This is a genomic window from Streptomyces sp. AF1A, from assembly GCF_047340315.1.
Taxonomy (GTDB): Bacteria; Actinomycetota; Actinomycetes; order Streptomycetales; family Streptomycetaceae; genus Streptomyces.
The window spans coordinates 1-46,793 of sequence record NZ_JBLEBI010000037.1 but is presented as its reverse complement, the minus strand read 5'-3'; the positions used below and the strand labels follow the sequence as shown (position 1 = coordinate 46,793).

The 46,793-nt window shown below is 70.9% G+C and carries 42 protein-coding genes and 2 pseudogenes; 23 read left to right on the top strand and 21 right to left on the bottom strand.

Annotation, left to right across the window (positions count from 1 at the left end; translation table 11 throughout):
* Positions 1-42: 42 nt before the first annotated feature.
* On the bottom strand, positions 43-678 hold the full coding sequence (locus tag ACLU3S_RS14140; protein WP_413952158.1) for a uridine kinase: 636 nt from the start codon (positions 676-678) through the stop codon (positions 43-45).
* 127 nt (positions 679-805) lie between these two features.
* Between ACLU3S_RS14140 and ACLU3S_RS14135 the strand changes: the two genes are divergently transcribed.
* The gene (locus tag ACLU3S_RS14135; protein ID WP_413952157.1) at positions 806-1,207 is read left to right on the top strand and encodes a hypothetical protein; all 402 of its coding nucleotides are present in this window, start codon (positions 806-808) and stop codon (positions 1,205-1,207) included.
* 87 nt (positions 1,208-1,294) lie between these two features.
* On the opposite strand, the gene ACLU3S_RS14130 is transcribed toward ACLU3S_RS14135, so the two are convergent.
* Genes ACLU3S_RS14130 through deoC form a run of 3 tightly spaced genes read right to left on the bottom strand, consistent with a single transcriptional unit; the run spans position 1,295 to position 4,592 of the window.
* Positions 1,295-2,206, bottom strand: coding sequence for an aldehyde dehydrogenase family protein (locus ACLU3S_RS14130; RefSeq protein ID WP_413952156.1), 912 nt, complete (start codon positions 2,204-2,206; stop codon positions 1,295-1,297).
* Positions 2,196-3,629 (bottom strand): aldehyde dehydrogenase family protein, encoded by a 1,434-nt coding sequence (locus ACLU3S_RS14125; protein WP_413952155.1) that lies wholly within the window; start codon positions 3,627-3,629, stop codon positions 2,196-2,198. The genes ACLU3S_RS14130 and ACLU3S_RS14125 overlap by 11 nt, the downstream gene beginning before the upstream one ends.
* A gap of 6 nt (positions 3,630-3,635) precedes the next feature.
* The gene (deoC, locus tag ACLU3S_RS14120) at positions 3,636-4,592 is read right to left on the bottom strand and encodes a deoxyribose-phosphate aldolase (RefSeq protein WP_413952161.1); all 957 of its coding nucleotides are present in this window, start codon (positions 4,590-4,592) and stop codon (positions 3,636-3,638) included.
* Between the two features lie 338 nt (positions 4,593-4,930).
* Between deoC and ACLU3S_RS14115 the strand changes: the two genes are divergently transcribed.
* A complete protein-coding gene (locus tag ACLU3S_RS14115; RefSeq protein ID WP_413952154.1) occupies positions 4,931-5,653 on the top strand; it encodes a PH domain-containing protein in 723 nt (240 codons plus the stop codon).
* Between the two features lie 658 nt (positions 5,654-6,311).
* On the opposite strand, the gene ACLU3S_RS14110 is transcribed toward ACLU3S_RS14115, so the two are convergent.
* From ACLU3S_RS14110 to ACLU3S_RS14100, 3 genes are all read right to left on the bottom strand, one after another.
* On the bottom strand, positions 6,312-7,958 hold the full coding sequence (locus tag ACLU3S_RS14110; protein ID WP_413952153.1) for a phospho-sugar mutase: 1,647 nt from the start codon (positions 7,956-7,958) through the stop codon (positions 6,312-6,314).
* 51 nt (positions 7,959-8,009) lie between these two features.
* Positions 8,010-8,834, bottom strand: a complete 825-nt coding sequence (locus ACLU3S_RS14105; protein ID WP_413952152.1) for a purine-nucleoside phosphorylase — start codon at positions 8,832-8,834, stop codon at positions 8,010-8,012.
* A gap of 234 nt (positions 8,835-9,068) precedes the next feature.
* Positions 9,069-9,506 (bottom strand): gamma-glutamylcyclotransferase, encoded by a 438-nt coding sequence (locus tag ACLU3S_RS14100; protein ID WP_413952151.1) that lies wholly within the window; start codon positions 9,504-9,506, stop codon positions 9,069-9,071.
* A gap of 96 nt (positions 9,507-9,602) precedes the next feature.
* Here ACLU3S_RS14100 and ACLU3S_RS14095 point away from each other — a divergent pair, with 96 nt between their 5' ends.
* Positions 9,603-11,051, top strand: coding sequence for an NAD(P)H-quinone dehydrogenase (locus ACLU3S_RS14095; RefSeq protein ID WP_413952150.1), 1,449 nt, complete (start codon positions 9,603-9,605; stop codon positions 11,049-11,051).
* A 188-nt stretch (positions 11,052-11,239) separates the two neighbouring features.
* The gene (locus ACLU3S_RS14090) at positions 11,240-12,160 is read left to right on the top strand and encodes a DeoR/GlpR family DNA-binding transcription regulator (protein WP_413952160.1); all 921 of its coding nucleotides are present in this window, start codon (positions 11,240-11,242) and stop codon (positions 12,158-12,160) included.
* 117 nt (positions 12,161-12,277) lie between these two features.
* Here the strand turns inward: ACLU3S_RS14090 and ACLU3S_RS14085 are convergent, their stop codons facing one another.
* The gene (locus ACLU3S_RS14085; RefSeq protein WP_413952149.1) at positions 12,278-14,050 is read right to left on the bottom strand and encodes an acetyl/propionyl/methylcrotonyl-CoA carboxylase subunit alpha; all 1,773 of its coding nucleotides are present in this window, start codon (positions 14,048-14,050) and stop codon (positions 12,278-12,280) included.
* Positions 14,051-14,428: 378 nt separating this feature from the next.
* On the opposite strand from ACLU3S_RS14085, the gene ACLU3S_RS14080 reads away from it, so the two are divergent.
* A complete protein-coding gene (locus ACLU3S_RS14080; RefSeq protein ID WP_413952148.1) occupies positions 14,429-14,992 on the top strand; it encodes a hypothetical protein in 564 nt (187 codons plus the stop codon).
* Here ACLU3S_RS14080 and ACLU3S_RS14075 read toward each other — a convergent pair.
* The 4 genes from ACLU3S_RS14075 to ACLU3S_RS14060 form a co-directional block, all read right to left on the bottom strand.
* On the bottom strand, positions 14,964-15,581 hold the full coding sequence (locus ACLU3S_RS14075) for a Maf family protein (protein ID WP_413952147.1): 618 nt from the start codon (positions 15,579-15,581) through the stop codon (positions 14,964-14,966). The genes ACLU3S_RS14080 and ACLU3S_RS14075 overlap by 29 nt on opposite strands.
* Positions 15,582-15,615: 34 nt before the next feature.
* Complete coding sequence (mmpB, locus tag ACLU3S_RS14070) at positions 15,616-15,744, bottom strand: morphogenic membrane protein MmpB (RefSeq protein WP_413952146.1); 129 nt, start codon at positions 15,742-15,744, stop codon at positions 15,616-15,618.
* A gap of 122 nt (positions 15,745-15,866) precedes the next feature.
* Entirely contained in the window at positions 15,867-16,076 is a 210-nt protein-coding gene (locus ACLU3S_RS14065; RefSeq protein WP_413952145.1) for an acyl-CoA carboxylase epsilon subunit, read from the bottom strand.
* Between the two features lie 25 nt (positions 16,077-16,101).
* Positions 16,102-17,685: an acyl-CoA carboxylase subunit beta gene (locus ACLU3S_RS14060; RefSeq protein WP_413952144.1), complete on the bottom strand. Its 1,584-nt coding sequence runs from the start codon at positions 17,683-17,685 to the stop codon at positions 16,102-16,104.
* A 111-nt stretch (positions 17,686-17,796) separates the two neighbouring features.
* Here ACLU3S_RS14060 and ACLU3S_RS14055 point away from each other — a divergent pair, with 111 nt between their 5' ends.
* Together ACLU3S_RS14055 and ACLU3S_RS14050 are read left to right on the top strand one after the other, a co-directional pair.
* The gene (locus tag ACLU3S_RS14055; protein WP_413952143.1) at positions 17,797-18,657 is read left to right on the top strand and encodes a biotin--[acetyl-CoA-carboxylase] ligase; all 861 of its coding nucleotides are present in this window, start codon (positions 17,797-17,799) and stop codon (positions 18,655-18,657) included.
* 509 nt (positions 18,658-19,166) lie between these two features.
* A complete protein-coding gene (locus ACLU3S_RS14050; RefSeq protein WP_413952142.1) occupies positions 19,167-20,285 on the top strand; it encodes an adenylate/guanylate cyclase domain-containing protein in 1,119 nt (372 codons plus the stop codon).
* A 4-nt stretch (positions 20,286-20,289) separates the two neighbouring features.
* Here the strand turns inward: ACLU3S_RS14050 and ACLU3S_RS14045 are convergent, their stop codons facing one another.
* Positions 20,290-20,877 carry a hypothetical protein gene (locus ACLU3S_RS14045; protein WP_413952141.1) on the bottom strand — a complete coding sequence of 196 codons (588 nt, stop codon included), beginning with the start codon at positions 20,875-20,877 and terminating at the stop codon, positions 20,290-20,292.
* 200 nt (positions 20,878-21,077) lie between these two features.
* Here ACLU3S_RS14045 and ACLU3S_RS14040 point away from each other — a divergent pair, with 200 nt between their 5' ends.
* From ACLU3S_RS14040 to hutH, 3 genes are all read left to right on the top strand, one after another.
* Entirely contained in the window at positions 21,078-21,872 is a 795-nt protein-coding gene (locus ACLU3S_RS14040) for an enoyl-CoA hydratase/isomerase family protein (RefSeq protein WP_413952140.1), read from the top strand.
* 116 nt (positions 21,873-21,988) lie between these two features.
* Positions 21,989-23,131, top strand: coding sequence for a diguanylate cyclase domain-containing protein (locus ACLU3S_RS14035; protein WP_413952139.1), 1,143 nt, complete (start codon positions 21,989-21,991; stop codon positions 23,129-23,131).
* A 410-nt stretch (positions 23,132-23,541) separates the two neighbouring features.
* Positions 23,542-25,080 carry a histidine ammonia-lyase gene (hutH, locus tag ACLU3S_RS14030; RefSeq protein WP_413952159.1) on the top strand — a complete coding sequence of 513 codons (1,539 nt, stop codon included), beginning with the start codon at positions 23,542-23,544 and terminating at the stop codon, positions 25,078-25,080.
* Positions 25,081-25,122: 42 nt separating this feature from the next.
* On the opposite strand, the gene ACLU3S_RS14025 is transcribed toward hutH, so the two are convergent.
* Complete coding sequence (locus ACLU3S_RS14025; protein WP_413952138.1) at positions 25,123-25,911, bottom strand: hypothetical protein; 789 nt, start codon at positions 25,909-25,911, stop codon at positions 25,123-25,125.
* Positions 25,912-25,953: 42 nt separating this feature from the next.
* Entirely contained in the window at positions 25,954-26,280 is a 327-nt protein-coding gene (locus ACLU3S_RS14020; protein WP_413952137.1) for a hypothetical protein, read from the bottom strand.
* 109 nt (positions 26,281-26,389) lie between these two features.
* Here ACLU3S_RS14020 and ACLU3S_RS14015 point away from each other — a divergent pair, with 109 nt between their 5' ends.
* The 8 genes and pseudogenes from ACLU3S_RS14015 (at position 26,390) to ACLU3S_RS13980 (ending at position 36,162) form a co-directional block, all read left to right on the top strand.
* Complete coding sequence (locus tag ACLU3S_RS14015; protein WP_413952136.1) at positions 26,390-26,731, top strand: hypothetical protein; 342 nt, start codon at positions 26,390-26,392, stop codon at positions 26,729-26,731.
* Positions 26,732-26,949: 218 nt separating this feature from the next.
* On the top strand, positions 26,950-28,200 hold the full coding sequence (locus ACLU3S_RS14010; RefSeq protein WP_413952135.1) for a L,D-transpeptidase: 1,251 nt from the start codon (positions 26,950-26,952) through the stop codon (positions 28,198-28,200).
* A gap of 153 nt (positions 28,201-28,353) precedes the next feature.
* Positions 28,354-29,835 carry an ABC transporter permease gene (locus ACLU3S_RS14005; protein ID WP_413952134.1) on the top strand — a complete coding sequence of 494 codons (1,482 nt, stop codon included), beginning with the start codon at positions 28,354-28,356 and terminating at the stop codon, positions 29,833-29,835.
* Positions 29,836-29,883: 48 nt separating this feature from the next.
* Positions 29,884-30,567 (top strand): ABC transporter ATP-binding protein, encoded by a 684-nt coding sequence (locus ACLU3S_RS14000; protein ID WP_413952133.1) that lies wholly within the window; start codon positions 29,884-29,886, stop codon positions 30,565-30,567.
* Positions 30,568-30,873: 306 nt separating this feature from the next.
* A complete protein-coding gene (locus ACLU3S_RS13995) occupies positions 30,874-34,110 on the top strand; it encodes a S8 family peptidase (protein WP_413952132.1) in 3,237 nt (1,078 codons plus the stop codon).
* A 488-nt stretch (positions 34,111-34,598) separates the two neighbouring features.
* Positions 34,599-35,121: pseudogene (locus ACLU3S_RS13990) on the top strand (transposase).
* Between the two features lie 10 nt (positions 35,122-35,131).
* Positions 35,132-35,650: a winged helix-turn-helix domain-containing protein gene (locus tag ACLU3S_RS13985; RefSeq protein ID WP_413952131.1), complete on the top strand. Its 519-nt coding sequence runs from the start codon at positions 35,132-35,134 to the stop codon at positions 35,648-35,650.
* Complete coding sequence (locus ACLU3S_RS13980) at positions 35,647-36,162, top strand: transposase (protein WP_413952130.1); 516 nt, start codon at positions 35,647-35,649, stop codon at positions 36,160-36,162. Before ACLU3S_RS13985 ends, ACLU3S_RS13980 begins: the two co-directional genes overlap by 4 nt.
* Positions 36,163-36,238: 76 nt before the next feature.
* Here the strand turns inward: ACLU3S_RS13980 and ACLU3S_RS13975 are convergent, their stop codons facing one another.
* From ACLU3S_RS13975 to ACLU3S_RS13965, 3 genes are all read right to left on the bottom strand, one after another.
* The gene (locus ACLU3S_RS13975) at positions 36,239-37,342 is read right to left on the bottom strand and encodes a SagB family peptide dehydrogenase (protein ID WP_413952129.1); all 1,104 of its coding nucleotides are present in this window, start codon (positions 37,340-37,342) and stop codon (positions 36,239-36,241) included.
* A 34-nt stretch (positions 37,343-37,376) separates the two neighbouring features.
* Positions 37,377-38,264 carry a radical SAM protein gene (locus tag ACLU3S_RS13970; protein WP_413952128.1) on the bottom strand — a complete coding sequence of 296 codons (888 nt, stop codon included), beginning with the start codon at positions 38,262-38,264 and terminating at the stop codon, positions 37,377-37,379.
* Positions 38,265-38,369: 105 nt separating this feature from the next.
* Positions 38,370-38,762, bottom strand: a complete 393-nt coding sequence (locus tag ACLU3S_RS13965; protein ID WP_413952127.1) for a hypothetical protein — start codon at positions 38,760-38,762, stop codon at positions 38,370-38,372.
* Between the two features lie 498 nt (positions 38,763-39,260).
* Between ACLU3S_RS13965 and ACLU3S_RS13960 the strand changes: the two genes are divergently transcribed.
* The 4 genes and pseudogenes from ACLU3S_RS13960 to ACLU3S_RS13945 form a co-directional block, all read left to right on the top strand.
* A complete protein-coding gene (locus ACLU3S_RS13960) occupies positions 39,261-39,674 on the top strand; it encodes a hypothetical protein (protein WP_413952162.1) in 414 nt (137 codons plus the stop codon).
* On the top strand, positions 39,596-40,006 hold the full coding sequence (locus ACLU3S_RS13955) for a BTAD domain-containing putative transcriptional regulator (RefSeq protein WP_413952126.1): 411 nt from the start codon (positions 39,596-39,598) through the stop codon (positions 40,004-40,006). The genes ACLU3S_RS13960 and ACLU3S_RS13955 overlap by 79 nt, the downstream gene beginning before the upstream one ends.
* Positions 40,003-41,292, top strand: a complete 1,290-nt coding sequence (locus ACLU3S_RS13950; RefSeq protein ID WP_413952125.1) for an MFS transporter — start codon at positions 40,003-40,005, stop codon at positions 41,290-41,292. Before ACLU3S_RS13955 ends, ACLU3S_RS13950 begins: the two co-directional genes overlap by 4 nt.
* A 123-nt stretch (positions 41,293-41,415) precedes the next feature.
* Positions 41,416-41,980: pseudogene (locus ACLU3S_RS13945) on the top strand (IS6 family transposase); the annotation flags it as partial.
* A 131-nt stretch (positions 41,981-42,111) separates the two neighbouring features.
* Here the strand turns inward: ACLU3S_RS13945 and ACLU3S_RS13940 are convergent.
* Positions 42,112-43,011, bottom strand: a complete 900-nt coding sequence (locus ACLU3S_RS13940) for a helix-turn-helix domain-containing protein (protein WP_413952124.1) — start codon at positions 43,009-43,011, stop codon at positions 42,112-42,114.
* Between the two features lie 182 nt (positions 43,012-43,193).
* On the opposite strand from ACLU3S_RS13940, the gene ACLU3S_RS13935 reads away from it, so the two are divergent.
* Positions 43,194-44,234 (top strand): NAD(P)-dependent alcohol dehydrogenase, encoded by a 1,041-nt coding sequence (locus tag ACLU3S_RS13935; RefSeq protein WP_413952123.1) that lies wholly within the window; start codon positions 43,194-43,196, stop codon positions 44,232-44,234.
* 69 nt (positions 44,235-44,303) lie between these two features.
* On the opposite strand, the gene ACLU3S_RS13930 is transcribed toward ACLU3S_RS13935, so the two are convergent.
* Positions 44,304-45,581: an ATP-binding protein gene (locus ACLU3S_RS13930; protein ID WP_413952122.1), complete on the bottom strand. Its 1,278-nt coding sequence runs from the start codon at positions 45,579-45,581 to the stop codon at positions 44,304-44,306.
* Positions 45,582-45,908: 327 nt separating this feature from the next.
* A partial coding sequence (locus tag ACLU3S_RS13925) for a hypothetical protein (RefSeq protein WP_413952121.1) occupies positions 45,909-46,793 on the bottom strand: 885 nt, incomplete at its 5' end.

The following is a 46,793-nucleotide window of genomic DNA, read 5'->3' as shown; positions in this document are numbered from 1 at the left end:
GGGGGGGCCGACCGGTCCCGTTCCGCCTTGCGGCCGCGCCGGTCAGGCCACCGTCTGCCGGCACGCCTGACGTCCCGCCGCCGCGGCCGCCATGCGGCCGAGTGCCTCGTCACGGTCGCAGGGGTGGGCGCCGAGGGACACCTGGCGGGCGACGATCGAGCGCTCCGCGCGCATCAGCCGCCAGCCGCGGCGCAGCAGGAACGGCACCGACTTGCGGCCCTCCTTCAGGTCCCGCAGGAAGCGGCGCCGGAAGGTGGTGACCGGCCCGCGGGTCAGGCACAACGCGTCCGCCAGCACGCCCAGTTCCCGGCAGCGCTCGACGATCTCCGCGGCGAAGACGCCCTCCGCGACGAACAGCGGGGTGCGGCCGATGTGCAGCGTGTCCTCGCCGGTACGGGCGCTCAGCGAGATGTCGTACACCGGGACCGGTGTCGAACCGGTCGCGCACAGCCGGGCGATGGCGGCGACCGCGACGTCCGCGTCCCACGAGCCGGGGTGGTCCCAGTCGATGTCCGAACTCCCCTCCACCAGGGGCAGAGTCGGGTCGTCGCCCTCCTTGTAGAAGTCGTCCAGGCGCAGGACGGGGAGGCCGGAACGGGCGGCGACCAGTGACTTGCCGGAGCCCGAGGGACCGCACAGCAGCACGACACGGGCGGGGGACGGGGGATGGATGCTCACGGAACACCAGTTTGACGCATGGCGGCCCGCCTGCCGACCCCGCGGGTCGGCTTTTGAGCGTGAGCCCCACCTCAACTACCCTGCGTGTCGACCCTTTTACTCTGCGCACCAGAAGGTGGCATCACCGATGGCCCGACACACCTCTCCCCAGCATCCCGCCGCGCAGCGCGCCGTGATCGCCCTCGCGACCGCCACGGCGGCGCTGGGCGCGGGCGCGGCGACGGCCCACGCGGCCCCGGCCGCTCCGCTCGTCGATGTCCCGTGGCGGCCCACCGCGCTCGGCCACATCGACCCCCAGGCGGGCCTGGCGGCCGTCACCGGCACCGCCGGCTACGTCACCGGCCCGGTCTCCGGCCTCAAGCCCAACCCGCTGGCCGGCACGGGCGTCGACCCGCTGGACAACGGCGTCGGCACCCAGGTGGCGGACTTCAGGCCGATCGAGTCCCGGATGGTCACGGCCCCGGTGGCGGAGGCCCCGTCGGTCGGGAGCATTCCGGTGATGGGGCAGGTGGTCGGCTCCGTGCGGTAAGGCCTGGCGCCCGCACACGCAGAGAGCCGCGCCTCCCCCGGACGGAGGGGAGATGCGGCTCTCCGTATGAGTGGATCCGTCAGCCCGTCAGTACGACGACCCCGACGCGCCCAGTGCCCCCGTCGGGTGCCACACCGTCTTCGTCTCCAGGAACGCCGTCATGCGGTCGGTGCCCGGGGTCTCGAAGTAGTCCACAGGCTGTGGGCGCAGGACTCGCTTCAGGTTGTCCGCCGCCGCGATCTCCAGTTCCTTCGCCAGGTCCTCGTCGGCACCGGCCAGGTCGATGGCGTTGACGTCCTGGTGGGCGGCGAGCGGCGTGGCGATCTCCGCCGTGCGGCCGGAGAGGACGTTCACGACACCGCCGGGCACGTCGGAGGTGGCCAGCACCTCGGCGAGGGACAGGGCCGGAAGCGGGGACTTCTCGCTCGCCACCACGACCGCCGTGTTGCCGGTGGCGATCACCGGGGCCACGACCGAGACCAGGCCGAGGAAGGACGACTCCTGCGGGGCCAGGACGGCGACCACGCCGGTCGGCTCGGGGGAGGAGAGGTTGAAGAACGGGCCCGCGACCGGGTTGGCGCCGCCGATCACCTGGGCGATCTTGTCGGTCCAGCCGGCGTACCAGACCCAGCGGTCGATCGCCGCGTCCACGACCGCGGCCGCCCTGGACTTCGACAGGCCCTCGGCGTCGGCCACCTCGCGGACGAACTGGTCCCTGCGGCCCTCCAGCATCTCCGCGACCCGGTACAGGACCTGGCCGCGGTTGTAGGCGGTCGCGCCGGACCAGCCGCCGAACGCCTTGCGCGCCGCGACGACCGCGTCACGCGCGTCCTTGCGGGAGGAGAGCGGCGCGTTCGCCAGCCAGTTGCCCTTGGAGTCGCCCACCTCGTACACCCGGCCGCTCTCGGAACGCGGGAACTTCCCGCCGACGTACAGCTTGTAGGTCTTGAAGACGGAGAGTCGCCCAGTCTTTTCCATCTTTTCGGTCTTATCGGACATCGAGGTACGCCTCCAGGCCGTGGCGGCCGCCCTCGCGGCCGAAGCCCGACTCCTTGTAGCCGCCGAATGGCGACGTCGGGTCGAACTTGTTGAACGTGTTGGACCAGACGACACCGGCGCGCAGCTTGTTCGCGACGGCCAGGATGCGGGAGCCCTTCTCGGTCCAGATGCCCGCCGACAGGCCGTACTGGGTGTTGTTCGCCTTGGCGACCGCCTCGTCGGGCGTGCGGAAGGTGAGGACCGACAGCACCGGGCCGAAGATCTCGTCGCGGGCGATGGTGTGCGCCTGGGTGACGTTCGTGAAGAGCGTCGGGGCGAACCAGTAGCCGGAGGAGGGCAGTTCGCAGGCCGGGGACCAGCGCTCGGCGCCCTCCGCCTCGCCCTGCTCGGCGAGCGCGGTGATCCGGGCCAGCTGCTCGGCGGAGTTGATCGCGCCGATGTCGGTGTTCTTGTCCAGCGGGTCGCCCAGGCGGAGGGTGGAGAGCCGGCGCTTGAGGGAGTCCAGCAGCTCATCGTGGATCGACTCCTGGACCAGGAGGCGGGAGCCCGCGCAGCAGACCTGGCCCTGGTTGAAGAAGATGCCGGTCACGATGCCCTCGACGGCCTGGTCGATGGGCGCGTCGTCGAAGACGATGTTGGCGCCCTTGCCGCCCAGTTCGAGGGTGAGCTTCTTGCGCGTGCCCGCGACGGTCCGCGCGATCTCCTTGCCGACCGCCGTGGAGCCGGTGAAGGCGACCTTGTTCACGTCCGGGTGCGCGACCAGCGCGGCGCCCGTGTCGCCGTAGCCCGGAAGGATGTTGACGACGCCCTTCGGCAGGCCGGCCTGGCGGCAGATGTCCGCGAAGAACAGCGCCGAGAGGGGGGTGGTCTCCGCGGGCTTGAGGACGACCGTGTTGCCGGTCGCGAGCGCCGGGGCGATCTTCCACGCCAGCATCAGCAGCGGGAAGTTCCACGGGATGACCTGTCCGGCCACGCCCAGCGGCCGCGGATCGGTGCCGAAGCCGGCGTGGTCGAGCTTGTCCGCCCAGCCCGCGTAGTAGAAGAAGTGCGCGGCGACCAGCGGGAGGTCGGCGTCGCGGGTCTCCCTGATCGGCTTGCCGTTGTCCAGCGTCTCCAGGACGGCCAGCTCGCGGCTGCGCTCCTGGATGATCCGGGCGATGCGGAACAGGTACTTGGCGCGCTCGGAACCGGGCAGCGCCGACCACTTCTCGAACGCCTTGCGTGCCGCCCTGACCGCGCGGTCGACGTCCTCGGCCCCGGCCTGGGCGATCTCCGACAGCACCTCCTCGGTGCTGGGGCTGACCGTCTTGAAGACCTTGCCGTCGGCCGCCTCCACGAACTCGCCGTCGATGAACAGGCCGTAGGAGGGGGCGATGTCGACGATCGAGCGGGACTCGGGCGCCGGTGCGTACTCAAAAACCATGATCGATCAGTCCACCGTCACGTAGTCGGGGCCGGAGTAGCGGCCGGTGGCCAGCTTCTGACGCTGCATCAGCAGATCGTTCAGGAGCGAGGAGGCGCCGAAGCGGAACCAGTGGTTGTCCAGCCAGTCCTCGCCGGCCGTCTCGTTGACGAGGACGAGGAACTTGACGGCGTCCTTGGCGGTGCGGATGCCGCCGGCCGGCTTCACGCCGACCTGGATGCCGGTCTGGGCGCGGAAGTCGCGCACCGCCTCCAGCATCAGCAGGGTGTTGGCGGGGGTGGCGTTGACGGCGACCTTGCCGGTGGAGGTCTTGATGAAGTCGGCGCCCGCGAGCATGCCGAGCCAGGAGGCGCGCCGGATGTTGTCGTACGTCGACAGCTCGCCGGTCTCGAAGATGACCTTGAGGCGAGCGGCCCCGCAGGCCTCCTTCACGGCGAGGATCTCGTCGTACACCTTCAGGTACCTGCCCGCGAGGAACGCGCCGCGGTCGATGACCATGTCGATCTCGTCCGCGCCGGCGGCGACGGCCTCGCGCACGTCGGCCAGCTTGACGGACAGCGGCGCGCGGCCCGCGGGGAAGGCGGTGGCGACGGAGGCGACCTTCACGCCGGAGCCGGCGACGGCCTCCTTGGCGACGGCCACCATGTCGGGGTACACGCAGACGGCCGCCGTGGTCGGGGCCGTCCGGTCCGTCGGGTCGGGGAGGACCGCCTTGGCGCCGAGCGCCCGGACCTTGCCCGGGGTGTCCGCGCCTTCCAGCGTCGTCAGGTCGACCATCGAGATGGCGAGGTCGATGGCGTACGCCTTCGCGGTGGTCTTGATGGAACGGGTGCCGAGAGACGCGGCACGCGCCTCCAGGCCGACCGGGTCGACGCCGGGCAGCCCGTGCAGGAAGCGGCGCAGCGTGCTGTCGGACGCGGTGACGTCGGCGAGAGCCTGTGCTGGGGGTGCAGTGGTGGGCATGGTCACCAGACGAGCATATCTACGCGCGTAGCAGCTGTACAGCCCCGGGGCCTGCTCTTCCGGCGTGCTGCGGCCGTTTCCTCGGGCGTCGAGCGCACGAGAGAGGGCCGGTCGAGCGCACGAGGAAGGGCTGGTCGGAGCGCACGCGGAAGGGCTGGTCGAGCGCGCGGAAGGGCTGGTCGAGCGCGCGGAAGGGCTGGTCGAGCGCGCGGAAGGGCTGGCCCAGCGCATGAGGAAGCGTTGGTCGAGCGCGCGGAAGGGCTTCCGCCGGTCACGGATGAGCGGCGGTCACGGGGTGCGGTAGCGGTACCCCGGTCTGCGTCATGCACAATCGGGCCATGACGACCCCGGACCACCAGTCACCCGCGTCACCGCCTCCGGCGCCCACCGCCAAGGACCGGATCTACCGCTCGCCCATGGGCCTGGTGGGCGGTGTGCTGCTGCTCGCGGTCGTCGCCTGGCTGGGCATCGACGCGCTGGTCAACGGCCACGGCCGCACGCCGTGGCTGGCGCTCGCCGGCATGATCCTGCTTGTTCCGCTGGTGAGCGCCTTCACGCTGCGGCCCGCCGTCTTCGCGAACGAGGACCGGCTGCGCATCCGCAACCCCTTCCGGGTGATCAGTGTGCCCTGGGGCCGGATCGAGACCCTGCGCTCCAGCTTCTCCAACGAGGTGGTCACCAAGTCCGGCACCAAGTACCAGCTGTGGGCCATCCCGGTCTCGCTGCGGGCCCGGAAGAAGGCCGAGCGGCGCCAGGCGCGGGCGGCGATGGAGGCGGCCCGCGGCACGTCGCGCGGCGGCGGATTCGGGATGACCGGCCTCGGCGGGGGCCTGGGCGGGAGCTTCGGTTTCGGCGGGTTCGGCGGCCAGCGCGATGCCGACACCGCAGGGCCGACCCGGGCGGAGTCCGACCAGGCCATGGACGACCTGCGCGACCTTCTCGATCGGCGCGGCGACGCCGAGTCGGCGCAGGGCGAGGTCACGGTCCGCTGGGCCTACGAGGTGGCCGCGCCCGCACTGGCCGGCGCGATCCTGCTGGCGATTCTCCTCGGCACGGGCTGAGCGCGAGGCTGCCGGGGCTCCGGGGGCTACGGCGCCGGGCGACGACCCGAGCGAGGGCTGGCCGGCATCCGGCGGGGGCGTCACCGCACGTCCCGCATCCCGGGCCGTGTTGTGGCGAGGGTGCGGTGTCCGGCGGGGGAGTTGCCGCACGTTCGCGTCCCGGGCGGTGTCGTCGCGGGGGTCTGGTGTCCGGCGGGGGCGTCACCGCACGTCCGCGGTGTTGCCCTGGGCGTCCGGTGTCCGGCGGGGGCGTCACCGCACGTCCCGCATCCCGGGCCGTGTTGTGGCGAGGGTCCGGTGTCCGGCGGGGGAGTTGCCGCACGTTCGCGTCCCGCGCGGTGCTGCCTCGGCGGCCACCATCTTGTGCGCGCGTCACCGCACGCCCTGCACCCGTGAGGTGCCGCCCCCGGCGCCCGGCCGGCCGGCGGCACCCGGCGTCCTGGACCTGGTGCCCGTCGCGTCGACCTGGTGCCCGTCGCCTGCGGCCGACCGTCCTCCGGAACAGCCGCTGTGCTCCGAGCCCGGCACGGAGCGCAGCCCCACCCGTGCCCACCGGCGCCCACGGAGCCGTCCGCCTCGCGCGGGATCACAGGCGGCCGGCGTGGTCGGCGGAGCCGTCCGCGTGGTCTCGGCGTCCCCGCACGGACGTGCCGGGGCGTCAGATGCCCGCCGCCTCCGACAGGTCGTGCTTGAGGGCGTCCAGGAGTTCCGTCGCGCGGGTGCGGGCGGCCGGGAGACCGGCGTGCGCGGCGACCGGTACGACGACCTCCAGGTAGCACTTCAGCTTCGGCTCGGTGCCGCTGGGGCGCACGATGACGCGGGCGCCGTCGAGGGTGTAGCGCAGACCGTCCGTGGGCGGCAGCGTGTCCGTGCCGCGGGTGAGGTCCTCGGCGCGGGTGACGGCCAGGCCCGCCAGCTCCGCCGGGGGCCGCTCGCGCAGGCGGCGCATCGCGGAGGCGATCAGCGAGAGGTCCTGGACGCGGACCGAGAGCTGGTCGGTGGCGTGCAGGCCGTGCTCGACGGCGAGGTCGTCGAGCAGGTCGAGGAGGGTACGGCCCTCCTCCTTCAGCACCGACGCCAGCTCGGTGATCAGCAGCGCGGCGGTGATGCCGTCCTTGTCGCGCACGCCCTGCGGGTCCACGCAGTAGCCGAGGGCCTCCTCGTAGCCGTAGCGCAGGCCGTCGACGCGGGCGATCCACTTGAAGCCGGTCAGCGTCTCCTCGTACGGCAGGCCCGCCTTCCCGGCGATCCGGCCGAGGAGGGAGGAGGAGACGATCGACTCGGCGAACACGCCGGTCGCGCCGCGCCGGACCAGGTGCTCGGCGAGCAGCGCGCCGACCTCGTCACCGCGCAGCATCCGCCAGTCGGCGCCGTCCTTCACGGCCACCGCGCAGCGGTCGGCGTCGGGGTCGTTGGCGATGACCAGGTCCGGGTCGGTCGCGCGGGCCCGCGCGAACGCCAGGTCCATCGCGCCGGGCTCCTCGGGGTTGGGGAACGCGACCGTCGGGAAGTCCGGGTCCGGGTCGGCCTGCTCGGCGACCAGCACCGGCGCGGGGAAGCCGGCCCGGGCGAAGGCGGCGAGCAGGACGTCGCGGCCGACGCCGTGCAGGGCCGTGTAGACCGTCCGGGCGGTGCGCGGGGAACCGGGGGCCAGGACGGCGTCCGTACGCGCCAGATAGGCCTCCAGGACCGCGTCGTCCAGGGTCTCCCAGCCCGCCTCCGGGCGGGGTACGTCGTGCAGGGAGGCGATGGCGTCGATCTCGGCGGCGATCTCCGCGTCGGCGGGCGGCACGATCTGGGAGCCGTCGCCGAGGTACACCTTGTAGCCGTTGTCCCGGGGTGGGTTGTGGCTGGCCGTGACCTCCACGCCCGCGACCGCGCCCAGGTGCCTGATCGCGAACGCCAGGACGGGCGTGGGGAGCGGGCGCGGGAGTACGGCGGCACGCAGCCCGGCGCCGGTCATCACGGCCGCGGTGTCCCGCGCGAAGTCGGCGGACCTGTGGCGGGCGTCGTACCCGATGACGACGAGTCCGGCGCCGTCGCCCCCGCTGGGCGTGCCGTTCCTCTTCAGGTACGCGGCGAGGCCGGCGGCCGCGCGGATGACGACGCTGCGGTTCATGCGCATGGGCCCGGCGCCGAGCTCGCCCCGCAGGCCGGCGGTCCCGAACTGCAGGGTGCCGCCGAAGCGGGCGGACAGTTCCGCCGTGTCACCGGCGTCGATCAGCTTGGCCAGTTCGTCGCGGGTCTCCTGGTCGGGGTCCTCGGCGAGCCATGCGCGGGCCCTGGCCATCAGATCGTCGTGCACCTTGGAATCAACCTCTCCGTGTCTGCCTGGTCCACCGGGGCGCCGCCCCGCTCAGAGCTTGCCCAGCACCTGCGCCAGCAGCTGCCCCATGCGCGCCGCCGAGTCGCGGCCCGCCTGGAGGACCTCCTCGTGGTTGAGGGGTTCGCCGGTCATGCCGGCGGCGAGGTTGGTGACCAGGGAGATGCCGAGCACCTCGGCACCGGCCTCGCGGGCGGCGATGGCCTCCAGGACCGTGGACATGCCGACCAGGTCCGCGCCGATGACACGGGCCATGCGGATCTCGGCCGGGGTCTCGTAGTGCGGGCCGGGGAACTGCGCGTAGACGCCCTCTTCGAGGGTGGGGTCGATCTCCTTGCACAGGGCGCGCAGCCGCGGCGAGTAGAGGTCGGTCAGGTCGACGAAGTTGGCACCGACGATCGGCGAGGTGGCCGTGAGGTTGATGTGGTCGCTGATCAGGACCGGCTGGCCGGGGCGCATCCCCTCGCGCAGGCCGCCGCAGCCGTTGGTGAGCACGACCGTCTTGCAGCCGGCCGCGACGGCCGTCCGCACGCCGTGCGCGACGGCGGCGACACCGCGGCCCTCGTAGAAGTGCGTGCGGCCCAGGAAGGCCAGGGCGCGCTTGTCACCGAAGGAGTACGAGCGGATCTTGCCGCCGTGGCCCTCGACGACCGGCGGCGGGAAGCCGGGCAGCTCGGTGACCTGGAACTCGGCATCGGGAGCGCCCAGGGCGTCGACGGCCGGCGCCCAGCCGGAGCCCATCACGAGGGCGACGTCGTGGGTCTCGGCGCCGGTCAGCTCGCGCAGGCGCGCGGCGGCGGCGTCGGCGGCGGCGTAGGGATCGCCCTTGATGTCGTCCGGAAGAAGAGATGCGTTCACGTGAACGAGAGTAGCCGGTCTTCGCCTACGCGCGTAGATGGAAAGGTCATGGGATTGAGATCGTTGTCTTGTCGTTTCCCACGAGGCGCCGCCGCCTCCTGCGGTGACTCGTCGGTGACGAGGACGTCCTCGTCACCGAAGCCCTCGGCGATGGGGATCAGCGGACGGCCGCGGCCGGCCCCGTACTCGCCGGGATGCGGTGGGTGAGCGGCCCCAAGCCTGCGAGGACGGCCGTCAGCAGGGCCGTTTCCGCAGCTCCATCACGTAGTCGTGGGGCGCGCCCGCCGATTCCGCCGCGTCCGCGATCTCGCCCAGGTAGCGGGCCGACGGCAGGCCGCCCTCGTAGCCGTTGAGGACGTACGTCCACGCCGTCTCCTCGCCCTCCAGGGTGTGCACGCGCACCCGCACCCGGCGGTAGAGGTCGAGCCCCACGCCCTCCCACCGGTCGAGGGACTCCTCGTCCATGGGTGCGATGTCGTACAGGCCGACGAAGACCTGCGCCAGCGGGTCCTCGACGATCGTCGCCAGCGCGCCCTCCCAGCCCAGCTGCTCCCCGCCGAAGGTGAGCCGCCAGCCGTTCAGCCAGCCGGTGGCGCGCAGCGGCGAGTGCGGTGCGCGGTGGGACATCAGCCGGGCGTCCAGGTTGCCGGCGTAGGCGGCATAGAGCGACATGGGGAGAGGGTACGGCAGGGGCCGGGCGCGCCTCTTCCGCCCAGTGAGCGATCTCGCGGCGCCCCTGGGCAGTAGCACCTTGAAGGGTGCGGGACAATGGAGTACGTGACTCGGATCGTGATCATCGGTGGCGGACCCGGCGGATACGAAGCGGCGCTGGTGGCCGCGCAGCTCGGTGCGGAGGTGACCGTCGTCGACTGCGACGGTCTGGGCGGAGCGTCGGTCCTGACCGACTGCGTGCCGTCGAAGACCCTTATCGCTACGGCCGAGGTCATGACGACCTTCGACTCGTCGTACGAGGAGCTCGGCATCATCGTCGCCGACGACACCCCGCCGCTGGAGCAGGCGGCCCGGGTGGTCGGCGTGGACCTCGGCAAGGTCAACCGCCGCGTCAAGCGCCTGGCGCTCGCCCAGTCCCACGACATCACCGCCTCCGTCACCCGCGCCGGCGCCCGGGTCATGCGCGGCCGCGGCCGGCTGGACGGCATGCAGGCCCTGGACGGGTCCCGCAAGGTCGTCGTCACCGCCGCCGACGGCACCGAGGACACCCTCACCGCCGACGCCGTCCTCATCGCCACCGGTGCTCACCCGCGCGAGCTGCCGGACGCCCAGCCCGACGGCGAGCGCATCCTGAACTGGACCCAGGTCTACGACCTCACCGAGCTGCCGGAAGAGCTGATCGTGGTCGGCTCGGGCGTGACCGGCGCCGAGTTCGCCGGTGCCTACCAGGCGCTGGGGTCGAAGGTCACCCTGGTCTCCTCCCGGGACCGCGTGCTGCCGGGTGAGGACCCGGACGCCGCTGCCGTCCTGGAGGACGTCTTCCGCCGCCGCGGCATGAACGTCATGGCCCGCTCCCGCGCGCAGTCCGCCAAGCGCGTCGGCGACCGGGTCGAGGTGACGCTGGCCGACGGCCGGGTCATCAGCGGCACCCACTGCCTGATGGCCGTCGGCGCCATCCCGAACAGCGCGGGGCTGGGCCTGGAGGAGGCCGGCGTCAAGCTGCGCGACTCCGGGCACATCTGGACCGACAAGGTGTCGCGCACGACCGCTCCGGGCGTCTACGCGGCCGGTGACGTCACGGGGATCTTCGCCCTCGCGTCCGTCGCCGCCATGCAGGGGCGCATCGCCATGTACCACTTCCTGGGCGACGCGGTGACCCCGCTGAACCTGAAGACGGTCTCCTCGAACGTCTTCACCGACCCCGAGATCGCCACCGTCGGCTACACGCAGGCGGACGTGGACGGCGGCAAGATCGACGCGCGGGTGGTCAAGCTCCCGCTGCTGCGCAACCCGCGAGCCAAGATGCAGGGCATCCGGGACGGCTTCGTGAAGATCTTCTGCCGGCCGGGCACGGGCATCGTCGTCGGCGGTTGCGTCGTGGCGCCGCGCGCCTCGGAACTCATCCACCCCATCTCGATCGCCGTCGACAGCAATCTGACGGTCGAACAGATCGCGAACGCGTTCACGGTGTACCCCTCCCTTTCGGGGTCGATCGCGGAGGTCGCCCGGCAGTTGCACACCCGCAAGGCGACCGGGGAGGTCTGACGGCCCGGCAACTTCCCGCTGGTCACGGGGAGTTGTCGAGCATGCGTGCGGCATAGTCGGGGCGGGTAGGCCCTATACCACTTCCCGTCCGACCATGCGAACAACTTCTGTTATTCGGCGCAAACTGCTGAAACCAGACGGTCGCTGGGGTTACTGTCAGTTTCGTGTTCGCTGCTGAACGTCGCCAATTGATCCTCGAAATGGTGCGAGCGAACGGTGCCGTGTCGCTCCGTGAGCTCGCCCGCGTCGTCCAGACCTCCGAAGTGACCGTACGGCGGGACGTGCGGGCACTGGAGGCAGAAGGACTCCTCGACCGCCGGCACGGCGGTGCGGTACTGCCCGGTGGATTCACGCGAGAGTCGGGATTTCCGCAGAAGTCCCATCTCGCGACCGCCGAGAAGACGGCCATCGCCGATCTCGCCGCGAGCCTCGTCGAAGAGGGCGAGGCCATCGTCGTCGGGGCCGGTACGACCACGCAGGAGCTGGCCCGCCGGCTCGCGCGGGTGCCCGGCCTCACGGTCGTCACCAACTCCCTCCTGGTCGCCCAGGCGTTGGCCCATGCCAACCGGGTGGAGGTCGTGATGACCGGCGGGACCCTGCGCGGCTCCAACTACGCCCTCGTCGGCTCCGGCGCGGAGCAGTCCCTGCAGGGCCTGCGCGTGTCGAAGGCCTTCCTCTCCGGAAGCGGCCTGACGGCCGAGCGCGGCCTGTCCACGTCCAACATGCTCTCGGCGTCCGTCGACCGGGCGCTCGTCCAGGCCGCCGCGGAGGTCGTGGTCCTCGCCGACCACACCAAGCTCGGCACGGACACCATGTTCCAGACCGTGCCGACGGACCTCATCACCCGGCTCGTCACCGACGAACCCCCCGCCCACGACGACCGCGCCGCCACCGAGTTGCAGGCCCTCGCCGACCAGGGGGTGCAGATCGCCGTGGCCGGGGCGACCGGGAACCCGGGGGGTGAGCAGGTCCCGGCGGCCCGCCGCGCCCCGCTGCCGGGGCCACGAAGGGGCCAGCTGCCCACCGGCGCACTCCGCACGGCCTCGGTCCTGGGAGAGCAGCCGGCGGCTCCGGAACGGGGGCGCGTCGCGGATCTGCGGCGCCGTTAGCCGCGCCCGGCCGGGCACTACCGGGGACGCGCGCGGCGCCCGCCCCCGGGCGGGAAAAGGGCGACGCCCGACGGACCGGAGTGACCGGTCCACCGGGCGCCCGTGTGCAGGCCGGCGTCAGTCCTTGATCTCGCAGATCGCCGCGCCGGAGGTGACGGAGGCGCCGACCTCGGCGGCCAGGCCCTTGATGGTGCCCGCCTTGTGGGCGTTCAGGGGCTGTTCCATCTTCATGGCCTCCAGGACGACGACCAGGTCGCCCTCCTTGACCTCCTGGCCCTCCTCGACTGCGACCTTGACGATCGTGCCCTGCATGGGGGAGGCGAGGGTGTCGCCGGAGGCGACGGGGCCGGACTTCTTGGCCGCGCGGCGCTTCGGCTTGGCGCCGGCCGCGAGGCCCGTGCGGGCCAGGGACATGCCCAGGGACGAGGGCAGGGAGACCTCGAGGCGCTTGCCGCCGACCTCGACGACGACCGTCTCGCGGCCCGACTCCTCCTCCGCCTCGGTGTCGGCGGGGGCGGTGAACGGCTTGATCTCGTTGACGAACTCGGTCTCGATCCAGCGGGTGTGAACCGTGAACGGGTCGCCGGCACCGGTCAGTTCGGGGGCGAACGCCGGGTCCTTCACGACCGCGCGGTGGAACGGGATCGCCGTGGCCATGCCCTCGACCTGGAACTCCTCCAGGGCGCGGGCGGCCCGCTCCAGGGCCTCCCTGCGGGTGCGGCCGGTCACGATCAGCTTGGCCAGGAGGGAGTCCCAGGCCGGGCCGATGACCGAACCGGACTCCACGCCCGCGTCCAGGCGGATACCGGGGCCCGAGGGCGCGTCGAACCGCGTCACCGTGCCGGGGGCCGGGAGGAAGTTGCGGCCCGGGTCCTCGCCGTTGATGCGGAACTCGAAGGAATGGCCCCGCAGCTCCGGGTCGTCGTAGCCCAGCTCCTCGCCGTCGGCGATGCGGAACATCTCGCGGACCAGGTCGATGCCGGCGACCTCCTCGGTCACCGGGTGCTCGACCTGCAGGCGGGTGTTGACCTCCAGGAAGGAGATCGTGCCGTCCTGGCCGACCAGGAATTCGCAGGTGCCCGCGCCCTCGTAGCCGGCCTCCTTCAGGATGGCCTTCGAGGCGCGGTACAGCTCGGCGACCTGCTCCTCGGACAGGAACGGCGCCGGCGCCTCCTCCACCAGCTTCTGGTGGCGGCGCTGCAGGGAGCAGTCACGGGTGGAGACGACCACCACGTTGCCGTGCTTGTCCGCCAGGCACTGGGTCTCCACGTGGCGGGGGCGGTCCAGGTAGCGCTCGACGAAGCACTCCCCGCGGCCGAAGGCGGCGACCGCCTCGCGCACCGCCGACTCGTACAGCTCCGGGACCTCCTCAAGGGTCCGGGCGACCTTCAGGCCGCGCCCGCCGCCACCGAAGGCGGCCTTGATGGCGATCGGCAGGCCGTGCTCCCGCGCGAACGCGACGACCTCCTCGGCACCGCTCACCGGATCGGGCGTGCCGGCCACCAGCGGGGCGCCGGCGCGCTGCGCGATGTGCCGGGCGGCCACCTTGTCGCCCAGGTCGCGGATGGCCTGCGGCGGCGGGCCGATCCAGATCAGGCCGGCGTCCAGGACCGCCTGCGCGAAGTCGGCGTTCTCCGAGAGGAAGCCGTAGCCCGGATGGACGGCGTCCGCACCGGACTCACGGGCGGCGTTCAGCACCTTCTCGATGTCCAGGTAGCTGGTGGCCGGGGTGTCACCGCCCAGGGCGAACGCCTCATCCGCGGCGCGGACATGCAGAGCGTCCCGGTCCGGGTCGGCGTAGACGGCCACGCTCGCGATCCCGGCGTCCCGGCAGGCCCGGGCCACGCGGACAGCGATTTCGCCACGGTTGGCGATGAGCACCTTGCGCACGATTGAGGCTCCCTCCTTGAAACAAGCCGAGTTTAGGGACTGCCGACACGGCACTTCGACCCGTCCCCGATGGTGAGCTTGCCCACACGGAGCGTGATGCGAGGCCCGCTCGACCCGCGAAAGCCCTAGTCGCACCGGGGTACGCAGGACTCCTCCGGGAAAACCCTAGCCCGCTCATGTGGTCAAGGTCTCTGTGAGCACGTGCTGCGGCCCACTTCGTTTCTTTGTCGAGTCCCTACGAATGGCCCAATGATTCTTTGCTGCCGCCCGAACCCTTGTCCCCGGGTTTACCCGTTAGTAGCGTTCGCGATGTCTCGAACGTACCTGGGGTAACAGGGTCTGGCTGGAAGTGGGTGGGGACCGGTGGTACGCAGGCCGGTGGCGTGGGTCGTGGCGGTCGTCCTCCTCGCCGAGGCGTTCTTCATCGGAGCGCTGAACTGGTTCCTCGGCGTGGTCGTGGACCGGCAGAAGATGTCCCTGGCGGGCCTCGACCCGCACGTGATGTCGACGTCCTCGAAGGCCGGCGGAGTCGTCTTCGGCCTGTACTTCGCGCTGTGCGCCCTGGTGGCCCTGCTGGTCGCCGTACGCAACCGCGCCCCCGCCGGGTTCGGGCGCATCCTGCTGATCAGCGTGGCGGTCGTGCACGGCCTGCTGGGCGCCTTCGCGTGGGGCCTGGTCGGCTGGCCCGCCTTCGTGTTCATGGTGGTGGTGCTGGGACTCGTCGTCCTGCTCCTGATGACCTACGACCGTGAGGACGGCCCCGAGCGGGCGGCCGCCGGCGGGGGCGCCGGGCAGGACGGTGACCCGCAGGCGGAGAAGGAGCCCGCAGTCGCCCCGGCGGGTGAACCGGTGAGCTGTACGGAGCAGCCGCAGGACGGGGACGACGAGCCGCAGGACGCCGCCCCCGCTCAGGTCACTCGGACGGCGTCCACAACTCCGTGATGCCGACGCCGAGTTCCGCGAGGAGCTTGCGCACCAGGGGCAGGCTGATGCCGATCACGTTGCCGTGGTCGCCGTCGATGCCCTCGATGAACGGCGCCGAACGGCCGTCCAGGGTGAACGCCCCGGCGACGTAGAGGGGTTCCCCGGAGGCCACGTACGCGGCGATCTCCTCGTCGCTCGGCTCGCCGAACCGCACGACGGTGGACGCGGTCGCCGACACGTACCGCTTGGCCGTCGTGTCCCAGACGCAGTGCCCCGTCTGGAGCACGCCGGCCCGTCCGCGCATCGCCTTCCAGCGGGCGGTGGCCTCCTCGGGGTCGGCGGGCTTGCCGAGGGCGTGCCCGTCCAGCTCCAGCACCGAGTCGCAGCCGATCACCAGGGCGCCCTGCACCTCCGGCCTGGCCGCCACGACCGATGCCTTCGCCTCAGCCAGGGCGAGCGCCAGCTCCGCCGGCGTGGGGGCGGTGACGGCGTCCTCGTCCACCCCGCTGACCATCACCTCCGGTGCGAGGCCGGCCTGCCTGAGGAGGCCCAGGCGGGCGGGGGAGCGGGAGGCGAGGATCAGACGGCGGCGCGGCATGTCAGTCATGCGATCAGGTTAGTCACCGGGGTGCCCGTCCGGCTCACCTCAGGCCGATGGCCAGCATGGCCAGGACCATGCCCACGGCCATGAGGAAGCCGAGCCGCCGGAGCATGGCACGCGCCTCGCGCATGTCCTCCGGCGGCTCGTCCTTCGGGTCCGACCACAGCATGTCCCCAGCGTGCGGCCTCGACCGGGGAAGGTGCCTGAGTAGCCGTACTCAAGTTGACTGTCGGTGTCGTCGTGACGGCGGCGCCCGGCGACCGCGGTCGCGCGCCTCCCGGGCGGTCGCTCCTAGCCCGGCCAGTAGGTGCGGGTCCAGGACGCCGGGCCCGGCCTGGGCACGCGGGCGGCGGCGATCCGCGCCGGGTCGGACCACGCGTCCTTCGGGCTCTCCGCGCCGGACGGCGCCGTCGCTGCCGCCGCGGCGCGGGCGCGGACCACCGCCAGGGCGGCGGCCAGCTCCTCGGGGGTCGGGTTGCCTCGTACGACCTTGATCGTCATGTCGGCTCCTGTCGGTCGGCGGGGCCTAGAGGGGGATGTTGCCGTGCTTCTTCGGAGGCAGGGATTCCCGCTTGGTGCGCAGCTGACGCAGACCGCGGACGACGTGGGCGCGGGTGTCGGACGGCATGATCACCCCGTCGATGTAGCCGCGCTCGGCCGCGACGTAGGGGTTGAGGAGCGTGTCCTCGTACTCCTGGATGAGCTGCGCCCGGGTGGCCTCGGCGTCCTCCGCCTCGGCGATGGTGCGCCGGTGCAGGATGTTGACCGCGCCCTGGGCGCCCATGACGGCGATCTGGGCGGTGGGCCAGGCCAGGTTGAGGTCCGCGCCCAGGTGCTTGGAGCCCATGACGTCGTACGCGCCGCCGAAGGCCTTGCGGGTGATCACGGTGATCAGCGGGACGGTGGCCTCGGCGTAGGCGTAGATCAGCTTCGCGCCGCGCCGGATGATGCCCTCGTGCTCCTGACCGACGCCGGGCAGGAAGCCGGGCACGTCCACGAAGGTCAGCACCGGGACGTTGAAGGCGTCGCAGGTGCGCACGAAGCGGGCGGCCTTCTCGGAGGCGTCGATGTCCAGGCAGCCGGCGAACTGCATCGGCTGGTTGGCGACGACGCCCACCGGCCGGCCCTCCACCCGCCCGAAGCCGGTGAGGATGTTCGGCGCGAACAGGGCCTGCGTCTCGAAGAACTCGCCGTCGTCCAGGACGTGTTCGATCACCGTGTGCATGTCGTACGGCTGGTTGGCGCTGTCCGGCACGAGCGTGTCCAGCTCGCGGTCCTCGTCCGAGACGGCGAGGTCCGCCTCCTCCGGGAAGACCGGGGGCTCGGAGAGGTTGTTGGACGGCAGGTACGACAGCAGCTGCTTGACGTACTCGACGGCGTCCTTCTCGTCCCCGGCCATGTGGTGGGCCACGCCGGAGGCGGTGTTGTGGGTGCGGGCGCCACCCAGCTCCTCGAAGCCGACGTCCTCGCCGGTGACGGTCTTGATGACGTCCGGACCGGTGATGAACATGTGCGAGGTCTGGTCGACCATCACCGTGAAGTCGGTGATGGCGGGCGAGTACACCGCGCCGCCCGCGCACGGCCCGACGACCAGGCTGATCTGCGGGATGACACCGGAGGCGTGGGTGTTGCGGCGGAAGATCTCGCCGTACGCGCCGAGCGAGGCGACCCCCTCCTGGATGCGGGCGCCGCCCGAGTCGTTGATCCCGATCACCGGGCAGCCGGTCTTCAGGGCGAAGTCCATGACCTTGACGATCTTCTGGCCGTAGACCTCGCCGAGGGCGCCGCCGAAGACGGTGAAGTCCTGCGAGAACACGGCCACCGGGCGGCCGTCGACGGTGCCGTACCCGGTGACCACGCCGTCCCCGTACGGGCGGTTCTTCTCCAGCCCGAAGTTGGTGGACCGGTGCCGGGCGAACTCGTCGAGCTCGACGAACGACCCCTCGTCCAGCAGCAGTTCGATGCGCTCACGAGCCGTCAGCTTGCCCTTGGCGTGCTGCTTCTCGACGGCGCGCTCGGAGCCGGCGTGCGTCGCCTCGTGGATACGGCGCTGCAGATCCGCGAGCTTGCCCGCGGTCGTGTGAATGTCGATCTCTTCCGGCTCGGACATCGGGATCGCGGCTCCCTGCCTGCTCAAAAGGGGGGACGGTTACTCATCCGTAGCGTAGTGGTGCGCCTGCGCGTCGGCAGTGCGGCGTTTCCCACACCTAGGGTGACTTGCATGACACCGCACCATGCATCAGACGACAGCCGCTGGTCCGATCTTGACCGTCCGCCGCTGAACGCCGCCGCGCTGCGGCGCGCGCTGGTCCGCGAGGGCAGTCTGTGGTCGGAGATCGAGCTGGTCCAGAGCACCGGTTCCACCAACTCCGACCTGGTCGACCGCGCTGCCGCGGGCAAGGCCGGCGAGGGCGCGGTCCTGGTGGCCGAGGAACAGACCGCCGGGCGGGGGCGGCTGGACCGCCGCTGGACGGCGCCGCCGCGGTCGGGACTGTTCTTCTCCGTGCTGCTGAAGCCCACCGAGGTGCCGGTGGCGCGGTGGGGCTGGCTGCCGCTGCTCACCGGGGTGGCGGTGGCCACGGGGCTGTCCCGGGCGGCGGGCGTGGACACGGCCCTCAAGTGGCCCAACGACCTGCTGGTGACCGTGGGCGAGGAGGAGCGCAAGGCCGGCGGCATCCTCGCCGAACGGGCCGGGGACGACGGCGTGGTCGTCGGCGTGGGCATCAACGTCACCCTGCGCGCCGAGGAGCTGCCGGTGCCGCAGGCGGGGTCGCTGGCGCTGGCGGGGGCGGTAGGCACGGACCGGGATCCGCTGCTGCGGGCGGTGCTGCGGTCGCTGGAGGAGTGGTACGGGCGGTGGCGGCGGGCCGGGGGAGACCCCTCGGCCAGCGGGCTGCAGGAGACGTACGCGGCGGGCTGCGCGACGCTCGGCCGGGTGGTGCGGGCGGAGCTGCCGGGCGAGCGGTCGATCGTGGGCGAGGCGGTGGCCGTGGACGGGGACGGACGCCTGGTCATCGCGACGGAGGCGGGCGTGCGGGAGCCGGTCGGAGCGGGGGACATCGTGCATCTGCGCCCGGCGTGACGATGCGCTGCGCGGCGTCGGCCGGGGGGTGGGTTCACTTGCGGTCGGCTGGTGGGGTGCCGTGTGCTGTGGCCGGCCTGGGGTGGGTTTCGCTTGCCGGCGCCTGCGGGGTGCCATGTGTTGCCGCTGGGCAGGGGTGGGGTCGCTTGCCGGGGGTTGTGGGGTGCCCTGTGCTGTGGCCGGCCTCGGGTGGGTTTCGCTTGCCGGCGCCTGCGCGGTGCCGCTGCGCCCACCTGTGCCGCCCCAAGCGGCACGACTGCCCGCAGTTACGGCGGCATGCGGCTGCTTGCGGGTTGGGGTCGCGGCTGCGTGTGGCGGGCGGTGGTCGCAGACTGAGGGCGGGGGTCGGGGGCCGCAGGTCCCCGCGGAGCGTCCGCCGCAGTTACGGCGGCGGGCCGGCGCCGGGCGGCATCGGCTCCGCTGCACCCGACGGAGTGAGCTGGCGCACACCTGCCGTAGAGTTGAGGCCGGTCGATACCTGACCGTGGCAGATCGGAAGGGCAGCAGGCGTGACCGTCGACGACACGGGTTCCGGCACGGAAGACCGGGGGGACCCCCACGCCGCCGACTCCGGCGAGGACCCGCTCGCGCTGCGTCTCGAACAGCTCATTCTCGGCGCCGAGCGCCGGTACACCCCTTTCCAGGCCGCCCGGAGCGCCGGAGTCTCCATGGAGCTGGCGTCGCGCTTCTGGCGGGCGATGGGGTTCGCGGACATCGGCCAGGCCAAGGCCCTCACCGAGGCCGACGTGCTCGCCCTGCGCCGCCTCGCCGGTCTGGTGGAGGCGGGCCTGCTGAGCGAGGCGATGGCGGTGCAGGTCGCCCGGTCCACCGGCCAGACCACCGCCCGACTGGCCGAATGGCAGATCGATTCCTTCCTGGAGGGCCTGACCGAGCCCCCCGAGCCCGGCATGACGCGCACCGAGGTGACGTACCCCCTGGTCGAACTGCTGCTGCCGGAGCTGGAGGAGTTCCTGGTCTACGTCTGGCGCCGGCAGCTCGCCGCCGCCACGGGGCGGGTCGTCCAGGCGGCGGACGACGAGGAGATGGTGGACCGGCGGCTGGCCGTCGGCTTCGCCGACCTCGTCGGGTTCACGCGGCTGACCCGCCGGATGGAGGAGGAGGAGCTCGGCGAGCTCGTCGAGGCCTTCGAGACCACCGCCGCCGACCTGGTGGCCGCGCGCGGCGGCCGGCTCATCAAGACCCTCGGCGACGAGGTGCTGTACGCCGCCGACGACGCGGGCACGGCCGCCGACATCGCGCTGCGCCTGGTCGAGACGCTGGCGAACGACGAGACCATGCCGGAGCTGCGCGTCGGCATGGCGTTCGGCACGGTGACCACTCGGATGGGCGACGTGTTCGGCACGACGGTGAACCTGGCCTCGCGGCTGACCTCCATAGCCCCGCGGGACGCCGTGCTGGTGGACAGCGCCTTCGCCGAGGAGCTGATCCGCACCGGCGAGGCGCCCGCCTCGGAGGCGGAGGCGGCCGAGGCCGTGGCCGCCGCGGAGAAGGAGGGCGAGGAGCCGCCGACCTACCGCTTCGGGCTTCAGCCCATGTGGCAGCGCCCGGTACGCGGCCTGGGCGTGGTCGAGCCCTGGCTGCTGACCCGCCGGGACGGAGAGCCGTAGCGGCCTAGTTCCGGGGCGAGCCGAGGACGTCCACGCACAGGCCGACGACGGGCAGGCACAGCCCCCCTCCCGGCGCGGGTGGCGCCGTGCTGTGGCTCGGTGCCGGGGCCTGCGCGGGCGCGGTGGTCGTCGGGTTCGGGCGCGGGGCCGATGTCGTGGCCGGGGAATGCGGTGTGCTGCCCGGTGCGGTCGGGGCTCCGGTCGGGATGGTGGTCGGGACGGACGCGTCGCCGGACGAGGGGGCGGACGTGCCCGTGGCGGTGGGTGCCGGGGAGCCGCCGGGCGTCGGTGTGGAGCTCCGCCCGCCCATCACGGAGGTCGCCGAGGGCAGCGCGGTGGGCCCCCCGGCCGTGGCGGCGGTGTTCACCGAGCGGTCCGTGGCGCCGCCGCCCGGGTCGACCCGCGGTTCGGCCTCCGCCGTGCCGGGGGCGCCGACCCCGGAGTCCGGGGAGATGCGGACCAGGCTCAGCACGCCGGCCGCCAGCGCGAGGCCGCCCGCGGCGAGCAGCACCTTGCGGGGGCGGGGCTTGCGGTGACGCCCGCGCCGGATGCCGGACGGACCGTCGCTCGGCTCTGCAGGTATCGGTGCCATGGGTTCCCTCCCCGCCGCGCGCCCCGGAGCGCGCTGTGACGGTGCGCACGCTATGCGCTCCTGTGGGCGGTGTGGGCCGAGACGGCCGGGATGTCACTCGAACGGGCGTAGCCCCCCGGACTTTCCCGAGGGCGGGTACGACTGCGATGATCGGGACGTCAGCCAGTTAACCCGCGTTAACGCACACAGCGGAGGGTGCCATGAGTGAGGAGCGGTTCGGGGAGTTCGTGCTGGTGCGGCGGCACGGGCATGTCGCGGAGCTGGTGCTGGACCGGCCCAAGGCGATGAACGCGGTCTCCACGGAGATGGCCCGTTCCCTCGCGGGCGCGTGCACGGCGCTGGCCGCGGACCGCGAGGCGCGCGTGGTCGTCCTGACGTCGTCGCACGGGCGGGCCTTCTGCGTGGGTGCCGACCTGAAGGAGCGCAACTCCTTCAGCGACGCGGACCTGGTGCGGCAGCGGCCGGTGGCGCGCGCGGCGTACACCGGGGTGCTGGAGCTGCCGATGCCGACGATCGCGGCCGTGCACGGGTTCGCGCTGGGCGGCGGGTTCGAGCTGGCGCTGTCCTGCGACCTGATCGTGGCCGACGCCACGGCCGTGGTGGGCCTGCCGGAGGTGTCCGTGGGCGTGATCCCGGGCGGCGGCGGCACGCAGCTGCTGCCGCGGCGGGTGGGGGCGGCCCGGGCGGCCGAACTGATCTTCTCCGCACGCCGGCTGGAGGCGGCGGAGGCCGCCGGGCTGGGGCTGGTGGACCAGCTGGTGGAGGAGGGGCGGGACCGCGAGGAGGCGCTGGCGCTGGCCGCGCGGATCGCCGGGAACTCGCCCGTGGGGCTGCGGGCGGCCAAGCGGGCGCTGCGGCTCGGACACGGGCTGGACCTGCGGGCGGGCCTCGAGGTCGAGGACGCGGCGTGGCGGTCGGTGGCGTTCTCGGGCGACCGTGCGGAGGGCGTCGCGGCGTTCAACGAGAAGCGCAAGCCGGAGTGGCCCGGGGAGTAGGCGCCCGCGCGGCCGCACGCGCGGCGAGCACCCCCAGTCCCCCGCGGCGCCGCCCGCATCCACCTGATCGCCGCACCGATGTCCCGAAATGCGCTATTCCTCCCTAACCTGGAGTAATGGGTGAGGACAGGCGGCTGGCCGCAGTCGTGGCGCTGGCCCAGGGGATGGCGGCGGCGCACACCCCGCGTGAGTCGTGGCGGGCCGCGGCGCTCGGCGCCTGCCGGGCACTGGACGGCAGCTTCGCCGCGCTGTCGGTGTGGGAGCGGGAGCTGGGCCGGCTGCGCGTCCTCGTGAACGTGGGGGACAGGCGCCCGGACGAGGAGGAGTTCCCCGAGGCCGAGGCCTATCCGGTGCACCAGTTCCCGGAGATCACCGAGTTCCTGCACGAGCGCTGGGCGGGCGGGGGCGGGCCCAACGCGTGGGTGGAGACCGCCGAGGGAACGGCCGCGGGCACCCCGGGGTACCACCACCGGCGTGTCGCCGCCCTGCGCCGGCGCGGACGCGGCTGCTGTGTCGTCGCCCCGGTCGTGCAGCACGGCAGGGCGTGGGGCGAGCTGTACGTGGCGCGCGCGGTCGGGGAGCCGGTGTTCGGGCGGGCCGACGCGGACTTCGCCACCGTCCTGGCCGCCGTCGTCGCCGCCGGGCTCGCGCAGACCGAACGCCTGGAGGAGGCCCGCCGGCTCGCGTTCACCGACGCCCTCACCGGACTCGCCAACCGCCGGGCCGTGGACGTCCACCTGGAGGAGGCGATCGAGCGGCACCGCGCCGACGGGGTGGTGGTCAGCCTCGTCGTCTGCGATCTCAACGGGCTCAAGCGGGTCAACGACACCCTCGGGCACGCGGTCGGAGACCGTCTGCTGGAGCGGTTCGGCTCGGTGCTCTCGCTGTGCGGGGCGATGGTGCCCGGCGCGCTCGTCGCGCGGCTCGGCGGGGACGAGTTCTGCCTGCTCGCGGTGGGCCCGCCCGCCGACGAGGTGGTCAAGGCGGCCGACGAGCTGTGCCGCCGGGCGGCCGAGCTTGAGCCGGGGGAGGGGGTGGCGTGCGGGGTCGCCTCGACGGAGGACCCGATCGGGCCGGTGACGGACGCCCGGCGGCTGTTCCGGCTGGCGGACGCGGCCCAGTACCGGGCCAAGGCCATGCACGGGGACCGTCCGGTGGTGGCCGGCCGCGAGGGCCCGGACGACCCGGTCGTACGACTCGCCGACGAGCCGCCGCCCTCCCGCGCCGAGCGTCGCCGCTTCCGCGGCCGGCACCCGTGAGCGGAACGACGCCGACCATGAGCGGGGCGGCGTCGGTCATGTGCGAGGCGGTGCCCGTGCGGGCGGGGCGGCACCGTGAGCGGAACGGTGCCGACCACGAGTGGGGCGGTGCCGGTCGTGTGCGTGGCCGTGCCTGTGCACGAGGCGGCGTCGGTCATCAGCCAGGGCATGCCCCTGCGAGCGAGCCGGCGCCGACCCTGAGTGCAACCGTGCCGCCCGCGCGCCGAACCGTGCCCGGCCATGCGCCGAACCGTGCCGCCCGCGCGCCGAACCGTGCCCGGCCATGCGCCGAACCGCCCGCGTGCGCGCGTGGAACCGCTGAGGCGAAGGCCACAGCGCGAGGTAAGGGGCACTCCCCGCCTCCACTAGTGACATCGCCGCATTCAATGCGTACGCTCCTGAATATGGATATGCACACTGTGGTGGTGGGGACGTCCGGTGTCTCGGCGTCCGACGTTCTCGCCGTGGCGCGCGGCGGTGCCCGCATCGAGCTGTCGGCGGAGGCGGTGGCGGCCCTCGCCGCGGCCCGCGAGATCGTGGACGCGCTTGCGGCCAAGCCGGACCCGGTCTACGGCGTCTCCACCGGCTTCGGAGCCCTGGCGACCCGGCACATCAGCCAGGAACTGCGCGCCCAGCTGCAGCGCAACATCGTCCGCTCGCACGCCGCCGGCATGGGCCCGCGCGTCGAGCGGGAAGTCGTACGGGCCCTGATGTTCCTGCGGCTGAAGACCGTCTGCTCCGGGCACACCGGGGTGCGGCCCGAGGTCGCGCAGACCATGGCCGACGTGCTGAACGCCGGTATCACCCCGGTTGTGCACGAGTACGGTTCCCTCGGCTGCTCCGGCGACCTGGCCCCGCTGTCCCACTGCGCCCTCACGCTCATGGGCGAGGGGGACGCGGAGGGCCCCGACGGCGTCGTGCGGCCCGCCGGCGAGCTGCTCGCCGAGCACGGCATCCAGCCCGTCGAACTGCGGGAGAAGGAGGGCCTCGCCCTCCTCAACGGCACCGACGGCATGCTCGGCATGCTGATCATGGCCCTCGCCGACCTCGACACCCTCTACAAGTCCGCCGACATCACCGCCGCCCTCAGCCTGGAGGCACTGCTCGGCACCGACAAGGTCCTCGCGCCCGAGCTGCACGCCATCCGCCCGCACCCGGGCCAGGGCGCATCCGCCGCCAACATGCTGGCCGTGCTGAAGGGTTCGCAGCTCACCGGGCACCACCAGGACGACGCCCCGCGCGTCCAGGACGCCTACTCGGTGCGCTGCGCCCCGCAGGTCGCGGGCGCCGGACGCGACACCATGGCGCACGCCCGCCTGGTCGCCGAGCGGGAGCTGGCCGCCGCCGTCGACAACCCCGTGGTGCTGCCCGACGGCCGCGTGGAGTCCAACGGCAACTTCCACGGCGCCCCGGTCGCCTACGTCCTGGACTTCCTCGCCGTCGCCGCCGCCGACCTCGGCTCCATCGCCGAGCGCCGCACCGACCGGCTGCTGGACAAGAACCGCAGCCACGGACTGCCGCCGTTCCTCGCCGACGACGCCGGCGTGGACTCCGGCCTCATGATCGCCCAGTACACCCAGGCCGCGCTGGTCAGCGAGATGAAGCGGCTCGCCGTGCCGGCCTCCGCCGACTCCATCCCGTCCTCCGCCATGCAGGAGGACCACGTGTCCATGGGCTGGTCGGCCGCGCGCAAGCTGCGCACCGCCGTCGACAACCTCACCCGGATCATCGCCATCGAGCTGTACGCGGCGACCCGCGCCATAGAGCTGCGCGAGGGCCTCAGCCCGGCGCCCGCCTCCCAGGCGGTCATCGAGGCCGTACGCGCGGCCGGCGTGCAGGGCCCGGGCCCGGACCGCTTCCTCGCCCCCGACCTGGCCGCGGCCGACGCCTTCGTGCGCGGCGGTCACCTGGTGACGGCCGTGGAGACGGTCACGGGGCCGCTGCGGTAGGACGCGCCAGGGGCCCCGGACCGGCGCCGGGGCCCCGAAACGTCACTTCAGCTTGGCCTCCTGGGCCTTCACGACCGCCGGCGAGACCACGTACGCCGTCTTGGCCATCATCGCGCCGAGGTTCACCGTGAAGTAGACCGACAGGGTCGTCCCGTGCCGGTCCACCTCGGCGTGGACCGGCGCCGCCTCCCCGTCCGACTTCATGGCCGCCGTGAACGCAACCGACTCGTCCCCCGCGCCGATGGACCTCTCCGCGGCGACCTTGGTGAACTTCACCTTGTCTCCCCCCTGTTGAGCGGAGAAGCCGTCCGCGCAGGCCCGTACGGCGTCGGAGACCGAGGTGAGGGCCCGGGCGGCGCCGTCCCCGTCGTACGAGGACAGGGAGACGGTGGTGACGTCCCGGTCCAGGGAGACCTTCAACGCGTCCTCGAAGTCGCCCTCGGACATGTCCTCCAGGGACGTCGGGGTGGCCGTGGGCCGCTTCGTCCGGTTCTCCGTGGCCATGCGGTCGGTCCGCACCGCCGTGTCGACCGGCGGCAGCCCGCTCATGACACGTGCCAGCGGGCGGCAGGCCGCACTGCCGGTGGCGATGGGCTCGGCGCGGCTCGCGGACACGGGCCCGACCCGGTAACCGGGCACCTCGCCCGCGGCGATGATCAGCTTCTTCAACTCGGCGATGCTCAGGGCCCGCGCGGCCGGCTTCGCCGCGTCCGTGCCCCCCGCGTTCCCGGAGCCCGTCGACCCCCCGCCGGAACAGCCGGTGACAAGGGCGAGCGACAGCACACCCACAGCGGCAGGCAGGCCCAGCCGCACGCCCGATGATCTCTTCATGGGCGAACTATGTGGGCACGGTCAAGGCCGAGTCAACGGAAATTAAAAACCCAGGCGTTCGCGGCGCACCGAATACACCACGAAACCGGCGCCCACGGCGAGGAACAGGGTGCCGGCGACGACGTACGGCGTGGTGTCGGGGCTTCCGGTGTCGGCCAGTTCGGCGCCGTCCGCCGTGCCCCGCCCGGTGTCCGCGGTGCCCGCCGACAGTGCCCTGGCCTGCTGTGTGACGGTCGTCGGGGAGGCGGTGGACACGGTGCCTCTCGCCGGGGAGTCCTGCGACGCGTGTGCGGACGGGACGAACCACAGGGCGCACAGCAGCGTGCCGGCGGCGGTGGCGGTCAGCAGCGGACGGCGAGCGGATGACACGGACTATCGATCCCCTTGTGACGCTGGCGAATTGGCCGGGTGGGGCGATGTTAGTGAAAGGCGCGGGTCACAGGAAAGTCACGGGAGGTTTCAGCCGTACGCTCCCGTCATGAGCGCTGAAGAGACATCACGGTTTGTACGGCTTCGGGTGGAGTTGGTCGTCGAGGTGCAGGACGAGGACGAGGTGACCAAGGCGGCGCTGCGCCGGCTCGCGCAGGATCCGGACCTGCCGGAGGCGGAGCGCAGCCATGCGGAGGGCGCTGTGACGGAGGACACGGCGGAGGCCCTCGCCTATCTCGTGGACCCGTTCGACCTGCTCGGCGAGGTCCCCGGAGTGGAGCTCCAGCAGGCCTCCTGGTCGAGCGAGCGGATCGACTACGACCCCGACTCACCCGACTGGGAACTGGACGAGGATGATGGTACGGACGACGAAGAGGACGGCATGGGCTGAGCGTTCCGGGACACCCCACGCCCCGGACGGCAACCGCCGTCCGGGGTTTCGTCGTCTCAGGGGGCGCACGGCCGACTCCCGCACCACCCGCCCAGGGCGGACGTGGTGAGCCCCACAGATCCACGGGACGGGGAACGGGACCAGGCGGCCGTAGCGTTGAAGGTTCCGACGGGGACTCTCGGGGTTATCGCGACTCGGCAACGATGGAGACGTTTGTGATGACGGACAGTAAGCGGCGCAGGGGCCTGATGGCCGCGTCCGCTCTGCTCGGCGGTGTGCTGGTGCTTTCCGCGTGTTCGGGGCACGACAAGGCCTCGTCGGGCGGCGGCAACGACAACTCCTCGCAGGCCCAGGCCGACGCGGCCGCGGCCAAGAAGTCGTCGGCGGCGCAGATCACGATCACGCCCAAGGACGGCTCCGACAACGCGTCGATCAACAACTCCGCCACCGTCACGGTCCGCAAGGGCACACTCACCGGTGTCACGATGACGACCGAGGACGGCAAGCCCGTCGCGGGCCAGCTGTCCGCCGACAAGACCAGCTGGAAGCCCACCGTCCAGCTGGAGCGCTCCACCACCTACAAGGTCGCCGCGCAGGCCAAGGACGCCCAGGGCCGCACGGCCAACGAGAACGCGTCCTTCACCACGGTCTCCCCGGCCAACAGCTTCATAGGCACCTTCACCCCGGACAACGGCGCCACGGTCGGCGTCGGCATGCCGGTCTCGATCAACTTCGACAAGGCGATAACCAACAAGGCGGCCGTGCAGAAGGGCATCACGGTCACCTCCAGCAGCGGCCAGGAGGTCGCCTGCCACTGGTTCAACGCCAACCGCATGGACTGCCGCCCGGAGCAGTACTGGAAGGAAGGCTCCACCGTCACCCTGAAGCTCGCCCTCGACGGCGTCCAGGGCGCGCCGGGCGTCACCGGCATCCAGCAGAAGACGGTCACCTTCCACATCGGCCGCAACCAGGTCTCCTACGTCGACGCGAAGACCAAGCAGATGAAGGTCACGCAGGACGGCAAGGTCGTCAAGACCATCCCGATCTCCGCCGGCGCCCCCGAGCACACCACGTACGAGGGCCAGATGGTGATCTCCGAGAAGTTCAAGCAGACCCGCATGAACGGCGCGACCGTCGGCTTCAAGGACTCCGACGGCAAGGGCGAGTACGACATCAAGGACGTGCCGCACGCCATGCGCCTGACCACCTCAGGCACCTTCATCCACGGCAACTACTGGGGCGCCCCCTCGGTGTTCGGCAGCGTCAACACCAGCCACGGCTGCGTGGGCCTGCAGGACGTCAAGGGCGCGGGCGACCCGAACACGCCGGCCGCGTGGTTCTACAGCCACTCGCTGATCGGTGACGTCGTGGTCGTCCGCAACACCGGCGACAAGACGGTCGCGCCGGACAACGGCCTCAACGGCTGGAACATGGACTGGGCCCAGTGGAAGGCCGGTTCGGCCGTCTGACAGCCCGCTCACAGCGTCGCCGGTGCCGCCCCCAGGGGCGGCACCGGTGTTGTGGGGCCCGCCGAGCCCTTCCCGGGCGCGCCCACGGCCTTCTCATGCTTCTCTTATTCCGGCCTCAGCGTGCGGTCACGGTCCGTCCCTAGCCTGCGGGCCATGTTCTTCACCTACCTGAGGCGCGAGCTGCGCCGCCGTAGAAGGGCGGCCCTCGTCGTCGCCTCCGGCCTCGCGCTGGGCATCGCCCTTGTCATCGTGGTCAACTCCGTGTCGAACGGCATGGGGAAGGCTCAGGACAAGGTCCTGCAGTCGCTGTACGGGCTGGGTACGGACATGACGGTCACCAAGGCGGCCACGCCGACCGCCGCCGGTTCCCAGCAGCCCCGCTTCCGGTTCGGGGCGCGGGGCGAGGACGACAAGTCCACCCAGAGCAGCGACCGGGTCCGGGTGCAGGGCTTCACCACCCTCGCCTCCTCCACGGTCACCGAGGTCGCCGACCAGAGGGGCGTGTCGTCGGCCGTGGGCGGGCTGAGCCTCGACGTGTTCCGGGTCAGCGGGCAGTTCACCCGCGGCCAGTTCCAGCAGAGCGGCGGCACCGGCGGCTTCCGGCGGGGCGGCGCCGGCGCTGCGCCGCGGGGCGAGGTCAAGGGCGGCGGCGCCGACTTCAACCTCAACCAGTACACGGTCTTCGGCACCGACGTCACCCGCACCGGGCTCGGCCCGCTGAGCTCCTCGAAGATCACCAGCGGCCGCACCTTCAAGGCCACCGAGACCGACGCCAAGGTGGCCGTGGCCGACGCGGCGTACGCCAAGGAGAAGAAGTACAAGGTCGGTTCCACCGTCACCATCAAGGGCACCAAGTTCACGGTGATCGGCATCGCCACCGCGGACAGCGGCGACTCGGCGGCCAACCTGTACATCCCGCTGAAGCAGGCCCAGACCCTCGCGGACGAGAAGGACAAGGTCACCACGATCTACGTCAAGGCGACCGACTCCCAGCAGATCGACTCCGTCAAGAGCGCGATCCAGAAGAACGTCTCCGGTACGACGGTCACCACCTCCTCCGACCTCGCCAAGACGGTGTCGGGTTCCCTGTCCACGGCCTCCTCCCTGGCCACGAAGGTCGGTAAGTGGCTGTCCATCGCGGTGCTGGTGGCCGCGTTCCTGGTCGCGGGCCTGCTCACCTCCTCCGCGGTCTCCCGCCGGGTCCGCGAGTTCGGCACGCTGAAGGCGCTGGGGTGGAAGTCGCGCCGGGTCACCGGGCAGGTGGTCGGCGAGGCCGTCGTCAACGGCCTGGTGGGCGGCGCCCTCGGCATCGCGCTCGGCCTGGCGGGCGCCTACGTGGTCACCGCCGTCAGCCCCACGCTCAACGCCCAGTTGGGCGGCGGCAGCGGGGGCGGCGGGTTCGGGGGCCGGGGCTTCGGCGGCGGCTTCGCCGGCCCCGGCGCGGGCGGCGGCTTCGCCGGCTCCGGCCGGCAGGCGGCGAAGTCCCTGGAGGTGGCCCTCACCGCACCGGTCAGCGTGACGACCATCGCCCTGGCCGTGGCCCTCGCGGTGGCCGGAGGTCTCGTCGCGGGCGCCTTCGGCGGCTGGCGGGCTTCCCGGCTGCGCCCCGCCGACGCCCTGCGCCGCGTCGAGTAGCCGGACCTCCGGCGTCCCGCGCACCACCGAACCCCACCAGGAGCCACCATGTACGAACTCAGGAACGTCACCAAGCGCTATGCCCGGGGCCGGGACACGGTCCAGGCCCTCGACGGAGTCGACCTCACCATCCCCGACGGCGACCGGCTCGTCATCCAGGGCCCCACGGGCGGCGGCAAGTCCACCCTCCTGCAGATGCTCGGCGGCCTCGACCGCCCCACCTCCGGCGAAGTGGTCCTGGACGGCACCGACCTGGCCAAGCTGAGCGAGGCCCGCCTGACCAGGGTCCGCAGCGAGAACATAGGCTTCGTCTTCCAGTCCTTCAACCTCATCCCCACCCTGACCGCCCAGGAGAACGTGGAGACGGCCCTCGTGCCGCTCGGCGTCAAGGCGGGGGAGCGGCGCGAACGGGCTGCCGAGGCGCTGAGGTCCGTCGGCCTCGGCGAGCGCCTCGCCCATCTGCCCTCGGAGATGTCCGGCGGCCAGCAGCAGCGCGTCGCCATCGCCCGCGCCCTGGTGAAGAGGCCCAAGGTGCTGCTCGCCGACGAGCCGACCGGCAACCTCGACGAGGGCATGCGCGACGAGATCATGGACGTGCTCGAACGGCTCTGGAAGGAGCACGGGTTGACCTTCATCATGGTCACCCACGACTCCGCGCTCGCGAGGAAGGCCCCGCGGCTGGCCACCATCCGCAAGGGCCGGATCACGGTGAAGGAGAACGCGGGCGCCTGACTCGACGGAGCCCAACGCCGCTTTCGTACGGGGGACTTCGCGGTTCTGTAACGGTGACCCGCCCGTCGCGTAACACTTTTCCGACCCGCTTCTCACCCCCCTCTCAACTCTTGAGCCGCCTGATCACCCCCCGGCATACTGCGTGACCCCGGGGGGTGTTGCGCATATGTGCGAAGCATCTCCTGGCCGGGTGAACGGGGAATTCACCCGGTACCACTTCTCCAGGGGGAGAACTTGCGCAGACAAGTGAAAAGAGCAGCTGCGGCCACGGTGGCAACGGCCGCAGCCGTCGCCCTCGCAGCGGGTATGACCAGCCCGGCGTCGGCGAAGACCACCCGGCACGGCCCCGTTGCCTCCTCGCTCTCCGCCCAGACCCACGTCACCCTCATCACCGGTGACCGTGTCGCCCTCGACGCCAAGGGCCGGGTCGTCGGCCTGCAACGGGCCGCGGGGCGGGAGCACATACCCTTCCGGATCCGCAAGGCCGGCGGGCACACGCTGGTCGTCCCCGCCGACGCGGCCCGCCTGGTCGCCTCCGGCACGCTGGACCAGCGCCTGTTCGACATCACCGAGCTCGACAAGGCCGCCACCCGCAGGGCCCAGCGAAACGGCCTGAAGGTCATCGTCGGCTACACCGGCGCGGCCACCGCCGCCAAGGCCGGCGTCCGCCGGGCGGGCCATCTGCGCCGCAGCCTGCGGGCGCTGAACGCGGACGCCGTGCAGACCCCGGTCAGGGACACCGCCGGGCTGTGGCACGCCGTCACCAGCGGCAACCGGGCCGCCTCCGGCATCGCGCACGTCTGGCTCGACGGCGTGCGCAAGGCCGCCCTCGACACGTCCGTGCCGCAGATCGGCGCCCCGGCCGCGTGGAAGGCCGGCTACACCGGCAAGGGCGTGAAGGTCGCCGTCCTCGACACCGGTGTGGACACCAGCCACCCGGACCTCAAGGACCAGGTGATCGAGTCCAGGAACTTCACCTCCGCCGCCGACGCCACCGACCACTACGGGCACGGCACGCACGTGGCCTCCATCGTGGCGGGCACCGGCGCCAAGTCCGGCGGGAAGTACCGGGGCGTGGCCCCGGACGCCAGGATCCTCAACGGCAAGGTCCTGGACGACACCGGCTCCGGCGACGACTCCGGCATCCTCGCCGGCATGGAGTGGGCGGCCTCGCAGGGCGCCTCCGTCGTCAACCTGAGCCTCGGCGGCTACGACAGCCCCGGCATCGACCCGCTCGAGGCCGAGGTCGACAAGCTGTCCGCCACCGAGGGCATCCTGTTCGCCATCGCCGCGGGCAACGACGGCCCCCAGTCCATCGGTTCGCCGGGCAGCGCGGACGCCGCGCTCACCGTCGGCGCCGTCGACAAGAAGGACAAGCTCGCCGACTTCTCCTCCACCGGCCCGCGCGTCGGCGACGGCGCCATCAAGCCGGACGTCACCGCGCCGGGCGTGGACATCACCGCCGCCGCGGCCAAGGGCAGCGTCATCGACCAGGAGGTCGGGGAGAAGCCCGACGGCTACCTGACCATCTCCGGCACCTCGATGGCCACCCCGCACGTCGCGGGCGCCGCCGCCCTCCTGAAGCAGGAGCACCCCGGCTGGGGCTACGCCGAGCTGAAGGGCGCGCTGACCGGCTCCGCCAAGGGCGGCGCGTACACGGCGTTCCAGCAGGGTTCGGGCCGCATCGCGGTCGACAGGGCCATCAAGCAGTCCGTGATCGCCGACCCGGTCTCGGTGAACTTCGGCACGCAGGCGTGGCCGCACACCGACGACAAGCCGGTCACCAAGAAGGTGACGTACCGCAACCTGGGCGACAAGGCCGTCACGCTCGCCCTGAGCAGCACCGCCACCGACCCCAGGGGCAAGGCGGCCCCGGCGGGCTTCTTCCGGCTCGGCGCCGCCAAGGTCACGGTCCCGGCCCACGGCAAGGCGTCCGTGAACCTGACCGTCGACACCAGGCGGGGCGGCACCGTCGACGGCGCCTACTCCGCGTACGTGACGGCGACCGGCGGCGGCCAGAGCGTCCGCACGGCCGCCGCGGTCACCCGCGAGGTGGAGTCGTACGACGTCACGCTGAAGTTCATCGGCCGCGACGGCAGGCCGGCCCCGTACTACGACGCCGACCTGACCGGCGTGGCCGGGCGGGCGAACGGCGCCTGGTTCACCCCGTACGACAAGTCCGGCACGGTGAAGGTGCGCGCGCCGAAGGGCACGTACATCCTCAACACGGCGGTATACGCCGACCCCGAGGACGCCTCCAAGGGCGTCGACTGGATCGCCCGGCCGAAGCTGACCGTCGGCAGGAAGCAGACGATCACCATCGACGCGCGCAAGGCCGAACCGGTGGACATCGCCGTGCCGGCCAAGGGCGTGACGTCGCGGTTCGCCTCGCCCGAGTTCGACGTCACGACCGGCGGCGGCACGTACGGCTACGGCTGGCTCCTGGACTCGTACAAGAACTTCCGCACCGCCCACCTGGGCCCGCGGATGCCCGCCGGGTCGCTGTACCAGCAGTGGGACGGCCACTGGACCAAGGGCGCGACCGAGGAGTACGACGTCACCTCGGGCGGCTGGGTCAAGCGGCTCGCCACCGGCCTCACCAGGCACTACAGGACGAGCGAACTGGCCACGGTCAAGGCCCGGCTGGGTGCCGCCGCGCGCGGCAAAACCGGCTCCGTCGCCGCCACCGGCTGGCTGCCCGACAGCTCCAGCGGCTCCTCCATCGGCATCCCGCAGCGGCTGCCCGGCACCCGCACCCTGCACCTGTCCGCCACCGGCGGGGTGACCTGGCAGCTGGACTTCGAGCAGGACGGCGGCAAGGACCAGGACGGCTTCCCGGTCACCGAGGCCGCCTACTCGCTCGGCCGGCACACCTTCAAGGCCGGCAGGACCTACACCGAGACGGTCAACACCGCGGTCTTCGGCCCGCACCTGAGCGCCGACTCGGGGCTGTTCCGGGACGGCAACGACATCTACGGGTCGCTGCCGCTGTTCGCCGACTCCGCCAGGAACACCGGGTACTCCGCCTTCACCTCGGTGAACACCACCCTGTACCGCAACGGCACCAAGGTCGGCTCCAACGACGACCCGCTGTTCGGCGACAAGACCTTCAAGGTTCCGGCCGGTGACGCCGCGTACCGGCTGACCACGTCGGTCACCCGGTCGGCCGAGGTCTGCGCGGCCTCCTCGCGGATCGACGCGAGCTGGACCTTCCGGTCCAGGAAACGGCCGGACTTCACCAAACTCCCCGCCTCCACGCTCCTGTTCGGCGCCACGACCGGCCTGGACAGCCGCGTCGCCGCCGGCAGGACCGTCACCTTCCCGGTGACCGTCGAGGGCTCGGCCGCGGGCGGCAACCTGAAGTCCCTCGCCGTGTACGTCTCCTACGACGGCAAAACCTGGAGCAGGACCACCGTCAAGGGCGGCAGGATCACCGTGAAGAACCCCGCGAAGGGCAGGTCCGTCTCCTTCCGCGCCAAGATCACCGACAAGCAGGGCAACACGTCTCAGATCACGATCCACGACGCGTACTACGGCAGGTGAGCGCGTAGCCGGTCACGGATGAGGGGCATGCCGGAGAACGGCGACGTGATGTTCTGACAGCAGGGGAGCGGCCATGAGCGAGCACCACGTACGGTGGCGGTGGATCAAGGGCGAGGTCGACCGGATCGCGCGGGTGTCCTGCGAAAGGGCCCTCAAGGCAGCGGGGCGGCCCGCCGACCCCACCGAGTTCGCCCCGACCGCGGTCCGTGAGGCTGTCGCAGCACGGTATTACGCCGTCCTGTGGTCCAGGACCAGCCACTACCTCACGAGCGGGTCCGACCAGGTGACCGCCGTGCTGACACCCGGTATCGCTACCGGGGCAACAAGATCCCCAGCCTCTGGGTCCTCGACATCTGACGGCAGAGACCGTGGAGAGCCCGTTGCTCAGTAGTGGGCACGGCGGGTTCGGCGAGAGGTCCGGGGAAACGGACCGGGAGCAATCCCGGCACCACGCCCCGGGCCTACTCAGCGACGAAGCCGGATTCTCCATGGCCTCCGCACGCGAAGACCTGGTCACAGCGCGGCCGCACCCCGCTGGTGAGAGCCCGGCCGTTCCCGCAGACGGATCTCCATCGCGGCGCTGACCTGCTACAAACCCGGCCACCGTTCCCGGCTGATCTACCTGCCGCGCCGGGACGACAGCAACCGCGACGGCCGCAAGAGCTTCTCCTGGCGCGACTACCAGGACCTTCTGATCGCCGCGCACCAGCAGCTCGGCGGCCCGATCGTGCTCATCCGGGACAACCTCAACGTCCACAAGGCCGCCGGCTTACGCGAGTTCGCGCAAGCCCGGGACTGGCTGACCATCTACTACCTCCTCCCTGCGCACCTGACCTCAACCCCGTCGAAGGCATCTGGTCACTCCTGCGATGCGGCTGGCTCTCCAACGTCGCCTTCACCACCCCGGAGCACCTGATGCAACGCGTCAGACGCGGACTGCGCCACATCCAGTACCGCAGCCACCTCATAGACGGCTGCCTCACCGAGACCGGCCTGACCATTACTAACTGAACTTCAAAGCGTGGGTCGGCAGGGGCTGACGGCCGTTCGGGAGAAGTTGAGGATGGAGGCGGCCGAGCGGTTCGCCCTGGGCGAGGGGAACGCGGTCATCGCGCACGATCTGAGGGTCAGCGTCCGGTCGGTCCAGCGCTGGCGCAAGGCGTGGTCGCAGGACGGGCCGAGAGCCCTGGCCTCCAAGGGGCCGGCGTCGTTGCCGCTGCTCAGTGACGAGTTGTGCGCCGTGCTGGAGCAGGAACTGGCCAAGGGACCGGTGGCGCACGGCTGGCCGGACCAGACCTGGACCCTGTCACGGATCAAGACCCTCATCGGGCGTCGGTTCCACAAGAGCTACACCGTCCAGGGCGTTGCCGCACTGCTCAAGCGGCATGGGTGGAGTTGCCAGGTGCCGGCCCGGCGGGCGGTGGAGCGCGACGAGGCTGCGGTGGCAGGTTGCGTGAAGGAGATCTGGCCGAGCGTGGAAGGACCGTGGCGGCGCTCGGGGCCTGCCTCGTCTTCGAGGACGGGGCAGGATTCTCGATGACGCCGCCGACCACCCGCACCTGGTCCCGCCGCGGACACACCCCTGCGGTCCGTGTGCGGGGCCGCTTATCCGTCGCCGCCCTCGCCTGCTGCAAACCCGGCGAACGCCCGCGGCTGATCTACCGGCCCTGCCCGGACGCCCGGCCAGATGGACGCAAGAGCTTCTCCTGGAAGGACTACCCCGACCTGGTCCAGACCGCTCACCAGCAACTCGGCGGCCCGATCGTTCTCGTCCGGGACAACTTGAACACCCACCTGACGGCCGGGATGCGCCGTTACATCACCGAACGCGACTGGCTCACCGTCTGCCAACTTCCGCCCCACGCACCGGACCTCAACCCGGTCGAAGGCATCTGGTCGGTACTGCGGCGCACCACCACGGCCAACCGCGCGTTCGCTGACCCCCATGGCCTGATCACCGCCGTCCGGCGGGGCCTACGCCGGCTCCAGTACCGCCACGACGTCCTCGACGGCTGCCTCACCGGAACCGGACTCGTACCCGCCCCACCATGACGACATCACGCTTTCAAAGTCAGTAGACCCGCCTGACGAACAACCACGACATTACGAGTTCAACCTCAGTAATGCACTACGAGAGTCCTGGTTTTGTGGGTGGGCGGTAAATTGCAGGCTGACCCTCTGGGGTTAGTTCTGGCACTCCACATCCCATAAAGAACGTAGGGAATTCGCTGCTTCCGTGAATCCTCAACGCCTTCTCGACTTCGGTGTCTCTGAAACCGCCCGTGATGGCAGCACCTAGGCCGAGAGCGGAGGCTGTCATGGAGAATACCTGTACAAGGTGTCCTACGTTGTGGAGCATCAACTTGTAGGCGCGCGGGTGCGGATACTTCCAAGCCATCCGCTCAGTCAAGGCCGTTGTGATCACGCCGAACGCGCTGGTGGTGAAGAATTCTTGGTTGTAAGTGAATCGCTCCATAGCTTCTCGGCTAAGGTCCGCTGGCACGGGAAGAAGGCCGTGCCTGATGGTGTCGTACCGGTAGGCGCCCGCTTCGATGCCGTCTACGTTGAACACGGTTACGTAGGCCTCAGCTTCGTGCCGAGCGCCGCCCGAGGCGTAGGACTTCAATTGCTGAACTCCCATGATGCCTGAATCGGCAAAGCGCATGGGGGCGAATGAATAATGCAGCAGGGTAGCGAAGTCGTCGAGCCCGACTGCCTCCTCCTTGAAATGCCTGTGTGTACGCCTGTTCTCCAAGACGGAACGGAAAGAGACGTTCATTTCGGAGCGTACACGGGGAAGCAGAAGTATGGGTGTCTCGGGATCCTCCTTGCGCACGTTTGGCGGTCTCACTCGTGATGTGATGCGCGCCTCGTACGCGTCCATTTCATTTGAAGCGCCTCGGAGAAATGGAGCATCCTTCAGTTGAGTGTGAAAGTTCCAAGCACTTGTTCCCCATACGTCCCAGGGGTGGGGGTTCTGAGTTTCTTCAGTTGCTTCCTCTGCTGGCAGGAGGTATCCCGCTGAAATGAGTTTTTGCAGGACTGACTGTGTCTGTTCGTCAGAAAGTTCGGGGTGGCTGACAGTGGATTGGTCCTGGGGTTCCTGCAGAGTCACCAGTATTTCTGCGACCTGTCGTTTAACACGCAGTCGCCCCGGCACTCTAGGAGAGGTGAGGTGGATCTTGTCGTGATCGAGCTGCAGTTGGATGGGGCTGATCGTCTTGACCTTCATGGGCTTCCTGTCCTGGAGTCCGGTAGGGACGCGGTCATTCATCGTGTCGCCCGAAGTCACCGATGCGTCGGAGTCCGTGCTGCTCTGCGGCAATGGAGAGCCGGCCGGTGATGTTGAACTTGATGCTGGGGCAGGGAACTTCGCCTTCGGCCCAAAGCTTCGGGCAGCTTCCTCCGCAAGCCGGAAGGAACCAACAGGTTGAGCATGGAATCGCTCCGGATGCCACGGAGTCATTCCAAGGGTCGTAGGCGCCCGAGGGTCGAAGGTCCTCCGGTTCCAGGTCATCGACGTGAGCGAGCCGGCTGTCGATCTCCAGGGAAGGAACGAGGGGCTGCTCGGTGCAGGAAAACACGTGGCCGTCTGTGAGGACGACCTCGCTGCTACGCCCGACCGCACTGCACGTCTTGGCCCTGACGCCTCCGGGTAGCAGGGTCGTCTGCAGACCGAGGCGCTGCATGAGAGAGAGCCACTCCACCTCGCGCTGCAGATACGACTCTCGACCTACGCGCCGTTCGTCTACGTCGTTTCCCCAGCTATGAACAGGGACGAGCTGGAAGATCACGTTGCGCTTACCTGCGAAGCCGAGCTCGGCCATTTCTTTCAGGTATGCATCTATGTAGTCGCAGTTCTCGACATCTATGTTGGTGCGCAACACAAAGGACGCCGCATCCAGTTCCGGATTCTGAACTGCTTGCGCCAGGAGACTGGTAAGGCGGCGGTAGGATTTTGCACCGCTCTTGAGAGGCCGGTGCGCATCGTGGACATCTTCGGGTCCGTCGATGGTGATGTTGAATCGTGTGACGGAACACTGTTTGACCAGTGTGTCCAGCTTTCGGCGGGTGAGTAGAGCTCCGTTCGTCACGATGCTCGCCGCGTAGGAGACCGATCGGGCTGAGCAGATGGAGATGATCTGCTGGCTCATCTCCCGGATCGTGTTGTACGCCATCAGTGGCTCACCGCCGAACCAGCCTAGGTTTATCCGTTGCAGGCCCTCAGCCTGGGCAGCGCTACAGATCCGGTCCAGGACTTACTGCCTGTGGCGCGCGTTCAGTGGTTCTTTTCGGTGCTCTTGGCCACAGTACTCGCAGCCCATGTTGCAGTACGACGTGGGAAACAGGGTGAACGATCGTGTGCTTTGGTCGCTGGCGGCGCTGCGCATTTTCTCGTAGTGCGCATTGCGTGTCGCGTCAACGTCGTCGGTGATGAGTCCTTGCTGGACGAGTGATCTAAAGGCCGTGTCCGAGATCCGGCTCCTGTCGATGCCCTGCCCAAGCAGCAACCGTGCGATGTCCGTCGGGATCAAGAAGAGGGCGGTGCTGTCGGAGCGGGCTGCTGGGACGACTCGCCGGCCACGTGCGTTGATGAACTCCTCGGCTCCGAGGCGCATGAACGGCGAGGGGCGGTAGGTGCGAGCGTGCATGTCACGTCCTTTGAGCACGAGGGAGAAGGAAGCGGGGGTGCCGACAAAGTCGGCACCCCCGGTATCCACGAAAGGCGTCAGCACACGCCGTTGCGGTCGAGGAGCGTGAGGGACTCGCCCTCGGTCTCAACGACCTCGATCAGGTCGTCGTCCATCTGCTGAATCGTCAGCTCGTTGTTCATGACTCCTCCAAGGTGTTCGGCTCGCACAGGGTGTGCGAGCTGGAGATGTGTCGGCTCTGAACGGGCCGACGAGAGAACGCTAGGAGCCCTGCCGTCGCGGCGACGTCACGCTGCCCACCTGCCGCCGTAGATCAAGCGTTATTTCGGCAGGTCAGAGCCATTGTTCGCCGACCTGACGTTCGGGACCACCTGCCCTTTGGGTGGCCAACGACCAAAGACGGTTTTCGGTCACGCTGTGATCAGTGGACCTTGTCGTGAACGGGCCACTTGATGCATCATCCAGCGATCTACACGCGTTGTGAGGTGGGGAGACAGAGTGCTCAAGCGCATCATGCTGTCGGACTTCGTGTGCCTGGACGACGGACTGCCAGTAGCGCTGGGGCCGTCGCAGCAGAAGCTTGTGGCAGCTGTCGCGGTGCACGACGAACCGGTCAGCAGGGATCGGCTAGCCAGTGATCTATTTCCGGACACACCTCGATGGCGAGCGCGAACAAGAATTCGGCAGCTCGTGTTCAGGCTGCATGAAGCGACGAAGAATCGCCTGCTCGACGTACACCACACGAGCATCGGCTTGGCACCGGAAGTGGAGGTGGACTACCACCACGCCCTGAGACTGCTGGAGGACATGGGGCGCCGGCTGCGAACGTTGCCATGTCCGACTCCGAGTGGCTGGCAGGTCCTGCGCCGACGCCTGCTTGCCGACATAGATGTTGCCTGCTTGCCGACATAGATGTTGCCTGCGCGGAACCGAAGCGCGTTGAGTGGGACCTACAGCGGGGGCGGGCACTGGAGGCCATGGCAGAGGCCTTGCTGCAACAGGGCATGTACCTCGCTGCCATTGAAGTGGCGGACGCCGCTGCCGAAGTCCACGAGTTCCGAGAGGCCCCGCGCCGAATAGCCATTGACGCCTGTCTGCGGGAAGGCGAGATTGCCGAGGCCCACATGCGGTTCCGATGTTACGAGAGCTTGTTACAGCGAGAACTTGGCGTATCACCCAGTCCCGTCATTCCCTCCATACTCAAGGCATGGGAGCCTGCCGCGTATCGGGCAGGCGCGCGATGACGAACACCGACACGAATGCGACCGGCCAGCAGAGGCAAAGCCGTTCCCTGCGTCCCTTGGCCGGCGTCCTGTCCGCCATCGCGGTGGCCCTGACCTCATCACGCAGCTCCGCAGTCGCACTTCCCTGGTACGTTCTCAGCCTCACCGGAAGCGCAGCACAGACCGGTCTGGTGAGCTTTTGTCAGCTGCTGCCTTACGTCGCCGGCAAACTGTTCCTCGGCTCGGTGGTCGACCATGTCGGAGCCCGACGGACTTCATGGGTGGCCGACGTTGTCAGTGCCTGCGCCCTGTGTGCCATACCTTTGCTCCACTCGGCCGAGGGTCTGACGTTTCCTGTCCTGCTGATCTTGGTCGCGGTCATCGGAGCCGCCCGCGCACCGGGAGATCTCGCGAAGGAAACGATGGTCCCTGCGGCCGCGGAACAGGCGCGAGTGCCCCTGCCCCGCGCAACCGGCTTCTCCGGCACCATTCAGCAAGGAGCCGCGATCGTCGGCCTGACCGGCGGGGGCTGGCTCGTCGCTGCGGCCGGCCCCCAGGCGGCGCTGGGTATCAACGGACTCCTGTTCGTCGTCGGCTCGCTGATTGTGGCTTTCGTGATTCCCCGCCACGACAAGAACGCGGACAACGCACCCTTGAAGACGCAGACCGCTGTCTCCTCGTGGTGGCGAAAGTACCTCACGAGCATGGCGGAAGGCTTCCGCTTCCTGCGCGGGGACCATCTCCTGATGACGGCGATTGCACTGCTCGCCCTACTGGGTTTGCTGGACACTGCCTTTTCCACCGTCCTCCTACCGGTATGGGCAAGGGGCGACGGACGCGGAGCGGAACTGGTGGGGACGCTGGGCGGCACGCTGGCCGTTGCCGCGATTGCAGGGAGCGCTGTTGCGGCCGCCTTCGCCCACAGGCTCCCGCGGCGAGCCGTCTTTCTCGGAGCTCTGCTGATCGCCGGCGGCCCTCGGTTCCTGATCCTCGGGCTCGACGTACCCGTCGGCTGGGTCTTCGTGATCATCGCGATCAGCGGTTTCGCAGAGGGCCTTCTCAATCCCGTTCTCGGCGCGGCAGTCCTGGAACGCATACCCAGAGAGATGCTCGGCCGTGTCGGAGGTCTTGCAGACGCCATGGCGTACGCCGGCATCCCCTTCGGTGGGATGCTCGCAGGCATTCTGGTCGGAGCCCTCGGCGCACCTGCGGTGCTCCTGGTGGGCTCGGCTCTGTACTTCACTGTCGTCTTGGTGAACATGCTGTTCCCTGCTTGGAAGGAACTCGACACCGGGAAGACGAACTGAGCCCGCGAATTCGTACCCACCCGCGTGGGGCCAGGAGCTTTGGCGGGGGTGGCGGTGACGCGGAAGATCAGACGGTGGAATTGGCCTCCCTTCACCAGGTGCTGTCACGTTGGCTGAGCGGTGAGATGGTGCCGGAAGTTCGGGCAGGCCTACGCCGACCAGCTGCGCCGCCGCCGGCCCCGCCCCGGGGGCAAGTGGCATCTGGACGAGGTCTTCAGCAAGGTGGGTGGGGTGTGGCAGTACCTGTGGCGGGTTGTCGACCAGGATGGCAACGCGCTGGACATCCTGGTGCAGTCCCGGCGGGACGCGAAGGCCGCGAAGCGGTTCATGGCCAAGCTGATGAAGAAGCAGTGCCGGGTACTGCGGGTGCTGGTCACCGACAAGCTCCGCTCCTACGGCGTCGCCCACACCGTGAGCTGATGTCCTCGGTTGAACACCGCTCGCACAAGGGCCTGAACGACCGGGCCGAGAACAGCCACCAGCCCACCCGCCAGCGCGAACGCGCCATGAAGGGCTTCCGTCCTGAGGTACGGCGCAGTGGTTCCTGTCCGCGTTCAGCGGCGTCTCACCCCACTTCCGACCCCGGCGCCACCGGATGACCGCCCCCGACCACCGACTCAAGGTGACCGTCCGCTTCACCATCTGGGACCACATCACCGGCGTGGTCGCCGAGCTCACCACGGCCTGAACACCAGCCCGGACCCAGGTCGCACGCCGTGACCCGTCGTCACGCCATCACGCACCAAATAGCGTGACAACGCCCGGAGAACCTTCTCCGGCATGCCCCTCGACGTGTGTCCGGCCCGGGGACCGTGCCGGCTACGGAGAGCGCACCGCCCTGGTCGCGTCCGTGCCCCAGCTGGCCAGCAGACGCAGGGACTGAGCGGACGGGGAGCCCGGTTCGGCGTGGTAGGTCAGCAGGGCCTGGTCCGAGTCGTCCGAGAGGCGGAAGGACTCGAAGTTCAGTGACAGGTCGCCGACCAGCGGGTGGTGCAGGCGCTTGACGCCGTGGCTCTTCTCCTTGACGTCGTGCGTCGCCCACAGCCGGCGGAACTCCTCGCTCTTCACCGAGAGTTCGCCCACCAGGGCGGACAGCCGCGGGTCGTCCGGGTAGCAGCCCGCGTTCATGCGCAGGCCGCACACCACGTCGATCGCCTTCTGCTCCCAGTCGACGAACAGGTCGCGGTACTCGGCGTGCAGGAAGACCAGCCGGGCCCAGTTGCGCTCGGCGGGCGGCAGCCGGTCCCAGTCGCCGAACACCGCCGCCGCCATCCGGTTCCAGGCGAGGATCTCCGAGCGGCGGCCCACGATGTACGCCGGCACGCCCTCCATGGTGTCCAGCAGCTGGCGCAGCGAGGAGCGGACCTGCTGCTGCCGCGCCGCCGGCTTCTTCTTGTGCGACTTCGGCTTGGCCAGGTGACTGAGGTGCGCATGCTCGGCGTCCGTCAGCCGCAGGGCCCGGGCGATCGAGTCCAGGACCTCCGCCGACACATTGCGGCCGTTGCCCTGCTCCAGACGCGTGTAGTACGCCACCGACACCCCGGCCAGCTGCGCCAGCTCCTCCCGGCGCAGTCCCGGTACCCGGCGGTGCCGGCCGAAGTCGGGCAGTCCCACGTCCTCGGGCTTCAGCCGCGCCCGCCGGCTGCGCAGGAACTCGCTCAGCTCGGCCCGCCGGTCCAGGGGCAGGCCGGCGGCGGATGCCCCGGGCTGTTCGTCCATACGGCCAGTATCCGTCGCGTCCCCTGGTCGTACGTCCACCACCCTGACCCTGCCAGTGGTAGGCACGGCAGTCGTACGCAAAGCCGTGGACTGGGTGAGGGGCGGGGCCCGGGGCAGGCTGGTCGTGTGCCCGGTGGAAGGCAAGCCGGGCACCGAAATCCCTGCTAGGAGAACCCCCCGCCATGACCACTGTTGCCGCGTACGCCGCGCCCGCCGCCAAGGCCCCGCTGGAGCGGACCACCATCGAGCGACGCGCGGTCGGCGAGTTCGACGTCCTGATCGACATCAAGTTCGCCGGCATCTGCCACTCCGACATCCACCAGGCCCGGGACGGCTGGCGTCCCGGCACCTTCCCGATGGTGCCCGGCCACGAGATCGCGGGCGTGGTCTCCGAGGTCGGCCCCGGTGTGACGAGGTTCGCCGTCGGCGACCGGGTGGGCGTCGGCTGCATGGTCGACTCCTGCCGGGAGTGCGACAACTGCCGGGCCGGCCTGCAGCAGTACTGCGCCAAGGGCCCGACCTGGACGTACAACGACTTCGGCAAGGACGGCGAGCCCACGTACGGCGGCTACGCGCAGAAGATCGTCGTCGACGAGAACTACGTCGTCCGCATCCCTGCGGGCCTGTCCCTCGACGAGGCCGCCCCGCTGCTGTGCGCCGGTATCACCACCTACTCCCCGCTCAGGCACTGGAACGCCGGCCCCGGCAAGAAGGTGGCCGTCGTCGGACTCGGCGGCCTCGGCCACATGGGTGTCAAGATCGCCCACGCGCTCGGGGCCGAGGTCACCGTCCTCTCCCAGTCCCTGCGCAAGAAGGACGACGGCCTGAAGCTCGGCGCCGACCACTACTACGCCACCGGCGACCCGCAGACCTTCGAGGACCTCAAGGGCACCTTCGACCTCATCCTCAACACCGTCTCGGCCCCGCTGGACTTCGCCGCCTTCCTGTCCCTGCTGCGCACGGACGGCACCATGGTGAACGTCGGCCTGCCCGAGGAGCCGGTGCAGCTCGTGCTCCAGTCGCTGTTCGGCAACCGCCGCAGCATGAGCAGCTCCGGCATCGGCGGCATCGCCGAGACCCAGGAGATGCTGGACTTCTGCGCCGAGCACGGCCTGGGCGCCGAGATCGAGCTGATCAGCGCGTCCGAGATCAACGACGCGTACGAGCGGGTGCTGGCCAGCGACGTCCGCTACCGCTTCGTCATCGACGCGGCCACGATCTGAGCCCGTTCGTCATCGACACGGCCACGATCCCCACGGCCCGGCCGGCCGCCGGGATCGTGCGGCGCGCGCTCAGAGCCGGCTGAACGTCTCGATGTCCTCGGTGAACTCCGTGATCGCCTGCGCGGTGAGCGTCGGCCGCGTGTCGGCGATGGCGGTCAGGTAGTCCTCGGTGGTGGCCGGCCGGCCCGTGCGTTCGCCGACCTCGCGTTCGAACGCCGCCTGCGCGCCCTTGCGGGCGGCGTACTCGATGTCCGCCGGTGTGAACAGCTCGCTGGCCGCGACCAGCCGGGCGATGTCCACCGAGTCGCCGGCGGCCCCGAGGTAGCGGGCCCAGATCGCGGCGCGGGCGGTCGGGTCCGGCGGGCCGATGGGGATCACGTAGTCGAAGCGTCCCGGTCGCAGGAAGGCCGCGTCGAGCGAGCGCACCGAGTTGGTCGCGCAGGCCAGCAGCCGCGCGTCGTGCTCGCGGAAGACGGGGATCAGCTTGAGCAGCTCGTTCGTCACCCCGTGCCCGGGGTCGACCGCCTTCCCGGACCGAGCGCCGGCGATCTCCTCGACCTCGTCGATGAAGAGCACGACCGAGTCCAGCTCGGCAAGCTCGGCGAAGGCGTCGCGCAGCGCGGCGGCCAGCCCCTCGCTCGTGTCGGCGGCGAGCCGGGACGGGAAGAGCTCCACGAACGGCCAGCCCAGCCGCGAGGCGACCGCCTTGGCGAAGCTGGTCTTTCCGGTGCCGGGCGGGCCGAACAGGATCACCGCCTTGGGCGGGACGACACCGTAGCGGTCGGCGAGCGCCGGCTCCGTCAGCGGGAGCACCACCCGGCGCTCGACGACCTGCTTCTCCCGCTCCATGCCGGCCATGGCGTCCCACAGTCCCTCGGGCATCATGCGACCGCCCAGCGCCGCGAGGACGTCGGCGTTGGCGGCGCCGGGCGGCTCGAACTTCTCGAAGTAGGTCAGGTCGTCGCGGCACCGGTATCCGGAGTTCTCCAGCGCCTTGGTGCCGGCCGCGCCCGCGGGCAGCAGCGCGCTGATGTGACGCACCCCCAGGGCCCGCAGCCGTCGCTCCAGCTCGGCGAGCAGCGCACTGCCGATGCCGCGCTCGCGCCAGCGGGAGGCGAGCGCCACCAGGAGGACCCACCCCCGCTTGCCCTGGGCCTGCGCCACGGCCATGCCCACCAGCTCCTCGCCGACCACCGCGACCACCGCCGTCTGACCGGCCTTGGCCGCGGCCATCACCTCGGACACGGGAAACACCGGCTCCTCGTCGGCATGCCGGCTCTGGTCCCAGATCTGTATGGCCTGGTCGAGATCGTCGTCGTGATAGTCGCGCAGATGCCAAACGGGCATCGCCACCACCTCACCCGTCCCGCGGGACTCAATTGTCCCCCGGGGAAGCAGCGGGCGCCGAGCGGTGCGCGGTCCGTGCGCAGGCGCGCGCCCGCTGTGGCCGGCCGGTGCGGAGCCCGCGGCGAGGGCGGCGACGAGGGCGGGGGCCGCGCCTAACCGGCCGGCGGGTTCTTCCGGCCCGCGCGGCATCGTGCACGGGCCCGAGGCGGGGCCTGCCTCGACGTCACGGCCCGGCGGCGCCGACAACGATCCTCACGCCATCGTCCATGGACGCGGATGCCACCGGGAGGCACGGTGCGGGTCTTCGCCGCCCCGCGCTGCCGCCCGTCAGGCAGCCACCGCGGCCACCGTCTCGTTGCGCACGCGGCAGTAGTGCGCCGCCGCGTCGTCGCCCCGATAGCTCCAGGGCAGGGCGTCCACGTAGCCGTCGACCAGATGGAACTGTTCGAGGGCCGCCTCGTGGCGGTCCTGGAGATGGAGGTAGAAGGCCAGCAGGTGGCGCAGCTGGGCCAGGCCCGGACGGTCGGGATCGGTGGCCGCCGCGGCCGCCGCGTCCGCGAGTGCCGCGTCGACCCGGGCCACCATCTCGGCTGTGTTGTCGGCCGCGACGTCGGTGGACTCGTCGTGCTCGAAGTGCGCGATGAGCGGCAGCACCGTCAGCAGGCTGCCGAGGGGCGCCTCGGCAGCCGCCCGCTCGGCGAAGTCGAACGCGAGCTGCTGGGAGCCGCGCCACTTCGCGCACCAGTACTGCAGGGCCGCGAAGTGGGCGCCGAAGTGGTACGGGGCGCGGGTGGTGATCTGGGCCCAGAGCTTGTCCATCTCGGCGTGCGGGTAGCCCAGGCCGAGCGCCACCCAGATCTCCGCGATGTACGGCGTCGGATCGTCGGGGTTCAGCTCCGCGGCCTTCGCGATCTCCTCGCGCGCGGCGGCCAGCGTGCGGTGGAAGCCCTCGAACTGCTCCCGCGTGGTGTGCCCGGCGCGCTGGGCGCCGCGCAGTTCCCACGCCAGGTACACCGTGCTGCGTGCCCGCACCATGGCCGCGTCCGGGTCCGCCGGGCGGGCGGCCTCCCAGTCCATCAGCCACCCGTCCTCCACGGCCGCGCGCGTGGCCAGCAGGGCGACCACCGCCGAACGGCGCTCCCAGTCCCGGCCGACGGCGGCCAGCAGCTCCGCCGCCGGCTGCCAGGCGCCGCCGCGCACCGCCTCCACGGC

Coding starts and splice junctions, on each gene's coding strand:
- ACLU3S_RS14135 (WP_413952157.1), top strand. CDS start 806: ATGGCCCGACACACCTCTCCCCAGCATCCCGCCGCGCAGCGCGCCGTG.
- ACLU3S_RS14130 (WP_413952156.1), bottom strand. CDS start 2,206: ATGTCCGATAAGACCGAAAAGATGGAAAAGACTGGGCGACTCTCCGTC.
- ACLU3S_RS14125 (WP_413952155.1), bottom strand. CDS start 3,629: ATGGTTTTTGAGTACGCACCGGCGCCCGAGTCCCGCTCGATCGTCGAC.
- deoC (WP_413952161.1), bottom strand. CDS start 4,592: ATGCCCACCACTGCACCCCCAGCACAGGCTCTCGCCGACGTCACCGCG.
- ACLU3S_RS14115 (WP_413952154.1), top strand. CDS start 4,931: ATGACGACCCCGGACCACCAGTCACCCGCGTCACCGCCTCCGGCGCCC.
- ACLU3S_RS14100 (WP_413952151.1), bottom strand. CDS start 9,506: ATGTCGCTCTATGCCGCCTACGCCGGCAACCTGGACGCCCGGCTGATG.
- ACLU3S_RS14095 (WP_413952150.1), top strand. CDS start 9,603: ATGGAGTACGTGACTCGGATCGTGATCATCGGTGGCGGACCCGGCGGA.
- ACLU3S_RS14075 (WP_413952147.1), bottom strand. CDS start 15,581: ATGACTGACATGCCGCGCCGCCGTCTGATCCTCGCCTCCCGCTCCCCC.
- mmpB (WP_413952146.1), bottom strand. CDS start 15,744: ATGCTGTGGTCGGACCCGAAGGACGAGCCGCCGGAGGACATGCGCGAG.
- ACLU3S_RS14065 (WP_413952145.1), bottom strand. CDS start 16,076: ATGACGATCAAGGTCGTACGAGGCAACCCGACCCCCGAGGAGCTGGCC.
- ACLU3S_RS14060 (WP_413952144.1), bottom strand. CDS start 17,685: ATGTCCGAGCCGGAAGAGATCGACATTCACACGACCGCGGGCAAGCTC.
- ACLU3S_RS14055 (WP_413952143.1), top strand. CDS start 17,797: ATGACACCGCACCATGCATCAGACGACAGCCGCTGGTCCGATCTTGAC.
- ACLU3S_RS14045 (WP_413952141.1), bottom strand. CDS start 20,877: ATGGCACCGATACCTGCAGAGCCGAGCGACGGTCCGTCCGGCATCCGG.
- ACLU3S_RS14040 (WP_413952140.1), top strand. CDS start 21,078: ATGAGTGAGGAGCGGTTCGGGGAGTTCGTGCTGGTGCGGCGGCACGGG.
- ACLU3S_RS14035 (WP_413952139.1), top strand. CDS start 21,989: ATGGGTGAGGACAGGCGGCTGGCCGCAGTCGTGGCGCTGGCCCAGGGG.
- hutH (WP_413952159.1), top strand. CDS start 23,542: ATGCACACTGTGGTGGTGGGGACGTCCGGTGTCTCGGCGTCCGACGTT.
- ACLU3S_RS14025 (WP_413952138.1), bottom strand. CDS start 25,911: ATGAAGAGATCATCGGGCGTGCGGCTGGGCCTGCCTGCCGCTGTGGGT.
- ACLU3S_RS14015 (WP_413952136.1), top strand. CDS start 26,390: ATGAGCGCTGAAGAGACATCACGGTTTGTACGGCTTCGGGTGGAGTTG.
- ACLU3S_RS14010 (WP_413952135.1), top strand. CDS start 26,950: ATGACGGACAGTAAGCGGCGCAGGGGCCTGATGGCCGCGTCCGCTCTG.
- ACLU3S_RS14005 (WP_413952134.1), top strand. CDS start 28,354: ATGTTCTTCACCTACCTGAGGCGCGAGCTGCGCCGCCGTAGAAGGGCG.
- ACLU3S_RS14000 (WP_413952133.1), top strand. CDS start 29,884: ATGTACGAACTCAGGAACGTCACCAAGCGCTATGCCCGGGGCCGGGAC.
- ACLU3S_RS13995 (WP_413952132.1), top strand. CDS start 30,874: ATGACCAGCCCGGCGTCGGCGAAGACCACCCGGCACGGCCCCGTTGCC.
- ACLU3S_RS13980 (WP_413952130.1), top strand. CDS start 35,647: ATGACGCCGCCGACCACCCGCACCTGGTCCCGCCGCGGACACACCCCT.
- ACLU3S_RS13975 (WP_413952129.1), bottom strand. CDS start 37,342: ATGAAGGTCAAGACGATCAGCCCCATCCAACTGCAGCTCGATCACGAC.
- ACLU3S_RS13970 (WP_413952128.1), bottom strand. CDS start 38,264: ATGAGCCAGCAGATCATCTCCATCTGCTCAGCCCGATCGGTCTCCTAC.
- ACLU3S_RS13965 (WP_413952127.1), bottom strand. CDS start 38,762: ATGCACGCTCGCACCTACCGCCCCTCGCCGTTCATGCGCCTCGGAGCC.
- ACLU3S_RS13955 (WP_413952126.1), top strand. CDS start 39,596: ATGTCCGACTCCGAGTGGCTGGCAGGTCCTGCGCCGACGCCTGCTTGC.
- ACLU3S_RS13950 (WP_413952125.1), top strand. CDS start 40,003: ATGACGAACACCGACACGAATGCGACCGGCCAGCAGAGGCAAAGCCGT.
- ACLU3S_RS13940 (WP_413952124.1), bottom strand. CDS start 43,011: ATGGACGAACAGCCCGGGGCATCCGCCGCCGGCCTGCCCCTGGACCGG.
- ACLU3S_RS13935 (WP_413952123.1), top strand. CDS start 43,194: ATGACCACTGTTGCCGCGTACGCCGCGCCCGCCGCCAAGGCCCCGCTG.
- ACLU3S_RS13930 (WP_413952122.1), bottom strand. CDS start 45,581: ATGCCCGTTTGGCATCTGCGCGACTATCACGACGACGATCTCGACCAG.